55 protein-coding genes and 1 tRNA gene (2 of these 56 running past the window's edge) are annotated in these 57,671 nt (G+C 41.4%); 28 read left to right on the forward strand and 28 right to left on the reverse strand.

Features of this window, described 5'->3' with window-relative positions:
* On the forward strand, nucleotides 1-211 hold the final stretch of the coding sequence (locus ACFQZS_RS08985; RefSeq protein ID WP_377099384.1) for an NADP-dependent malic enzyme. Its footprint begins 2,054 nt before the window's first position; 211 of the gene's 2,265 nt are visible here — the last part of the coding sequence; the start codon falls outside the window, past its left edge; the stop codon is at nucleotides 209-211.
* A gap of 162 nt (nucleotides 212-373) precedes the next feature.
* On the opposite strand, the gene ACFQZS_RS08990 is transcribed toward ACFQZS_RS08985, so the two are convergent.
* Together ACFQZS_RS08990 and ACFQZS_RS08995 are read right to left on the reverse strand one after the other, a co-directional pair.
* Entirely contained in the window at nucleotides 374-1,186 is an 813-nt protein-coding gene (locus ACFQZS_RS08990; RefSeq protein ID WP_377099386.1) for a class I SAM-dependent methyltransferase, read from the reverse strand.
* Nucleotides 1,187-1,274: 88 nt separating this feature from the next.
* On the reverse strand, nucleotides 1,275-2,147 hold the full coding sequence (locus ACFQZS_RS08995; protein WP_377099388.1) for a helix-turn-helix domain-containing protein: 873 nt from the start codon (nucleotides 2,145-2,147) through the stop codon (nucleotides 1,275-1,277).
* Nucleotides 2,148-2,353: 206 nt separating this feature from the next.
* Here ACFQZS_RS08995 and ACFQZS_RS09000 point away from each other — a divergent pair, with 206 nt between their 5' ends.
* The 5 genes from ACFQZS_RS09000 (at nucleotide 2,354) to ACFQZS_RS09020 (ending at nucleotide 9,751) form a co-directional block, all read left to right on the forward strand.
* A complete protein-coding gene (locus ACFQZS_RS09000; RefSeq protein WP_377099390.1) occupies nucleotides 2,354-2,953 on the forward strand; it encodes a TetR/AcrR family transcriptional regulator in 600 nt (199 codons plus the stop codon).
* A 307-nt stretch (nucleotides 2,954-3,260) separates the two neighbouring features.
* Complete coding sequence (locus ACFQZS_RS09005; protein WP_377099627.1) at nucleotides 3,261-4,394, forward strand: efflux RND transporter periplasmic adaptor subunit; 1,134 nt, start codon at nucleotides 3,261-3,263, stop codon at nucleotides 4,392-4,394.
* A 111-nt stretch (nucleotides 4,395-4,505) separates the two neighbouring features.
* On the forward strand, nucleotides 4,506-7,712 hold the full coding sequence (locus ACFQZS_RS09010) for an efflux RND transporter permease subunit (RefSeq protein ID WP_377099392.1): 3,207 nt from the start codon (nucleotides 4,506-4,508) through the stop codon (nucleotides 7,710-7,712).
* A gap of 30 nt (nucleotides 7,713-7,742) precedes the next feature.
* Nucleotides 7,743-9,158, forward strand: coding sequence for an efflux transporter outer membrane subunit (locus tag ACFQZS_RS09015; protein ID WP_377099394.1), 1,416 nt, complete (start codon nucleotides 7,743-7,745; stop codon nucleotides 9,156-9,158).
* A 278-nt stretch (nucleotides 9,159-9,436) separates the two neighbouring features.
* Nucleotides 9,437-9,751 carry a hypothetical protein gene (locus ACFQZS_RS09020; RefSeq protein ID WP_377099396.1) on the forward strand — a complete coding sequence of 105 codons (315 nt, stop codon included), beginning with the start codon at nucleotides 9,437-9,439 and terminating at the stop codon, nucleotides 9,749-9,751.
* A gap of 163 nt (nucleotides 9,752-9,914) precedes the next feature.
* On the opposite strand, the gene ACFQZS_RS09025 is transcribed toward ACFQZS_RS09020, so the two are convergent.
* The 6 genes from ACFQZS_RS09025 to ACFQZS_RS09050 all read right to left on the reverse strand — a co-directional run bounded on the left by ACFQZS_RS09025 (nucleotide 9,915) and on the right by ACFQZS_RS09050 (nucleotide 15,902).
* Nucleotides 9,915-11,015 carry an acyltransferase family protein gene (locus ACFQZS_RS09025; RefSeq protein WP_377099398.1) on the reverse strand — a complete coding sequence of 367 codons (1,101 nt, stop codon included), beginning with the start codon at nucleotides 11,013-11,015 and terminating at the stop codon, nucleotides 9,915-9,917.
* A complete protein-coding gene (locus tag ACFQZS_RS09030; RefSeq protein WP_377099400.1) occupies nucleotides 11,012-11,554 on the reverse strand; it encodes a hypothetical protein in 543 nt (180 codons plus the stop codon). Before ACFQZS_RS09030 ends, ACFQZS_RS09025 begins: the two co-directional genes overlap by 4 nt.
* Nucleotides 11,555-12,243: 689 nt before the next feature.
* Nucleotides 12,244-12,876, reverse strand: coding sequence for a response regulator (locus ACFQZS_RS09035; RefSeq protein WP_377099402.1), 633 nt, complete (start codon nucleotides 12,874-12,876; stop codon nucleotides 12,244-12,246).
* Nucleotides 12,866-13,936, reverse strand: a complete 1,071-nt coding sequence (locus tag ACFQZS_RS09040) for an ATP-binding response regulator (RefSeq protein ID WP_377099403.1) — start codon at nucleotides 13,934-13,936, stop codon at nucleotides 12,866-12,868. The genes ACFQZS_RS09035 and ACFQZS_RS09040 overlap by 11 nt, the downstream gene beginning before the upstream one ends.
* Nucleotides 13,937-14,010: 74 nt before the next feature.
* Nucleotides 14,011-14,583 carry a BON domain-containing protein gene (locus ACFQZS_RS09045; RefSeq protein ID WP_377099405.1) on the reverse strand — a complete coding sequence of 191 codons (573 nt, stop codon included), beginning with the start codon at nucleotides 14,581-14,583 and terminating at the stop codon, nucleotides 14,011-14,013.
* Nucleotides 14,584-14,696: 113 nt separating this feature from the next.
* Entirely contained in the window at nucleotides 14,697-15,902 is a 1,206-nt protein-coding gene (locus tag ACFQZS_RS09050) for a hypothetical protein (RefSeq protein WP_377099407.1), read from the reverse strand.
* Between the two features lie 247 nt (nucleotides 15,903-16,149).
* On the opposite strand from ACFQZS_RS09050, the gene ACFQZS_RS09055 reads away from it, so the two are divergent.
* The 7 genes from ACFQZS_RS09055 to ACFQZS_RS09085 all read left to right on the forward strand — a co-directional run bounded on the left by ACFQZS_RS09055 (nucleotide 16,150) and on the right by ACFQZS_RS09085 (nucleotide 23,519).
* On the forward strand, nucleotides 16,150-16,437 hold the full coding sequence (locus tag ACFQZS_RS09055) for a hypothetical protein (RefSeq protein WP_377099408.1): 288 nt from the start codon (nucleotides 16,150-16,152) through the stop codon (nucleotides 16,435-16,437).
* Between the two features lie 44 nt (nucleotides 16,438-16,481).
* Nucleotides 16,482-17,078 carry a DUF6436 domain-containing protein gene (locus tag ACFQZS_RS09060; RefSeq protein ID WP_377099409.1) on the forward strand — a complete coding sequence of 199 codons (597 nt, stop codon included), beginning with the start codon at nucleotides 16,482-16,484 and terminating at the stop codon, nucleotides 17,076-17,078.
* A gap of 80 nt (nucleotides 17,079-17,158) precedes the next feature.
* On the forward strand, nucleotides 17,159-18,457 hold the full coding sequence (locus ACFQZS_RS09065; protein ID WP_377099411.1) for a sensor histidine kinase: 1,299 nt from the start codon (nucleotides 17,159-17,161) through the stop codon (nucleotides 18,455-18,457).
* Between the two features lie 289 nt (nucleotides 18,458-18,746).
* Nucleotides 18,747-21,440, forward strand: coding sequence for a PAS domain S-box protein (locus ACFQZS_RS09070; protein WP_377099413.1), 2,694 nt, complete (start codon nucleotides 18,747-18,749; stop codon nucleotides 21,438-21,440).
* Nucleotides 21,437-21,856 (forward strand): response regulator, encoded by a 420-nt coding sequence (locus ACFQZS_RS09075; protein WP_377099415.1) that lies wholly within the window; start codon nucleotides 21,437-21,439, stop codon nucleotides 21,854-21,856. The genes ACFQZS_RS09070 and ACFQZS_RS09075 overlap by 4 nt, the downstream gene beginning before the upstream one ends.
* 2 nt (nucleotides 21,857-21,858) lie before the next feature.
* Entirely contained in the window at nucleotides 21,859-22,890 is a 1,032-nt protein-coding gene (locus ACFQZS_RS09080) for a PAS domain S-box protein (protein WP_377099417.1), read from the forward strand.
* Nucleotides 22,891-23,066: 176 nt separating this feature from the next.
* Nucleotides 23,067-23,519 (forward strand): pyridoxamine 5'-phosphate oxidase family protein, encoded by a 453-nt coding sequence (locus ACFQZS_RS09085; RefSeq protein WP_377099419.1) that lies wholly within the window; start codon nucleotides 23,067-23,069, stop codon nucleotides 23,517-23,519.
* 185 nt (nucleotides 23,520-23,704) lie between these two features.
* Here the strand turns inward: ACFQZS_RS09085 and ACFQZS_RS09090 are convergent, their stop codons facing one another.
* Nucleotides 23,705-24,424, reverse strand: a complete 720-nt coding sequence (locus tag ACFQZS_RS09090; RefSeq protein ID WP_377099421.1) for an LOG family protein — start codon at nucleotides 24,422-24,424, stop codon at nucleotides 23,705-23,707.
* Nucleotides 24,425-24,628: 204 nt separating this feature from the next.
* Here ACFQZS_RS09090 and ACFQZS_RS09095 point away from each other — a divergent pair, with 204 nt between their 5' ends.
* The 4 genes from ACFQZS_RS09095 (at nucleotide 24,629) to hemN (ending at nucleotide 28,770) form a co-directional block, all read left to right on the forward strand.
* Nucleotides 24,629-25,837: a PAS domain-containing sensor histidine kinase gene (locus ACFQZS_RS09095; RefSeq protein ID WP_377099422.1), complete on the forward strand. Its 1,209-nt coding sequence runs from the start codon at nucleotides 24,629-24,631 to the stop codon at nucleotides 25,835-25,837.
* Nucleotides 25,815-26,864: a response regulator gene (locus tag ACFQZS_RS09100; RefSeq protein ID WP_377099424.1), complete on the forward strand. Its 1,050-nt coding sequence runs from the start codon at nucleotides 25,815-25,817 to the stop codon at nucleotides 26,862-26,864. Before ACFQZS_RS09095 ends, ACFQZS_RS09100 begins: the two co-directional genes overlap by 23 nt.
* 78 nt (nucleotides 26,865-26,942) lie before the next feature.
* Nucleotides 26,943-27,398, forward strand: a complete 456-nt coding sequence (locus ACFQZS_RS09105; RefSeq protein ID WP_377099426.1) for a lactate dehydrogenase — start codon at nucleotides 26,943-26,945, stop codon at nucleotides 27,396-27,398.
* Between the two features lie 7 nt (nucleotides 27,399-27,405).
* Nucleotides 27,406-28,770: an oxygen-independent coproporphyrinogen III oxidase gene (gene hemN / locus ACFQZS_RS09110; RefSeq protein WP_377099428.1), complete on the forward strand. Its 1,365-nt coding sequence runs from the start codon at nucleotides 27,406-27,408 to the stop codon at nucleotides 28,768-28,770.
* 322 nt (nucleotides 28,771-29,092) lie between these two features.
* Here hemN and ACFQZS_RS09115 read toward each other — a convergent pair whose 3' ends face one another.
* The 18 genes from ACFQZS_RS09115 to ACFQZS_RS09200 form a co-directional block, all read right to left on the reverse strand.
* Nucleotides 29,093-30,874 (reverse strand): hypothetical protein, encoded by a 1,782-nt coding sequence (locus tag ACFQZS_RS09115; RefSeq protein WP_377099430.1) that lies wholly within the window; start codon nucleotides 30,872-30,874, stop codon nucleotides 29,093-29,095.
* Between the two features lie 79 nt (nucleotides 30,875-30,953).
* Nucleotides 30,954-31,307: a hypothetical protein gene (locus ACFQZS_RS09120; protein ID WP_377099432.1), complete on the reverse strand. Its 354-nt coding sequence runs from the start codon at nucleotides 31,305-31,307 to the stop codon at nucleotides 30,954-30,956.
* A gap of 90 nt (nucleotides 31,308-31,397) precedes the next feature.
* A complete protein-coding gene (locus ACFQZS_RS09125) occupies nucleotides 31,398-32,081 on the reverse strand; it encodes a sulfite exporter TauE/SafE family protein (RefSeq protein WP_377099434.1) in 684 nt (227 codons plus the stop codon).
* Nucleotides 32,078-32,512 carry a FixH family protein gene (locus ACFQZS_RS09130; protein ID WP_377099436.1) on the reverse strand — a complete coding sequence of 145 codons (435 nt, stop codon included), beginning with the start codon at nucleotides 32,510-32,512 and terminating at the stop codon, nucleotides 32,078-32,080. The genes ACFQZS_RS09125 and ACFQZS_RS09130 overlap by 4 nt, the downstream gene beginning before the upstream one ends.
* Entirely contained in the window at nucleotides 32,502-33,887 is a 1,386-nt protein-coding gene (ccoG, locus tag ACFQZS_RS09135) for a cytochrome c oxidase accessory protein CcoG (RefSeq protein ID WP_377099438.1), read from the reverse strand. The genes ACFQZS_RS09130 and ccoG overlap by 11 nt, the downstream gene beginning before the upstream one ends.
* Before the next feature lie 16 nt (nucleotides 33,888-33,903).
* A complete protein-coding gene (locus tag ACFQZS_RS09140; RefSeq protein WP_377099440.1) occupies nucleotides 33,904-34,797 on the reverse strand; it encodes a cbb3-type cytochrome c oxidase N-terminal domain-containing protein in 894 nt (297 codons plus the stop codon).
* Nucleotides 34,787-34,984 (reverse strand): hypothetical protein, encoded by a 198-nt coding sequence (locus ACFQZS_RS09145; protein ID WP_377099442.1) that lies wholly within the window; start codon nucleotides 34,982-34,984, stop codon nucleotides 34,787-34,789. The genes ACFQZS_RS09140 and ACFQZS_RS09145 overlap by 11 nt, the downstream gene beginning before the upstream one ends.
* Before the next feature lie 4 nt (nucleotides 34,985-34,988).
* Nucleotides 34,989-37,112, reverse strand: a complete 2,124-nt coding sequence (gene ccoN / locus ACFQZS_RS09150) for a cytochrome-c oxidase, cbb3-type subunit I (RefSeq protein WP_377099444.1) — start codon at nucleotides 37,110-37,112, stop codon at nucleotides 34,989-34,991.
* 91 nt (nucleotides 37,113-37,203) lie between these two features.
* Entirely contained in the window at nucleotides 37,204-37,365 is a 162-nt protein-coding gene (ccoS, locus tag ACFQZS_RS09155; RefSeq protein WP_377099445.1) for a cbb3-type cytochrome oxidase assembly protein CcoS, read from the reverse strand.
* Complete coding sequence (locus ACFQZS_RS09160) at nucleotides 37,362-39,758, reverse strand: heavy metal translocating P-type ATPase (protein WP_377099446.1); 2,397 nt, start codon at nucleotides 39,756-39,758, stop codon at nucleotides 37,362-37,364. Before ACFQZS_RS09160 ends, ccoS begins: the two co-directional genes overlap by 4 nt.
* A gap of 95 nt (nucleotides 39,759-39,853) precedes the next feature.
* On the reverse strand, nucleotides 39,854-40,741 hold the full coding sequence (locus ACFQZS_RS09165; protein ID WP_377099448.1) for a universal stress protein: 888 nt from the start codon (nucleotides 40,739-40,741) through the stop codon (nucleotides 39,854-39,856).
* Between the two features lie 40 nt (nucleotides 40,742-40,781).
* Nucleotides 40,782-42,173 carry a L,D-transpeptidase family protein gene (locus ACFQZS_RS09170; RefSeq protein ID WP_377099450.1) on the reverse strand — a complete coding sequence of 464 codons (1,392 nt, stop codon included), beginning with the start codon at nucleotides 42,171-42,173 and terminating at the stop codon, nucleotides 40,782-40,784.
* A gap of 183 nt (nucleotides 42,174-42,356) precedes the next feature.
* Nucleotides 42,357-42,441, reverse strand: a tRNA-Ser gene (locus ACFQZS_RS09175).
* 87 nt (nucleotides 42,442-42,528) lie between these two features.
* Nucleotides 42,529-43,503, reverse strand: a complete 975-nt coding sequence (locus ACFQZS_RS09180) for a YihY/virulence factor BrkB family protein (protein WP_377099452.1) — start codon at nucleotides 43,501-43,503, stop codon at nucleotides 42,529-42,531.
* Nucleotides 43,504-43,514: 11 nt separating this feature from the next.
* Complete coding sequence (locus ACFQZS_RS09185) at nucleotides 43,515-43,922, reverse strand: acyl-CoA thioesterase (protein WP_377099454.1); 408 nt, start codon at nucleotides 43,920-43,922, stop codon at nucleotides 43,515-43,517.
* Complete coding sequence (mltG, locus tag ACFQZS_RS09190; RefSeq protein WP_377099456.1) at nucleotides 43,922-44,974, reverse strand: endolytic transglycosylase MltG; 1,053 nt, start codon at nucleotides 44,972-44,974, stop codon at nucleotides 43,922-43,924. Before mltG ends, ACFQZS_RS09185 begins: the two co-directional genes overlap by 1 nt.
* A gap of 4 nt (nucleotides 44,975-44,978) precedes the next feature.
* The gene (locus ACFQZS_RS09195) at nucleotides 44,979-45,290 is read right to left on the reverse strand and encodes a rhodanese-like domain-containing protein (RefSeq protein ID WP_377099458.1); all 312 of its coding nucleotides are present in this window, start codon (nucleotides 45,288-45,290) and stop codon (nucleotides 44,979-44,981) included.
* Nucleotides 45,280-46,059: a PASTA domain-containing protein gene (locus ACFQZS_RS09200; protein WP_377099460.1), complete on the reverse strand. Its 780-nt coding sequence runs from the start codon at nucleotides 46,057-46,059 to the stop codon at nucleotides 45,280-45,282. The genes ACFQZS_RS09195 and ACFQZS_RS09200 overlap by 11 nt, the downstream gene beginning before the upstream one ends.
* Nucleotides 46,060-46,227: 168 nt before the next feature.
* On the opposite strand from ACFQZS_RS09200, the gene ACFQZS_RS09205 reads away from it, so the two are divergent.
* The 11 genes from ACFQZS_RS09205 (at nucleotide 46,228) to ACFQZS_RS09255 (ending at nucleotide 57,434) form a co-directional block, all read left to right on the forward strand.
* Nucleotides 46,228-47,223, forward strand: a complete 996-nt coding sequence (locus ACFQZS_RS09205) for a D-alanine--D-alanine ligase (RefSeq protein ID WP_377099462.1) — start codon at nucleotides 46,228-46,230, stop codon at nucleotides 47,221-47,223.
* Complete coding sequence (locus ACFQZS_RS09210) at nucleotides 47,213-47,506, forward strand: antibiotic biosynthesis monooxygenase family protein (protein WP_377099464.1); 294 nt, start codon at nucleotides 47,213-47,215, stop codon at nucleotides 47,504-47,506. Before ACFQZS_RS09205 ends, ACFQZS_RS09210 begins: the two co-directional genes overlap by 11 nt.
* Nucleotides 47,507-47,614: 108 nt before the next feature.
* Entirely contained in the window at nucleotides 47,615-48,040 is a 426-nt protein-coding gene (locus tag ACFQZS_RS09215; RefSeq protein ID WP_377099466.1) for an SRPBCC family protein, read from the forward strand.
* 237 nt (nucleotides 48,041-48,277) lie between these two features.
* Nucleotides 48,278-49,810: an MFS transporter gene (locus ACFQZS_RS09220; RefSeq protein WP_377099468.1), complete on the forward strand. Its 1,533-nt coding sequence runs from the start codon at nucleotides 48,278-48,280 to the stop codon at nucleotides 49,808-49,810.
* A 129-nt stretch (nucleotides 49,811-49,939) separates the two neighbouring features.
* Nucleotides 49,940-50,218, forward strand: coding sequence for a 30S ribosomal protein S15 (rpsO, locus tag ACFQZS_RS09225; RefSeq protein ID WP_377099629.1), 279 nt, complete (start codon nucleotides 49,940-49,942; stop codon nucleotides 50,216-50,218).
* A gap of 131 nt (nucleotides 50,219-50,349) precedes the next feature.
* Complete coding sequence (pnp, locus tag ACFQZS_RS09230) at nucleotides 50,350-52,476, forward strand: polyribonucleotide nucleotidyltransferase (RefSeq protein WP_377099470.1); 2,127 nt, start codon at nucleotides 50,350-50,352, stop codon at nucleotides 52,474-52,476.
* A gap of 168 nt (nucleotides 52,477-52,644) precedes the next feature.
* Nucleotides 52,645-52,920 carry a hypothetical protein gene (locus ACFQZS_RS09235; RefSeq protein WP_377099472.1) on the forward strand — a complete coding sequence of 92 codons (276 nt, stop codon included), beginning with the start codon at nucleotides 52,645-52,647 and terminating at the stop codon, nucleotides 52,918-52,920.
* Between the two features lie 138 nt (nucleotides 52,921-53,058).
* The gene (gene rpe / locus ACFQZS_RS09240) at nucleotides 53,059-53,727 is read left to right on the forward strand and encodes a ribulose-phosphate 3-epimerase (protein ID WP_377099474.1); all 669 of its coding nucleotides are present in this window, start codon (nucleotides 53,059-53,061) and stop codon (nucleotides 53,725-53,727) included.
* A 187-nt stretch (nucleotides 53,728-53,914) separates the two neighbouring features.
* Complete coding sequence (serC, locus tag ACFQZS_RS09245; protein WP_377099476.1) at nucleotides 53,915-54,982, forward strand: 3-phosphoserine/phosphohydroxythreonine transaminase; 1,068 nt, start codon at nucleotides 53,915-53,917, stop codon at nucleotides 54,980-54,982.
* A gap of 101 nt (nucleotides 54,983-55,083) precedes the next feature.
* A complete protein-coding gene (locus ACFQZS_RS09250) occupies nucleotides 55,084-56,037 on the forward strand; it encodes a D-2-hydroxyacid dehydrogenase (RefSeq protein WP_377099478.1) in 954 nt (317 codons plus the stop codon).
* Nucleotides 56,038-56,129: 92 nt separating this feature from the next.
* The gene (locus ACFQZS_RS09255; RefSeq protein ID WP_377099480.1) at nucleotides 56,130-57,434 is read left to right on the forward strand and encodes an MFS transporter; all 1,305 of its coding nucleotides are present in this window, start codon (nucleotides 56,130-56,132) and stop codon (nucleotides 57,432-57,434) included.
* A gap of 140 nt (nucleotides 57,435-57,574) precedes the next feature.
* Here ACFQZS_RS09255 and ACFQZS_RS09260 read toward each other — a convergent pair whose 3' ends face one another.
* Nucleotides 57,575-57,671, reverse strand: partial view of a DUF3500 domain-containing protein gene (locus tag ACFQZS_RS09260; RefSeq protein WP_377099482.1) — the final stretch only. The gene runs 1,013 nt beyond the window's last position; 97 of the gene's 1,110 nt are visible here — the last part of the coding sequence; its start codon lies beyond the right edge, outside the window — the gene reads right to left on this strand; its stop codon occupies nucleotides 57,575-57,577.

Raw genomic sequence — 57,671 nt, forward strand, 5'->3', positions numbered from 1 at the left:
AAAGGATGCTCCGGCAAATACGCTGGTATTCCCCAATCTGGAGTCGGGTAACGTAGCTTATAAAATTTTACAGGAGTTAGGCGAAGCAGAGGCAATAGGTCCTATCCTGTTAGGCCTTAATAAGCCGGTACACGTATTACAAATGGGAAGTACAGTACGAGAGATAGTGAACATGGTTAACATTGCGGTGATTGATGCGCAGGGATGCTAATTATGGGTTTCAGAATAATTTAATAGGCTTTTTGTCATTCTGAGCAATAGCGAAGAATCTTATATGCTTTGCAAGCTCTGCGCTTGATACAGCATTGCTTTACAAGATTCTTCGCTATGCTCAGAATGACAACCTATCTTTTTAGCATGTTAAGCTATGGCTTTATCGTTTAACCGTAACCTTCAAAAAAGTAGCCGGTATAGACGTTGTAGCCGCGTTATCACTTTTATTTTGGCTGATAAACAAAGCCTCCAGTTGCGCTTCCAGTTCTGCCACGGTGCCTGCTTTTTCTGCGGCCTCAAAGGCATTCAAGGTTGGCCCGTAAAACGTTTTGAATGTCTTTAAAAACTCCGTCGGCGAATAGGGCGCGTTGAAAGTGAACGTAGCTTTTTCAAGCCTGATATTTTCCGGCGCGATGCCTGCGTTTACAAAACGTTCTGTTACGTTAGCTTCCACACCCCAAAGCATCGGACTAATAAAACCCTCAGGCGGGGGTCGGGTAAAAGCCGCGCTTGTTTTTAGTATCTGTGCTACAAGGGTAGGGTCGCCCGGTATCCAGTTACCCATCACTATGCGGCCGCCCGGGCGTGTTACACGTACCATTTCTTTCGCCGTATCAAACGGGTTCGACGCGAACATGGCACCAAAGATTGTTACCAGCAGATCAAAAGAATCATCTGCTATTTCGTTAAGATCACTCGCGTCGCCTTCTTTAAATACACAGTTGTTTAAGCCTTCTGTAACAGCCCGCTCATTTGCTGCCTTAACCAAATTGCTTGCTATATCAACTCCTAAAACCTGCGCGCCAAGCCTGGCAGCCGGTATTGCGGTTGTACCATCACCGCAACCCAGGTCCAATACCAACATATCTTTTGTAATACCTAATGTGTTTACCAGTTCCTCGCCGCTTTGGCGCATGGTTGCTGCTAATTGGGTAAAGTCTCCTTTTTCCCATAAAACTTTGTTTGGATTCATCTTAATAAATTTTAAGACAAACGTACAAACAGATTATGCCGCGAAGTTTGCCTTAAAGGTCAGATATGTGCCTGCAAAGGTCAATACTTCACACTGCAACTTCTGCTATGGCCTTTTTGCGGCTTCGGGGTGTTTGGCCAAATAATTTGTTGAACGCCCTGCTAAAATGCGAGCGATTTTCGAAACCACTTTCAAAAGCCGCTTCGGTAACGGTTTTATCGGTATTGGTTAGCAGATGATAGGAGTATTGAAGCCGCTTATCCATTAGCCATTTACCGGGACTAACGTTAAAATGCTTTATAAAATCGCGCTTAAAAGTTGATAGGCTGCGATTGCTTAGTTCTGCAAATTCGTCCAGCTTTAAATTATAGCAGAAATTTTCTTCCATAACCCTTTGTAGCGATACTGCCTGCGGATCATGCAGCAGAGAACAGAAATAGGCCATTAGCTCACCGTTTTTATTGTTACCGGCAAGCGTTAAAATCAACTCCCTGAACTTCACTTCTATTAAAGAAGGATCGGGTTCGCGCCCGCTCTCAAAAATTGTCAGCATGGAGCGGAAAAAGACGTCTACAAGATCATCACTTGCCAGTTGTATAACAGCTTCGTATTTCTTATTAGGTTGATAAAGTGGCAGCGCTTTTGTTTTTAATACCTCAGCAATAAAATCATCGGGTAAATAGAACATCACCAGACAAAATACACCATCAAAAAACTGTTCAACTATAGAGGCACCTTTCCTGATAAAAACGCATGAACCCGGCACTAAATGATAGTCGCCGGTAACGGTGTGCCAGGTTTTATGGCCCTCTACAACGTATACAATATAATTATGCTTGCTCCAAACATCCTGAAAGCGCGATTTAAGCGGGCAATTATATAACGTTATTAAAGTCTCCCCGCATTTAAACTGCCGGTAGTTTTGCGGGTTATTGATCTTATTGGCGTAAATATTAAGCATGCTTTTGCGCAGGTTTACAAATTATGCGCTTCAAAATTAAGTAATTTTTGAATATCAGAAAAAAAGTTAAGCTATAAATGCGCTTAAAATCAATAGGTTAAGATTAATTTGGCTTATAGTATTTAATGACAAAAGGATGAATATATTTAAAAATAAACACCTGTATATTTGTCTAACACTGTTAGATAATTTAATGCAGTGATAAAATGGCAAGCAAGGATAGAAAACAACGCTTAAAAGATGACACCCGGAAAAGTATTCTGGATGCTGCTATGCGTATTGGGAAGGAAGAAGGGTGGCAGGCCTTAAGCATGCGTAAGATAGCCGACATTATAGAATATACCCCGCCGGTTATTTACGAATACTTTGCTAACAAAGAAGCTTTAATGCTTGAGTTAACCAAACAAGGTTACCGCATGTTAGCAAAAGATACTGAGGCTGCAATGAACAGGCATACTTTACCTGAAAAGCAGTTGGAGGATATGTGGCTGGCCTATTGGAATTTCGCTTTTGCACAGAAAGAATTGTATCAACTAATGTTTGGTATAGAAATAAACTGTTGTATCTGGGATAATTCAGTACCCGAAGCAGAGATACCTGCCAACATGATATGGGATGTAATTGGCAAACTAACCGGGTTGGAAAACCCACCCGAAGATCTGATCTGTAAACGCTATTATACATTTTGGTCGGTAGTACATGGCTTGATCTCTATCAACCTGGTACGCCAGGGTGTACCCGATGGAATAAACGAAGAAGTTTTAAAAGACGCCATAGCCGGAATTATCCGCACTATTAAGCCTTAAGTACCTCAATAAATACTAAATAATTTTAATCACTTTATACATACGCCTATGAAAAACTCACCAAATGTTAACTTTTACTTAACACTGTTAAGTAATCTAACTAAGTAATACAAGTCATACATTATACTCTCATTATAACAATATTTTCACTAAAATCATGACAACAAATAGTTTAAACTCACCATACAGATTTAACGATGTTAATAAACATTACAGTGTTAAGGCATCTGACGAGCCGAGCACAATTTATCTCGATAGCATCCGCAAAGCGGTTGGTACCATTCATCCCACTACAAAAACAAATATTATGAAAGTTATACTTCTCGCTATTGTTGCTATTGCGTTGGCCAGTTGCTCATCGCAGCCGCAAACAGCAGCGGCCCCACCACAGGCCTTACCCGTGGCTACCATAAACACCACCACCGACACTACTTACCAGGAATATCCTGCAGCTATTGAAGGTGTAGTTAACGTTGAAGTGAGGCCGCAGGTAAGCGGATCGTTAGACAAAGTTTTTGTTGACGAAGGCGCATACGTAAACGCTGGTCAGCCACTGTTTAAAATTAATGATCAGCCTTTCCGTGCTGCTTTAAACAATGCCTTAGCCAGTCAGCACGCTGCAGAAGGCGCTTTAGCCAACGCGCGCTTAGAAATAGAAAAATATACCCCGCTGGTTCAAAACAAGGTTATTGCAGACTATCAGCTTAATGCAGCAAAAGCAGCTTATGATATAGCAAAAGCAAATATTGAACAGGCTAAAGCTAATGTAGCTACCGCGCAGATCAATTTGGGCTACACAGTTATAAAAGCCCCTGTTAGTGGTTACATAGGCCGCCTGTTAAAAAAGCAAGGTAGCCTGGTTGGCCCCGCAGATGTTCAGGAGCTAACCCGGTTATCTGATGTACACGATGTACATGTTTACTTCTCATTAAGCGAAAAAGACTTCGTGGCCTTTAAAGAACAATACCCCGGCACTACTTTAAAAGATAAGCTACAGCACTTGCCTTTGGTAACGCTGCTATTGTCTGATAACTCTGCCTATGCTGAACAAGGTAAAATAGATATGATAGACGGGCAGTTTGATAAAACTACCGCTGCCATAACTATCCGCGCCAGCTTCGCCAATCCGGATGGACTTTTACGTGCCGGTAATACAGGTAAGGTACGCCTGGGCTTGCAGCATAAAGATGCGCTGGTAGTTCCGGAATCGGCAACAATTGAAATGCAGGATAAGGTGTTTGTGTTTGCAGTTGCTGATAGCAATAAGGTAGAGAAACGCCCCATCAGCATTATCGGCAAAAGCGGAGACAATTACTTGGTTAAGGATGGCGTAAAACCCGGCGACCGCATTGTATTAAGCGGAGTTGACCACTTACAGGAAGGCGCGGTAATTCAGCCACAGCAAAAGGCAGACAAAGTTGCTGCAAATGTAACCCGATAAACATAACGTAACAGCCACTTCATCAGGTGGCATAATAAACGTTTCAGCATCGCTTTTTTGGGCGAACAGGGGAGCGTTTGCTCAAAAAAATCACAATAAAAAATAAAGATTATGTTAAAAACATTCATACAAAGGCCCGTTCTATCCACCGTTATCTCCATTTTACTGGTGATATTGGGTGTGCTTGGCCTAACCAGGTTGCCTTTGCAGCAATTTCCGGATATAGCCCCACCTGCAGTTTTGGTAGCGGCAGTATATCCAGGTGCCAATGCCGAAACTGTTTTACGCTCGGTAGCACCATCATTAGAAGAATCAATAAACGGCGTTGAAAACATGAGCTACATGAGCTCAATTGCCAGTAACGACGGTACATTGGCTATCACCGTTTACTTTAAACAGGGTACAAACCCTGATCAGGCAGCTGTTAACGTGCAGAACAGGGTAGCGCAAGCCACCAGTCAGTTGCCTGCAGAGGTGGTACAGCAAGGTATAACCACTACCAAACAGCAAAATAGTTTAATAGGCGCTGTGGGTATGTTTACCGACGATCCAAAAAAATACGATCAGGCGTTTGTAGCCAATTATGCGCAGATCAATATCATCCCTGAGTTAAAACGGATCCCGGGCGTAGGCTCGGCAAGCATATTTGGCGGTGTTAAAGATTACTCTATGCGCGTTTGGCTTAACCCAGCTCAAATGGCCGCTTATAAAGTTACCCCGGCCGAAGTAATGGATGCCATTCAGGATAAGAACCTGGAAGCAGCGCCCGGTAAATTAGGCGAGCGCAGCGATGAGGTTTTTGAGTATGTTATAAAATATAAGGGCAAACTAAGCAAACCCGAAGAATATGAGAATATAGCTATCCGCGCCAATTCAGACGGATCTGTGCTGCATTTGAAAGATGTAGCGCGTATCGAACTCGGATCATACTCTTATACCAGTATGACACACCTTAACGGAAAAGATGGTATTGCCATTGGTGTTATACAATTAGCGGGGTCAAACGCTAACGAGATTCAAATTGCAGTTGATAAGCTGATGGAGAAAGCCGCTAAAGATTTCCCCGCTGGTATCCATTTTAATAATTTCTACCGCACTAAAACCGCGTTGGATGAATCTATATCGCAAGTAGAACATACGCTGATAGAAGCCTTTATATTGGTGTTCTTGGTGGTGTACTTGTTTCTTCAGGATTTTCGCTCAACGCTTATTCCGGCCATTGCGGTGCCTGTGGCTATATTGGGTACTTTCTTTTTCATGAACCTGTTTGGCTTCTCAATCAACCTGCTTACGCTGTTTGCGCTGGTGCTTGCCATTGGTATTGTGGTGGATGATGCTATTGTGGTGGTAGAAGCCGTGCACGCCAAAATGGAGCGGGAACACTTGCCACCTAAGGAAGCCACTAATAAAGCCATGCACGAAATAACCGGTGCTATCATTTCCATTACGCTGGTTATGGCCGCGGTATTTTTACCCGTTGGTTTTATGACGGGTTCTACCGGGGTATTTTACAGGCAATTTGCGTTCACGATGTCAATAGCCATTGTAATATCAGCCGTTAACGCGTTAACGCTTAGTCCGGCATTGGCAGCATTGATCTTAAAGAGCAATCACAATGGCGCGGGCGCTAATGAACCTAAAAAAGGTTTTAAGGAAAAGTTCTATGCAGGCTTTAACCGCAGCTTCAGCACCATAACGGATAGATACCTGGGCGGTGTTAAATTCCTGATAAAAAATAAAAAAATAGCTATAGCTGGTTTGGCGCTGGTAATTGGCGCGACCGTATACCTGGTTAATACAACAAAATCAGGCTTTATCCCAACAGAAGACCAGGGCTTTATCGCCATATCAGTTAGCACACCTTCGGGGGCATCATTGCACCGTACAAGCGCCATAGTAAAGCAAGCGGAAGATGCTGCTAACGCTATGCCATCTGCGCGTTATGTTACCGGTATTTCCGGCTTTAATCTGTTAACCAACTCAACAAGTCCCTCATCAGCAGTGTTCTTTGTACTGCTTAAACCTTATGATGAACGGGGAGAGGTTAAAAATATAGACGAGATACAAAATATCCTGCGCGGAAAACTGGCAGAAATTACTGCCGGTAGCTTCTTTGTATTCAGCTTTCCAACTGTGCCCGGCTTTAGTAACGTGGAAGCACTGAACGTGGTATTGCAGGATAAAACAGGCGGCAAGCTGGATAAGTTTAGCGGCGTTGCCAATAATTTTATTGCAAAACTAATGGCTAAGCCAGCCATCGCCCAAGCATTCACCTCCTTTAAAGCCGATTATCCGCAGCTGCAGCTAGAGGTTGATGACGATAAGGCCAATCAGTTAGGTGTTAGCGTGAAGGATGTTTTGCAAACCATGCAGGCCTATTTTGGTAGCGCGCAGGCGTCAGACTTTAACCGTTTTGGTAAATACTACCGCGTAGTGGTTCAGGCTGATATAGCCGACCGTACCGACCCCGCGTCTATTGACCGTGTATTTGTGAAAAACAAAACAGGCGAAATGGTGCCTATCAGCACATTGGTTAAACTAACACGGGTTTATGGCTCAGAAACCGCCTCACGGTTTAACCTGTTTAACTCTATCGAGGTAAATGCTATCCCAAAACCAGGCTTTAGCTCCGGCGACGCCATAGAGGCGATAAAGGAAACCGCGAAAGAGGAATTACCTTCAGGTTTTACGTTTGAGTTCTCGGGTCAAACCCGCGAAGAGATCTCATCATTGGGGCAATCAAGCGTGATCTTTATGCTGTGCCTGGTGTTTGTTTACTTCCTGCTGGCAGCCCAGTACGAAAGTTATATACTGCCACTGGCTGTTATGCTGTCTATCCCAACCGGTATTTTAGGAACGTTTGTAGTGCTTGGCTTTACCGGTATTGAAAATAACATTTACGTACAGGTGGCCCTCATCATGCTGATAGGCTTGCTTGCCAAAAACGCTATCCTTATTGTGGAGTTTGCCGTACAGCGGCGGAAAGCGGGCTTGTCTTTAGTTGGCGCGGCCATGGAGGCTGCAAAATTAAGGCTAAGACCAATCATCATGACATCGTTGGCCTTCATCTTCGGATTGTTCCCGATGAGTATAGCAACGGGTCCATCTGCACAAGGTAACCATTCTATAAGTATCGGAGCAGCAGGAGGGATGGTATCCGGCGTTGTATTGGGCTTATTTATTATCCCTGTACTGTTCGTTATTTTCCAGGGTTTGCAGGAAAGGATAACCGGCAAACCAAAACCTGCTAAAACAGAAGGAGAACATCATTTAAACGGACACGCGGTGCACGAGTTAGAACCTGCTTTGAACGCTTAATTGGGATTCATCACTATAAAATCAAAAGAAATGAAAAAGTATTTAACCGGATTGGCACTTATCACTTTGATAATTAGTGCATGTTCCGTATCAAAAGATATAGCAACACCCAAACCCGAGACGCCTGTGGCATTTAGGTCTGCAGATGTTAAAACAACAGGCGATAGCAGCAGTATTGCCGATATACAATGGAGGCAGTTTTTTACAGAGCCTGTTTTACAGCGCCTTATTGATAGTGCCATTATAAATAATTACGATATGCAACTTGCAGTAAAAAACCTGGAGCAATCGCAATTGGTATTAAAGCAATCTAAATGGAACAATGTTCCGGAAGTTAATCTTAATGTGGGCGTAAGCTCAAGCCGCCCGTCAGACAATAGTTTGAATGGCATAAGCTTAAGCCAGTTTTTAGGTACCAAGCACATTGAAAACTACTCCGCTGATGTTTCTCTATCATGGGAGGCCGACATTTGGGGCAAGATCCGCAACCAGAACAAAATTGCACTGGCATCCTATCTGAAAACAAACGAGGCCAAAAAGTTTATCCAAACTAACATTGTAGCCGGCGTAGCGCAGGGTTATTACAATTTACTTATGCTTGACAGGCAGTTGGCCGTTGCAAAAAGAAATGTGCAACTTAATGATAGTACATTGCAAATTATACAACTGCAATATAACGCGGGGCAGGTTACGTCGTTAGGGGTACAGCAGGCCGAGGCACAACGCTTAGCAGCAGCCAGGCTGGTGCCGCAATTTGAGCAAGCTATTGCCTTGCAGGAAAACGCGCTGCGTATTTTAACAGGAGCCTTGCCGGATAAGGTAACACGCAATGCCACCTTAGATCAGTTTAATATACCTGATAATATAAGCACAGGCGTACCCTCAGTAGTTATAAGCCGCAGACCTGATGTACGGAGCGCGGAGTTTTCATTGAATATAGCCAACGCTAATGTAGGTGTTACTAAAGCCGAAATGTACCCGGCACTAAGAATTACTGCCGATGGTGGCGTCAACTCATTTAAGGCAAGCAACTGGTTTAACGTACCCGCATCATTATTCGGTATTGTAGCCGGTAGCGTTGTTGAGCCGCTAATTAATAAAAAACGATTAAGTACCAATTACAATATAGCGCAGGTAGAGCGGGAAAAAGTAGTGTTGCAGTTCCGGCAAACGGTGTTAAATGCCGTTGGTGAGGTGTCTAACTCTTTAGCAAGTATTGAAAAATTAAAAGAGGCACAAGTTATTGCTACGCAACGTGTAAGCACGCTCCAACAGGCAACTGGCAATGCCAATTTGCTGTTTAGAAATGGTATGGCTAACTACCTGGAAGTTATAACAGCACAAAGCAATGTATTGCAAAGCGAGCTGGAATTGGCGACTATAAAACGCGATGAACTAAACGCGGTGTCTTCATTGTATCGCGCTCTGGGTGGCGGGTGGCAGTAAAAGTTGGCAATTGATTATTAAAAACGCCGCTTCCGGATTGGATAGCGGCGTTTTGTCTTGAACGGTTCGAATTGACAAGGAATTGTATACAGCTTCAATGGTTATTGAAGCTTTAAAGGAAGGTGCAGTAGGTAAGACGCGAAAGGAGGAGCACAGGGAAATGTTATTTGATTTAATGGACCAATATATTGCCGATCACACTGCTATGCGTGATGCGGAATCTCTAACCGTTTACAGGTCGATAAAAATCATGCGCTAGTGGGCTGATAATAAGCGATATGCAGCAGTTGGAAAAAGAGCATATAAAACGGGATGAAATAAGTCTCACAATAAAAAAGACCAAAACAGAACTTTCTACACCACTTAATAACGTTACTGCTTCAATACTTGACAAGTATAGAGAACTTAATAAGCCACTTCCCTTAATTACCAGTCAAAAGCTCAATGCATACATCAAGGAGTTGTGTAAAATAGCGGAAATTAATGAACAGATCGACACAGTTCGGTATCGGGGTGCTAAACGTGAAACAACCACGTATCCAAAGTATGAATTAATTCATTTACACAGCGGTTGTAAAATATTTTGCACGTAGTCTCTTGAGAGGGGTATGAGTGCAGAACAAGTTAATAGTATAAATTAATGATTAAAACATCGCGATTTTAGCTGGACTCTGCTTAGCTTGTATATTAAGTAGTTACCTTGGCAATAAGATTTTTTATAAAGCCATATTTAAAGGCAGTTATCGGCATCTGATATCATTGACTCTTTCGTCTACCTATGAGAAAACATAGTGGTGTTTTTCTTATCAGATTTACTAACAAATAGCTCGTCAACAAAATCATTGTAAAGAATGCCAATCTCGTCAATACTATCATAGACAAACTATTGTTTAAATTAAATAGACGTATCACCTGATTAACAAAAGGGGTAGAAAGCACTATTATAATGGAGTGTATTAAATAAACACCGAAGGCGTATTGCCTAGGTTTCAAATACGAAATTTGCCAAAATTTATGTGTCTTTAATAAACTGAAGAAAATAATCAAACTTAGTATAATGTTTGATATTCTTATTGAAGCATAGGGATCTTCAGAATGGTTATAGGTTAAAATCATACCTTCTCTGCAAGATAAGAAGAACGCAATAAGAAATATCGGTACAACAATTTTCCAGGGCAGCATCTCAATTACTCTAAGTATTAATGGAGCCCGTTTTTTTATAATTACACCCAACCATACAAAAAAAGCATAACCTAAAAATGCAGTGGTGTGGTTGGCCGGTATTAAACTTAAATACAGATTGATGCCATAAAAAGTGGTAATTAAAGCCAAGACAGTTCCGTAACTGTTTTTCTGAAGCTGTGTTTTAAAAATGATCAGAATTACGCACGAAATAATGACAACCGGAATAAACCAATAAGCTGCATGAAAAATATCGCCTTTGTAAAATTCAAAAATCAAAGCAATTAGTTTTCGTTTACTACCAAGAAATATTTGATCAATTGGCAGCGTGATAAATAATTGAATTAAAACCAGCAGAGAGACAAATACCAACCAGGGAAGTATGGTTGACGAAAAACGATATTGTAAATAACTTACAACAGTAAATCTCTTTATTTTATCAGCTATCAAAAAGCCTGAGATCAGAAAAAAAAGTAGGGTGCCAACCCGTCCCAATTGCAACAAGGAAGACTGTAGTAATACAGCGTATAAGCCCGCGAAGTTCTTATCATCAAGATCCATGAGACAATGGCCCCATACTACAGAACACATGGCAACCACCCTTATGACGTCCAGGCGTAAATCAAAATCATTACGACCGGCATGTTTTTCAAAATAAATTCTTTCGGCGTTCATTTATATAATTGAGTTGAATGGTTCGCGATTGGAGAATTATTTAGGCCCGACACATCGACCGTGCTTATATCAGTTACTAACACTGGTTGCCCATTTATTGGGAACAACGCCGTATACTGTTTTTCTAATTCATCCAACGTTAATTTTATCCTATTGCGTTCTACTGCATACACTATACTTTTTTGCAATAACTTTGGTGTGAGGCAGTTTTTTAAAAAATAGACTGAAATGCCGAATGAAGGCGCTTTCCGTTGAAATGAATAGTTAGCATACCCTGTTAAAACAATAACGGGTACATTATCATTTGATCCTGCCATATCGGCGAGTTTCAAAATTTCCTCTTCATTGGTTAAAGAAATATCAAGTAGTATAGCGTCGAATGTGAAGATATTTGCAGCTATTATTTCTTTAGCTTCGTTTACGCTTTCACCACGAAGTGGTAGGAAAATATCTGACTGAAATGATAATGAATCACAAAAGATGGTAAGATGTTCTAAGTTATCCTCGATAACTAAAATATGATATAGTTTTTTCGACATGGAAGCAAAAAGTTATTGAGGTTTAAATCGGAACTATTTAAATGAGACTTACATTGAAAACGTAATGTGCTGCCACAAGCGCTATGTAAACGTATATCAACATTTAACATCATAATAGCTTTACGCACATTTGGTTCGCCATTGGGAAATGCTAATGAGGCCCATATAAGTATAGCGTTGAGTCTTACCGCCCCATTTGGATATCTGGGTAAGCTTATTTTACGGTCAATCCTAGCCAGGTAATAGGCTTCCATTGTTATAGCATAACAGTAAGCGACAAGCACGGCCAAATTCATAAATTCATCTATCTCTATTATCATGGGTGATTTTTTATCTAGGGTGGTTAATACAGGCTGGTAAAGGAATATTCAGGAGACGTTGGACTGCGCGAATTTTTAATAAATTTTTGAGTGAAAACTTATCTCCTATTAAAAAAGTTGTCAGTTTCATTATTGATGATCTTTTATCAAAATTGGCAAAACATCATCGGGGGAAATATAGACGCAACCATGAAAGTATTGTAGTCATTTAGTCTACAAACTAAAGATCTGCATTTGTGCTACGTGCAAGTGTTTCGTAGGGGGGTTATGGATTTCCGCCTTATATTGAAAAATGCGCTTGCGGTTCCTTACAGATGTAGTGTAGAAACGCTATAGAAAGGGATTGAAATGCGCGGATGCAGCAGCTGGTTATAAAAGCTTTTGTGTTATCACATAAGTAGTCAGTTCGGCATTATTCTTCATTCGCATTTTTTCAAGTATACGTGCCCTGTAAGTGCTAACGGTGGGCTTGCTTAATGAAAGGATATTGGCGATGTCAGAAACTGTTTTACCCGAGGCTATTAGTAATAAGGTTTGATATTCACGATCCGATAAAAGTTCGTGAGGGTCTTTATCGCTGGTCTCGTCAAGCAAATCCAGTAGTTTTTCCGAAAGCGCCGGGGAAACATATTTTTTTCCGTCGATAACCCGTCTTATTGCTTTTACCAGTTCCAGATCTGCAGCGTCTTTGGAGAGATACCCAGCTGCACCAAGTTTTAAAGCGCGTACAGCGATTTGCTCTTCACTATGAAAGCTAAATATCAAAACAGGGATTTTTATCTTATCGGCTTTAATTTGCTTCAAAATTTCTAATCCGTTACGTCCGGGCAGATCAATGTCAAGTATCAGAATATCCCAGGGACCATTTTTAAGTTGTTGAAAAACTTCAGCATAGCTAATCGCCTCGCCGAAACGGATGGCAGGGAATTCAGTTGTACATATTTGTTTTACACCTATCCGTATGGCGGAGTGATCGTCGGCTATTAATATATTAGTTGGCATTATTGTTCCATGTTAAAGTAATATTTGTACCTGCGGGTGAGTTGCTTTCAATAGTTAAATTAGCTCCAATCAAATGTGCGCGTTCCTGCATATTAAGTACGCCCATTGACAATGCGTTTCCGGCCTTATTTGTCAAAAAACCGCACCCATTATCGATTATAGTTAGTTGCCAATTATTATTTTTCTCTTCCAAACGCATTATAATTTCGGTTGCCTGAGCATGTTTCGCCGTGTTGTTAAGGGCCTCCTGACAGATACGGAAAATATTAATCTGAGTTGATTTGTCTATTTCTGGGGGCTCTACCGAAAAGTGACAAGCAGCCTTGAGACCAGTTTTTTTAGAGAATTCTGTAACCAGCCATTCAAGTGCAGGAAAGAGCCCTAATTTGTCAAGCAAGGCTGGCCGGAGCTCATTCGCAATTTTGCGGACAGAGGCGATACTTGTATTTACTTCTGCTAACAGCCCATCAATAATAATTTCCTGCGCCGCCATATCTTTTTTTGTTCGCTTAAGCGCAGTTAATGACATTTTTAGTCCCGTAAGTTGCTGGCCAAACTCATCATGTATTTCGCGGGCAATTCGGGATCGTTCATCTTCCAATACACTATTTAATTGACTTGCAAAACTGCGCACTCGCATCTCTGAAGATTCCAAGGCCAAGATCACTTTTTTTCGCTCCGCACTGTAGGCCATACTTTTGTACAATGCCGTTCCGGTTAATTCATCTTTTAGTAAATAATCTGCAATGCCCATTGCTAATGACCGGATGCCAAAAGCAAAGTCAGAATAGCCCGTCAACACAATCACGGAGGTGTCTCTGCACAATTCTACCATTTCACGTATCAAAGGTTCCCCTGCATGGTCCGGCAAGGTGATATCCAATAGAACAACATTATACACGTTACCGGCATTGATTAACTCCCGGGCCCGGCCAAAGGTTGGAGCCTGGCTTACAACTGCAATCATTTGTTCCGCAATCATCTCTTCAACCAGTAAAAAATCACCGGGATTATCCTCCACAACCAGTACTTCATAAAGTTCGTTAGTATGTGCAATCATTATTTTAAGGATATTAACCGAGTCTTGGCGTTATGGTAAACTTTAAATTACGCATTGGTTGAGCAATTCAAGGCTTAGCTAACATTACTCCGTATCTTGGTTTGATTAAATATATGAACAATGCGCCAAATAAATGTTCTAAAACGGGCAGATAAATCGGGAGCGCCACGTAAAATTATTATGTCGGGAAGATCTTCATTTAACAAATCCGGCTTAACTGCCAGGGTGTCAATTACATCATTTATATAAGGTAAGATCCAAATGGCGCTTATAATCCGTTGTTTTTCCAAATCACTTTTTACTATACCATCTACTGAGACTCGCCCTTGTACAACTTTCAAACGGATATGGCCTTCTTTTTCCACATTAAGGTAGTCTAAGGTTTCCAGGATATGCTCAGCAATTATTGCATCGGTTGATTTTATTTGAGACGAGGGTATCACAATAAGCTGGTCAACAAGCGCTCTAACCCCGGAGATTCGCCAAACAGCCTGTCCCGCTGATATTTTTTGAGAATAGCAACTTACGTTGCCATCTAATACTACTACACCATTTTTAACGCTCACACCAATATTAGCAACATTTGGATTAATCTGGTCATCCAAAGCAGCCATGACCTCGAGCTGGATTGTTTTTGCGGTTTTCATATTTGTATTTTTAAATTTCGGCCAATAAGAGCTTGTAGCCTGTAGTATGGTTTATGAAAGGATTGTCATGTTTTGATCTACAAGTCTGTACATCAGGTATTTAAAATGAGGGTTTATAAGCTTACGTGAACGCCGATACCGCCAAAGTTATTAAGGTATGATTTGACGCCGAGCGCTACTTTGGGGGTTATGAAATATTTAGCAGAAAGCGTACTGTAAAACATTCTGCCGTATTCAAATCTATTTCCACCTGCTTTATAAATATAGTGCTCGTACCCACCCAGGTAATAACCATAACTGCCCGAGAATACCATCCTTCCCAAACGCATATCCACACCTGTATTTAACCCGACATTAAAATTGCTGTATACCGGCGTGTAATCGCCTTGAAATGTTTGCATAAACGCCGCGGTGTCGCTGGTGGCCGATCCTAATGGAGATGTTTTTGATGAATATACTATATCTGTGCCTAATGTGAGCCCTAAAACATTATTTATGTAATGGGTGTAAGATGCAGTAAGACCGGCTTTAACAATAGGCGTAGTTGAATTGCGAAATGTTTTATCCAGTTGTAAGTTAACACCCTTTAATTGATAAAATCCTGTTGTTATTTGTCCTGTGTAGCCTGCGATAAGTTCAACTGAAATGGGATTCCTTCCTAATTTAAATTTAGGTACACGCATATTTCCTGATGACAGTCCCTGTGTTATGCCGATGAAAGATTCTACTTTGTTTAACCCAATATTTGGATGACTGGTGTTAGAATTTGAACAGTGTGCAATACCTGCCCCTATAATCAAGTGTGTGTTATAAGTTACTGGCAGCACAAGTTTTAACTTTGCGCTACTTATAGCGTTTAAACGGCCCCCCATAACCTGATTTACTCCTCCTGTAGTAACATAATCCTTATCAGAATACAAAACACCGAAGGCAGGTGCTAAGAGCACTTTAACCCCGTTAATGTTTATCAATCTGATATCCATTCCGGCTGATAAAGCGATATGGTTACCAAAGTATCCCTGATCGCGAAACTTGGGATTGTATACGGTTAAAGCATCACTGCCGCTAACACCATTCATATTATACAGTGTAGCATCTATGGATATGCTTTCAACGTTCAGTAACCTAGTCCATTCCGATTCATTTTTCGCGGTGCTGATATTATAATTAATACCGATTCCTTTATATGCGCCCTGTGTGCCAAACATGGTGGCGCCGTACATAAAATTTGCACCAATGGTGTTTCTGTTTTGTGCATACACTGATGATGTTACCGTTAATAACAATAGTATTAGTTTTAATTTACATGTCAGTTTCATATTTCAATGGTTTTGAATTAGTCTCCTTTTTTCATTACCAAAATTGGCCAATGCCCTAGCGGATTAGGTTAGAATGAAATATGAAAAGCACATAATTATTTGAGTGACAATGCCTGATGATTTTGTAGAACAAATCATTACGCTGGTTTCATCATCCGTACTATGGGAAGGCTCTGCTGGGTTAAGCAACTTTGTTTTATAAAAATACTAAACGATACGCAGGGCGCTAACTCCAAAAATCAATATCATGAAAAAGCTATTATTTATTGCAATTATAATTGTGAGTTGCAAAAAGGAACTGCCGGATATCACTTATCCCACCGGCACGCGGTTCAATCTTAAAAACACATCACTGGATAATATAGCGCTTGACAAAAACGGATTACGAGTTGTACCTACCAATCCATTCACGGTAGAAAGCATTTGGCCCAAAAAGTCATCTGGCATTAAATTTTATACCTGCCACAGCGCCAATGGTAATGAATATAAAATCCCCGAAACTAATATGGACATACTATACATCCCGTCTAATTAGCTGGTATATAACCAAAATTGATAGATATGATAAATAGCATTACAATGAAAAAAATATTTGCCGGCATGTGGTTGTTAATACTTGCTGTAGCAATTGCCAGCTTGTTTTGGTATAATGATTTAAAGTATCGTATACCAACGCCTGTTCCTATTGGTTATCAACCTGTTGCGCAAGGACAGCTCATCAATCTGCCAGTTTTAAAAGCGTATGATAAAAAACCGGTACTACTGCATTTTTTCAATCCGGCCTGCCCGTGCTCAAGGTTTAACATTCGCACGGTTAAAGCATTGATAAAACAATATGGCAGCGAAGTAAACTTTATTATTGTAGTAATAAGTAACAAACCGTATACAGTTAGTGAGATTCAAGATAAGTTTGGCTCGAATCTGCCTGTTCTGTTTAATGGCATTTATGCAAAAACATGCGGGGTGTATTCAACTCCGCAAGCTGTATTGCTTGATCCTGAACACAGGCTAAACTACAGGGGTAACTACAATAGCAGTCGTTACTGTACCGACGAAAAAACCGCCTATGCTAAAATAGCTATTAATGAAATGTTGGCTAACAATACCCGCGTAAAATTCAGCCAATTCGCTTTACGGGCCTATGGATGCCAACTACCTAACTGCAATAAAAATTAATTATGGAAAGTATAATAGTACAATCAGAAAATCAGATCAACTCTTTCCGCGAAGCTGTAAAGCAGCGGTCTGATGGGTTAATGCATTTTTTTATAGCAGGTTATTTCTTTGTAGGCCTGTTGTTAGCCTTTTTTTATGATACTTGGTTTATAGCCTTAGGTGTAGGGGGGATTTGCTTGTTAGCTTATTACTCTGTTAAAATTTTATTACCTGCTTCAAATCTATATCAATATGTTTTAAGCGCGGTATTCGGCGTTTTTATGGCCCAGTTTATCTACCAGATGCATGGTTTATTTGAAATACACTTTTTTGCCTTTATAAGCAGCGCCATACTCATTACCTATCAAAATTGGAAACTGCAAATGCCGCTATTAGTTGTGGTGTTTTTACATCACGCCATTTTTAGCTACTTGCAAAATGTTGGTATCGCCAACGTATATTTTACGCAGTTGGCATATTTTGACATGCAAACCTTCGCCATTCACATCTCACTAACTATTGTAATTATGATGATAGGTGGTTTATGGGCCTATCAGCTAAAAAAATATGGTGAAGTCTTTATAACACAGTCGCAAAAAATGAGCGAACTGCAAAAAGAAGCACAACTTTCTATTGAACGTAAACACAATACAGAGGTATTAACAGGTTTAAACAATAGTCTGCAAAATCAGGCAAGGGCGTTGGCCCGGTCAAACGAGGAGCTGGAGCAATTTGCTTATGTAGCCTCGCATGATTTACAAGAACCTCTGCGGATGGTATCAAGCTTTATGGCAAAGCTGGAAGAAAAGTATGGAAGAAATATAGATGAAAAAGGCAAACAATACATGCACTTTGCCATTGACGGAGCTACGCGCATGCGACAGATTATAATGGATCTGTTGGATTTTTCGCGCGTGGGCCGAACAGAGGATAAATTAGAAAAGATTTCTGTACAAGATATAGTAGTCGAAATTATGGGTTTCTATCGTAAACAAATTCTCGAAACAAATGCTGTTATTAAATATTCCAACTTGCCAGTTTTAACAGGTTTTAAAGGTCCGTTACGGCAAATCTTCCAAAACCTCATTGGTAATGCATTAAAGTATCAAGTACAAGGTAATACAGCTTTAGTGGAGATAAGTGCCATGGAAAAAGAAAGTTATTGGCGGTTTATTATTAGAGATAATGGAATAGGGATTGCACATGAAGATTTTGAGCGAATCTTTATCATATTCCAAAGATTGCATAGCAAAAGTGAGTATCCCGGAACGGGAATGGGTTTGGCAATAACAAAAAAAATAGTTGAAAACCTAGGTGGCAAAATATGGGTTGAATCAAATGTAAATTTAGGAAGTAAGTTTTATTTAGATATACCTAAGATAAGTCAATTGCTAACCTGATTTTTGTATTGCTTTAATAAAAACTTATGTACAAAGCAAGTTGAATGGAATAAAATATTATATTGATGACTATTTTCTAATAAATAAGATAGGAATGTGCTTCACAATCAATTAGATATTATTTATGAATGATATACTAATCACCTCAATTGCTTAAAGTAATCAGACTTATCCATTTTGTTCATTATTTTAATTTTATTCCTTTTTAGTTGTTTTCTACATCATTTAAACATAGATTTAATAACCTGCCAAAACACTTTATTACGATTCAAATAACCAATTGCTATATATGGCAAAAACCAACGAACCTGCTAAATACAGGAACCAACCGACGTCAGACAGCATTATCGGTAACGATAAAACTTTCCGTAAACTAATAGAAAATAGCTATTCTGGTATTGCATTGTTGAATCGTGATCTGGAGACCATTTACCGCAGCCCGTCAGCCGAGCGCATAAACGGGTGGACTTTAACTGACCGGATGAAAAGCACAACGGATGAATTAATACATCCCGACGATAAGGAAATGGTTTATAGCGTTTTACGCGATGTATTACAGAGTCATGATATCCCTAAACGCTGCGTTTTTCGATCCAGACATTACAATGGCCATTATATCTGGATTGAATGTGCTTTTACCAATATGTTTCACGAGCCTGACGTAAATGGCATAGTTTGTAACTTTATAGATATCACTTCACAAAAACTGGCCGAGATAGAACTGCAAAAAACAGTTAATGAACTATGTGCTTACAAATATGCATTGGATGAAGCCGCGATTGTGGCGATAACAGATCAAAAAGGAAAAATCATACATGTAAATTCCAATTTTTGCAAAATATCAAAATATTCCAAACAGGAACTCATTGGGCAAGATCACAGAATTATTAATTCCAGTCAGCATGAGAAAGAATATATCCGCAATTTATGGGTAACTATAGCTAATGGGCATATTTGGAAAGGAGAATTAAAGAACAAAGCTAAGGACGGAAGCTATTATTGGGTAGACACCACAATTGTTCCTTTTTTAAACGACGATGGTAAGCCCTATCAATACATTGCCATACGATCTGATATTACGCAACGAAAAAAAGAAGAAAGTCATCTTCGTCTGTTGGAGTCAGTAATAACCAATACAACTGATGCCGTATTAATTACCGAAGCCGAGTCATCAGATGAGGGCGGTCCTAGGGTAATTTATGCCAATAATGCGTTTACTGAAATGACCGGCTATACCTCAGAAGAGATAATTGGTAAAACACCCCGTATGCTTCAAGGTGAAAAATCTGATAAACAGGAGTTGGACAGATTAGGCGTAGCTATGCGTCAATTTGAACCGTGCGAAATAACTATTATTAAGTATAAAAAAAGCGGAGAGGAGTTTTGGGTGAATTTTTCTGTAAGTCCGGTAGTAGACGAACAGGGAAACCATACCCATTTTATATCTATTGAGCGTGATATAACCGAAAGGAAAAAGTCTGAGCAACAGATAGCGCAATTGAACGAGCGTTTTACATTAATATCAAAAGCAACAAACGATGCATTGTTCGAGTGGAATTTTGATAAAAAAGAGATATGGTGGAGCGAAAGCAATTTCAATATTTTTGGCTTTGACCCTAATAAACCGATACCTCCACGCGAAGAATGGTTGGCAAAGCTCACGCCCGAAAGCCAACAGGTTATAACAGAAACGGTAAAAAATATTCTGCAAAATAGCTTAAACAACTGGCAATACGAGGTTGATTATCACAAAAGTGATGGTACTCTTGGCACACTATTAAGCCGGGGATTTGTAATCAGAAATGAGCAAGGTGCGGCAAAAAGGATGTTAGGCTCTTATCAGGATATTACCCAACAAAAAAATGAGGAACGGCAACGCCTTGATTTAGCCGAAGCGGTGGCAGCATCATTAACAGAACGCAATACCATATTAGAGAGCATCGGTGATGCCTTCTTTGCACTTGATAAAAACTGGGTAGTTACTTACTGGAATAAAACTGCCGAAAGTGCAGTATTGAAAACGAAAGAAGAGGCGATGGGGCGCAATCTGTGGGACGTGTTTCCAGATGCACTTGATTCTAAATCGTATAAGCATTATCATGAGGCAATTGCAACGCAACAATCTGCACATTTTGAGGACTACTACAAAGCAACTGGTAAGTGGTACGAAGTTAGCGCATATCCTTCTGCCAGCGGTTTATCTGTTTATTTTAAAGATATAACGGAACGTAAAACTTCTTTTATAAAGTTAAATGAACTTAATCAGAATTTAGAAAAACAAGCAAAAGATCTGGCGGTATCCAATGCCGAATTAGAACAATTTGCTTACGTAGCGTCACATGATTTACAGGAGCCTTTACGGATGGTTACAGGCTTCCTGACCCAATTAGAAAAAAAATATGGCACAATCATAGACGATAGGGGAAAGCAATACATTCACTTTGCTGTTGACGGTGCTAAACGCATGCGACAGATCATCTTAGATCTGCTGGAGTTTTCGCGAGTGGGGAGGGCAGAAGATGCTTATGAAAGCGTTGATATTGCCAAACTAATTAATGATACTATTGCCCTGTACCGTAAACAAATAGAAGATACCGGCGCTGTCATTGTGGTTGACAACTTGCCCGTTATTCAAACGCTTAGGGTTCCACTCAGGCAGGTATTCCAAAATCTGATAAGCAATGCACTAAAATACCAAAGCAATGGCAACCCGGCACGCGTCAAAATATCATTCGAAGAAGATCAATCATACTGGAAATTCGCTGTAGTGGATAATGGCATAGGCATCGATTCAGAATATTTTGATAAGATCTTCATAATATTTCAACGGCTGCATAATAAAGACGAGTATAGCGGAACAGGTATGGGGTTGGCCGTTACAAAAAAAATTGTAGAAAGTTTAGGAGGCCGCATCTGGGTAGAATCAGAAGAAGGCAATGGCAGCACCTTTTATTTTACTATTGCAAAAACTGATAAACCATGAAATCAATACATATTTTACTAGTAGAGGATAACGAAGGTGATATTTTGTTAACTACAGAAGCTTTAGAGGAGAGCAAAATTATTAATCAAATTACTGTTATAAGGGACGGAAAACAAGCAATTGATTATTTTGAAAACGTAAATGGCGCTGACATACCGGAACTGGTGTTACTCGATATTAATTTACCTAAAAAAAGTGGGCAAGACGTATTATATTATATAAAAACCCATAGTTCTTACAAACAAATACCAGTAATCATGTTAACGACATCTTCCTCAGACAAAGATATTACGGCTGCCTATAAGAACCATGTAAATTGCTATATAACAAAGCCAATAGAAGTAGAGGATTTTATGAAAGCTATTGCAAAAATAGAAGACTTCTGGATCAATATAGTGTCAATTCCTAAGGAGTAAATATGGTAAGTGACGATATAAAATATCATATTTTAGTAGTTGAGGATAATGAGGGCGATTTTGTTTTGGTAGAAGATTTGCTCTTTGAACGGATAAATGCTCCAGTTATTCATCACGCTATAACCTATAAAGAAGCTTGCTCTTTTTTGGTAAAATCTCGAGCCAAATTTGACGTTATTTTATTAGATCTTTCCTTACCCGATAAAACAGGCGAAGTACTGATTAAAGAGTTATTGGATCGTTGCTTTAACATCCCACTAATTGTTTTAACTGGATATGCAGATTTTGCTTTTGGCGTAAAGTCCCTTTCGCTTGGAGTGTCTGATTATATTTTAAAGGAAGAGCTTACCTCCACGTTATTATATAAGAGCATAGTTTATAGTTTAGAACGCAAGAAGGCAATATCTACTCTGGAAGCATCGGAAAAAAAATACAGCGATCTCTTTAATCTAAGTCCGTTACCAATGTGGGTTATCGATGTTGATACCATGCGGTTTTTGAACGTCAATGAAGCGACGATTAAACATTATGGATATAGCTACGAAGAATTTTTGAACATGAAGTTAAACGATATCAGGCCTGAGGATGAGATCCCGCACCTAATTAACGCACTCGTTGAAGACCGGCAAAGTCAGGATGATCCTTCACAAAGGACAATGACACACCGATTAAAGAGCGGCGAACTGAGAAGTGTTGACATTCAAATAGCGCCAATTATTTACAAAGGGTCAAACGCGAATATTGTCATCGCCACAGATATTACGGACAACCTCAGTTATATCCAAGCAATTGAAGACCAGAATTTAAAATTAAAGGAAATATCATGGATGCAGTCCCATGTCATTCGCGCACCGCTGTCACGAATAATGGGATTGATACCATTAATAAAAAACGAAGGGGCTTTTGAAGAAGATAAAGACAAAATGCTGGATTTTTTAACCCAGTCTGCCGAAGAATTGGACGAAGTAATAAAGAGCATTACCGACAAAAGCTGCAAAGCTGACTATGAGTTGCCGCGTAAAGATGCGTATTAAACCTACAGGCCAGGTAATGTTAGAAATCTAAAAATGCTCCGCAGTAATAGTTTTGCTTTGACTATGATGCCTCAGCTGACACATGCGTTGGCAATGATAATCATTAATATAAACAATGATTTTTATCATTATTTAATTGCTAACACGCAATTAATTTTATCAAAAACGCAAAAGCAATGTTAGGTGAGTTAAATAATCAGCAAATTGAACACCTGTTAAAACAGCAGGTTACCGGTAGGATTGCCTGCCATGCAAACAGTATAACTTATATTGTTCCGGTTAACTATGTGTATGATGGTACATACATTTACAGCCACTCCTCTCCCGGAAGAAAAATTGAGATAATGCGGACGAATCCCCAGGTATGTTTTGAGGTGGATGATATACAAAACATATTTAAATGGCAAAGTGCGATAGTTTGGGGAACATTTGAAGAAGTAACAGATATAAGCGAAAAGCAGCGCATCATGCAATCCCTTATTCATCGAATTATGCCGCTGTCCATTCACCCTACTAACCATCCTTCTCATGGAATTGCTGAAAGCGACAGCGATATAGGTATTAGTGTTGAGTTGATTGTTTACAGAATAGCTGTGAACAAAAAGACCGGCCGGTTTGAGAATAATTGATTACTAATTAAAAGGCGAACGCCTTAGCAAATGTCTGCTGCGCTTACATGTGTTGCAGGCATAGCGTTTTACAGGCAGCCAAAACAAAAATATCTTTACGGGCAAGGCACGTTCAATCCAGGCATTATAAGGCTGCTTGCATTTATTGCAAAGGGGTAAATTATTGTACTTATCAGCCATCGTTGTTAACCGCGCTCTAAAAGAAACTTAAATGGTTTAATGGCTTGTTTAGGCCGAAGATCAAACTGCCCGATGCTTTTTTCACGGATCAGGTTTACTGCCTCGTCAATGTCATCAGTTACTAAAAACAAACGAGTATCCGTGGCGTCAATAGTCTTATCTTTCTTCATCTGTTCAATATGCTCCAACAGATCTTTATGATATTCTTTACCAAAAATAATCACGGGAAAATCTTTGATCTTATGTGTCTGTATCAGGGTAAGTGCTTCAAAATATTCATCAAGTGTGCCATAACCTCCGGGCATTACCACAAAGGCGTAGGAGTATTTTACCAGCAATACTTTACGTACAAAAAAGTGCTTCATGTTTATCCACTTATCCAGGTACGGATTCGGATGTTGCTCAACCGGCAATACTATGTTACAGCCCACGGAGCGTCCACCGGCTTCTTTGGCACCGCGATTGGCGGCCTCCATTAAACCGGGTCCGCCGCCGGTAATTATAGTAAAGCCTAATTTGGATATGGCTGCGGAAAGCTTTTGGGTCATATCATAATAGGGGTGACCATCCTTAAACCTGGCAGATCCAAATACGGTTACGCAAGGGCCTATAAAATGTAGCGCTCTGAAACCCCTGATCAATTCCATCATTGTTTGAACCGTGAATTTGAATTCCTTCCATCGCGAATGCGGGCCATCCAAAAAAATAATTTCGGCTTCTTTCATTTTAATTACCGATATGTTTAGCTTTAATAGTTCAAATTTGGCTAAAATGAGAGCCACACAGGAATGACGTTAGTCATTCCAAAAAATGACAAGTATCACCATATAAATAATATGACCGTGGTCACTTTTTTGGTTAATGCTTATCATTATTTGCCAAATAGTTATTCACCAATTTTGTGACGACGGTCACATACACATTTATATATGGAAAGCGCGGCGCTGTTAAAAGCAATTATTGAAAACGCCATTGATGGTATTATAACCATTGATGAAAGAGGTAAGATTGAGTCAATCAATCCGGCAGCGTGCAAGCTATTTCAATATGCGCCCGAGGACGTAATAGGAAAAAATGTTAACTGTTTAATGCCGCCGCCAGACAAAGAGCGCCACGACGAGTACATAAGCCGATACCAAAGAACGGGCGAACCGCATATTATAGGCACAGGCCGCGAGGTAACCGGTTTAAAAAAAGATGGTTCGGTATTTCCATTCAGGTTGGGGGTAAGCGAGGTGCAATATTCGGGTAGGAAAATATATAATGGCTTTATACACGATCTTTCCCGCGAGAAAGCAGCTGAAGAAAAGCTAAGGGATTACACTACAAAGCTGGAAGACCAGGTGACGGAACGTACCCAATCGCTACAAAGCACGGTAATGGCGCTTGAGCTGGCTAAGGAAGAGGTTAGTCAGTCTTTAGAAAAAGAAAAAGAACTTAGCCAGCTCAAGAGCCGGTTTGTGTCTATGGCGTCGCACGAGTTTAGAACGCCATTAAGTTCAATTCAATTGTCGGCTGTATTGACCGAAAAGTACGCCCAGCAAAATGATGAGGCCAATATCCACAAGCATATTGGTAAAATAAAAAATTCAGTAGCTAACCTTACTTCAATTTTAAATGACTTCTTATCGTTAGAGCGCCTGGAAGCGGGCAAAGTTGAGCCTGTTTACGTTGAGTTTGATATGGTAAAATTTGCCGAAGAGATTACCGAGGAAATGCAGTTGATAGCCAAGCAAAACCAAAACATAGTATATCAGCACACGGGTACCACAAGCAGCGTAATGCTTGATCAAGCATTGTTGAGAAATTGCGTGATCAACCTGATAAGTAACGCCATAAAATACTCGGGCGAAAATACTTTTATTGAGTTTAACTCAGAGATAACCAGCCATGAGCTTATCGTAGTGATAAAAGACAATGGCATCGGTATACCTGATACTGACCAAAAGCATTTGTTCGAGGCCTTCTTCAGGGCACATAACACCGGCAATATTCCGGGTACCGGGCTGGGTTTAAATATCGTAACCCGCTATGCGGCGTTAATGCAGGGCAAAATAGAATTTGAAAGCAAAGTCAATCAAGGTACCTCATTCACCATTTCTTTTCCGATACAACATGAAAACCGTACTAATAATTGAAGATAATAACGATATCCGCGAAAGCACAGCCGAAATATTGCAGCTTACCGGTTATAAAGTATTGCAGGCCAGTAATGGTAGAATAGGCGTTGAGATTGCCACGCAACATTTGCCCGATATTATTTTATGCGATATTATGATGCCCGAACTGGACGGTTATGGCGTATTATACCTGCTCAACAAAAATACAGATACCGCCACTATCCCTTTTATTTTTTTAACGGCAAAGGCAGAACGTATTGATTTTAGAAAAGGCATGGAAATGGGTGCCGACGATTACCTTACCAAACCTTTTGATGATATGGAACTGCTTAAGGCTATTGAGAGCAGGCTGGCACGAAAGCAACAGCACGAGGCATTCTTTACTAAATCCCTGCAAAACCTGCAGTTGCTTGCTTCGGGCTCGGGTAAAGGGATAGCAGAACTTAAAAACCTGATAGCAGGAAGAAAAATAAGACAGGTACGCAAAAAGCAAATACTGTATTATGAAGGCGATCAGCCCCAGGGCCTGTATCTTGTTTTAGACGGGTCAATACGTACCTATAAAATAGCCGAAGACGGCAGGGAACTGATGATGAACCTTTATAAAACCGATGATTATTTAGGTGTACACGCCTTGCTGCTGGACGAAGCTTACACCGAAAGCGCCGAAACTTTGGATGATACAGCCGTTTGCATGTTACCCAAAGATGCGGTGATGAATTTAATGAACCGCTACCCCGATGTGAGTGTACAATTTATTAAAATTTTGGCTAACAATATTCTTGAAAAAGAGGAACAGTTATTACAGCTGGCCTATCACTCTGTACGCAAGCGGCTGGCACAAACATTGGTTAAATTAAGCACCCAATTGCCGGACCCTACGCAATTCAAAATTTTGCGCGATGAGCTGGCGGCAATGGCGGGGATGGCAACCGAAACGGTTAGCCGCACGCTAAGCGACTTTAAAGACGAAAAACTTATTGAGAAAAAAGGCAGCCATATACAGATTTTGGATATTAACCGACTGATGAAAATGAAAAACTGATATTTATCATTTTTTATGCTGATGGCGCTCATAGCTCCACCGAGCAGGCATTCATAGTTTTGTACAAAACGCGAAACGATGAAAGTGGTTGCCTATAGTATACAAGCATTTGAGAAAGAATTTCTGATAAAAGCCAATCAGAAGAAGCATGATATAACACTGATATCAAACAGGCTGACGGATGAAACAGTTGGGTTTGCTGCCGGCAAAGATGCTGTTATTGTATTTGCCACAGACGATGTATCTAAAAATATTGTAGAAAAACTGGCAGCCTTTGGCGTAAAGTTTATTACAACACGCTCTGCAAGTACAGAGCATATAGACAAGCAGGCAGCTGGCGCTTTTGGAATAAAAGTAGCTAATGTGCCTCCGATAGACGAAAGTGCCTCACTTACCACAGAAACTTTACAGGATACAGCCGCCAAAACCATTAACAATTTAGATATGTGGCAACAGCAAAAATGTGTTGGTAACGCCTGTGCCTGTGCAAAAAACTGCCGCGCTATTCCGGATAATATTTTGAACAAAGAATAGCACTGCCATGAAACCCGATAACCTGTTAGAAAAATATACCGTTGCAGCCCCACGCTACACCAGCTATCCCACTGTTCCGTATTGGGATAAGGCTGAGTTTGACACGCAGCGTTGGAAGGATACCGTTAGTGCTACCTTTAAAAGCAGCAACCAGCGCGATGGCATAAGTGTTTATATTCACTTACCATTTTGCGAAAGTTTGTGCACCTACTGCGGCTGCAACACCCGCATTACCAAAAACCATAATGTTGAGGAGCCTTATATACGAGCCGTGCTCACAGAATGGAAGCTTTACTTAAATGTCTTTAAAGACAAACCCGTAATAAAGGAGATTCACCTGGGTGGGGGGACTCCAACATTTTTTAGCGTTGAAAATCTATCGGCCTTAATAAATGGGATACTGGAAAATAGCGATGTCCATCCCGGAGCTGAATTTAGTTTCGAGGCGCATCCGGCTAACACTACCTATCAACATCTGGAAACACTATACAAATTGGGTTTCAGGCGGTTGAGTTTGGGCATACAGGACTTTGATCCGCGAGTTCAGTTTATCATCAACCGCATTCAAACTTTTGAACAAGTTAAGGAGGTTACTGAAGATGCCCGCGCGATAGGCTACACCTCCATTAATTTCGATCTTATTTATGGGCTTCCTTTGCAAACAGCCGGGGGATTACGAAAAACCATTGAACAGGTAAGTGAATTAATGCCCGATAGAATAGCATTTTACAGTTACGCGCATGTGCCGTGGATTAAGCCAGGCCAGCGCCGTTTTACCGAACAAGACCTGCCAGATGCCGCTACCAAGGCCGAACTTTATAAACTGGGCCGCAACTTGTTTGTTGGTCTGGGCTACATGGAAGTGGGCATGGACCATTTTGCCCTACCTACTGATAGCCTGTTTTTAGCCGATAAGGAAGGCACTATGCACCGCAACTTTATGGGCTATACACATCAGTATACTCAGTTATTGATTGGCCTGGGTGTTTCTTCTATTAGCGACTCGTGGAATGCTTATGCGCAGAATGTAAAAACCGTTGAGGAATATTTGGCTCTTTTACAACAAGGTGAACTGCCCGTTTTTAAAGGTCATTATCTTACAAGCGAAGATCTCATCATTCGTCGGCACATGTTGAATATAATGTGCAAAGGCAACACAGTATGGAACTTTACAAAGCAACCTTTTAAATCCTTTTTTGCTAGTTTAAAGCGTATGCCTGAACTTGCCAATGATGGGCTGATTGAGTTTAACGCCGTACAACTTAGCGTTACCCCCGCCGGCAAGCAATATCTCCGCAATATATGCATGGCATTGGATGCCCGCCTTTGGGTAGATAAACCATCCGCACAGCTGTTCAGTATTGCTGGGTAGGCTTAGGTTGCGCACTGTTCCGGAGCAGGTGGAACAAGTGAAACACTTTAGAAAATGATATTTTTTTAAATACTTGACTTACAGTGATTTGCCGATATTCACTGAAACACACCGACGCTACTTTTAAGTCAGTGAATTTAGCTTAAAAACAACCGCAATTAATTCATTGTCAATTTATTGAAAACTAATGTAACCTAAGCTATCGGACCGCTTTTGGAACACCCGCGCGCTGAGTGATTAGTATCACTAAAGTATATACAAGCCAAACCGGCTCAAGGGCTGTTAACTCTCTGAGCCGGCTTCTTTTTAGTATTCCAATAACTTACATCTTAAGCATTCCCAGTCGCTCTTCAGAAATAGCAAGGTCATTTAACATCTGTTCCAGGTATTCCCTGGTTTGATCGCCGATGGTGGGGATAAGCGTTTTATAATAAGCTATGCCCTGTTGTAATTGCTCTTTAAATTTAAGCAGATACTTGCCTTTTTTTTCATTCAGGTTATCCAGGTAAATGCTGATATCTTTTTTAAGGTAATCAATATACAGGTTCAGCTCATTAATAAACATATGCGAACGAGGCACAGTTGCTAGCAGATCTGTGCGGTTATAAATATGATCTATCATTTCATCAAGCGTGTATACTTTTGAAAAATAGGCCAGGTTAGGACCGGGGCAAACAGTTACTGCCTTGCTCTCGCGCGGCTTTAGCATGTCATTTTTAATATATGCCGATGCGCATAGACCTTCGCACAAGCATATCTTTTCGGTTACCGCGTTAAACTCACGTTCATAAGCTTCTGGCGTTAAACTTGAATTTTGTAATTGCTTAATTTTTAAATGCTGATACTTGCGCGATGCGGTACAAATAGGTTGGGTAGTGAACTCGGTATTGGTTACCAAAAACTTTTTATTGCATGGGCTCCCCGGTCGTCCTTTGGCTATACGCTCCACACGCAGCTTTTCGGCGGTGCTTCTTCTGAAATTGTTAAACAATATACCCAACGGAGACGAGGCGCTAACATAATAATCATCACCGGTGGCTGCTGCCAGTTGCTGCAGTGTAGTTTCGTCAACATTGGTAGCTTCGGGCACTAATAAAAACGGGCTGCCCCAGCCGGTTGCATCCAGGTTGTAGTATTTCAGCATAAAATCGTTTTCAGCAGCAGTTCCAATACCTCCTTGCGCGCTTACGCGCTGCAAAGGCACAACTTCTGTTAACAGGTTTTTAACCATTAGTGCATCCTGGTATAAAAAGAAAAGTTCGCCCAGCATTTCACTTCTCTTGTTTTTAAATTCCTCCAAAATAGGCCCCATTAACAGGCCGTCAGTAGCAAAAGCATGGCCGCCGCAGTTAAGTCCGGATTCTATGCGGAACTCTGACACCCACAAACCTTTTTTGGCTAAAAACTTAGCCTGTATAAATGCTGAGCGATAGTCGCTAACTTTCAGGATGATCTTTTTACGTAAATGGCCGTGTTCATCAGGAAAAAAATCGGCAAACTGCTCAAGGTAACTATACAATTTAGGGTTCATCCCTGCCGATAATACTAATGAAGAATGCAGATCGCTTTGCGCAAAACCACGCAGTGCGGCAAGGGCATCGGTATTGGTATCGCCGGTGTAGTTACCATTTGCATCAAAGTTCATTTTATCTACCTTGGCCATTATATTTACATCAATAGATCCTACTCGCATCTTATCCCGTAAAATATTCTGAAATATCCGCTTGCTGGGGCTATCCGGGTATTCAGTCATTAATTCATAGCCCTGCTTAAGCGGTGCTGAATCAGGCAAAAGCTTAAAGTAACGGTCAAGGTCACTGTCAGCATTAAAAGGTAATTTTTTTAGTTGGTCAAATTGCTCGTTTACCAATTGGTTAAGCAGGTTAAGGTAAGCGGTTATGCGCCTGGCCCGGCTATCAGGTTCGGCTTTTGCTATTGGTTTGCATTCGCGGTTATGTTTACGTGTGTGATGCAGACGCATGCGTTCAACTAACTCGTCATCAACGACAGACACAACGGAGTTAATACCATAGCGCCCTACTTTTAAAGGTGTATCTACAGAAAAGCCTAAACCTAATACCGGGATATGAAAAGTGTGCGACATGTTTTATTGGTTTTGAAAAATTAAACATCAAAAAAAGCGGCTGTTAAACCGCTCAATTTAATTAGGGTATAAGGGATCTTTAAAAAATTAGGGTTGCTAAGACCATTAACACATGTATGGCTATTGAGGCGGCAAACAAACCCAAAGTTGTGCGTATTCCTGATCCGCCCATGTTGGCCACAATATTGACGAAGAAGACAATCATGGTAATACCTAATATGGCTACCGGCGCTCCAAAGTAATAGATCAATACAACCGGCAGGGGTAATATAGATACACCATGCACAACAAGGTTAACAAAGAACCATAAGGTGCGGTTGGGTTTCTGGCTATCGGCAAAAGCGGTTAGCTTGCTCCAAATGCTTACATTATCAGTAGTTGAAGATTCGGTTTGTGCCCATTGTTGCGGAAGTGTTGTTTTTATAGTTGCCATGTTATTTGTTATTTTGATATAACAAAAGTGGTTAATAAGCGCCGCGCGGCACATGACAGTAATCAACCCAAAAAGTGATTAACAGCACATTTAATGGCAAATGCTTTGGTCTGCGTTTATACTGGGGCTCAGGTAAGCAATATTTAACGATAGGCCCCGCATAATAAACCAAATGCCCAGGCATAACATAAAGTACGGAATAATATTATTTAACCTGCGCCTGATGTTTAAAGTAATAAAACCACTGCTAATGGCGGCAACAAACATTAAGGGCAAGGTACCTATACCAAACCAAAACATGTATTGAGCTGCAGATAATGGGGCTGGCGTATTAACCGCGCCCACTAACGCCAGATAAACAAAGCCGCATGGCAAAAAGCCATTCAACATACCTATAAGAAGGTGACCCCAGCGATGTTTTAGCGCATACACAAGCCAACGGTTTAAAAACGTTTGCGTTACACTGTTCGGCCGGTTAAAAAAACGCAACTTCAACAGGCGAGACATAGCTGCAGCAATTATTAATATACCGCTTATAATACTAATGCTTTGCTGTACACCCAGCAGCCATATTTGCTTGCCAACAAGGCCTACAACAAAACCGAGAATACTGTAACTGATTACTCTGCCCAATTGATAGATCAGCTTATCAAAAATAAGCCATACTGCGCCGCCTTTATTTACGGGTAAGGCCAGCACCAGCGGCCCACACATGCCCACACAATGTATGCTGCCAAACAGCCCGATAAAAAATGCGACCTGCATGTCAGTCATGGTACAAATATTTTTTGCTGATAGGTATATTGTTTAGTAGTACTGCTCCAGGCTAAAACTAATTGCCAATGCCCATGGGCGAATTGCTTTAACGGAACCCGAACCTGGCCTGTAGGGTCAGAATGGAACATCAGGCTTTTATCCATTTTCTCATCGGATGGTCTTTGCAAAAGCAGTCTGCCTTCTGTTTTTTCCTTAAAGTTGATTTGCAATATATTGCCCGCCAATTTTATCCCTGGCTTTACGCCATCGGTAAAAACCCCTTTTTCGCGGTTATACTCAGCATTAAACTCCAGGCCCTTTTCGTAATAGCCGTGGTCATACCCGTCTGTATCCTGCCTGAATATCATCACCGCCAACGCTATAATAAACAGCATAAAAATGCTCATGCCTATAAAAAGGCCTCGGCCCCAGTTCATCTTAATTTCCATATATAGGTCCTACAAAAGTTGTTTTAATCCGGTCTATCACTTTATCGCCTTGCATTACATTTAATGTCACCTGTGTTTTTGGCTCTTTAATGTCCTCAGCGGGTATCCATATAAAAAACACTGCTTTTACTGATGCAGCGCTATCCAATACATCAGGCGTCTGCACATATTTTATTTTTATGCGCTCATCATCCGCGCGCAGCTCAATATGTTGGTCTTTATCTGTTTTATTGATCATATCAGCATTGTATAAATTGCTGATGTAACCACCCGGCTGTTGCTGATACAGCAAACCTGCCGAACGCATAACGGTAACATCAACATCGCTGCGCCGCATTACAAAAAAGGTTAACACCCCCAAAAGCAGGATGATAATGCCGCTGTATGCTGCCATACGCGCGGTAAAGCGCGGTTTCTTGCCCTCTTTTATCTGCTCTTCCGAGTAAAAACCGATCAGATTAACGGGCTTACTGATCTTTATCATTACCTCGTTACAAACGTCAATGCATGCAGTGCAATTGATACAATCTACCTGGGTACCTTCTCTTATATCAATAGCGGTAGGGCATACATCCACACACAACCGGCAGTCAACGCAATCACCTTTAGGTTGCGCTTCGCCCTTGTGTAGTTTTCCCCGCGGCTCGCCACGCAAGTAATCATAAGCAACCATTAGGGTATGCTTATCGGTTAAAACGCCTTGCAGCCGGCCATAGGGGCAGATAACCGTACAAACCAGCTCGCGCACCTGGCTGTAAACCAGGTAAAATATAGCGGTAAATACCCATATGCTGATAAATCCAACCATGTGTCTGTTAACCGGTTGGGTTATTATGCTCACCAATTGTTCACTGCCGATGATGTAGGCTAAAAAAGTATTGGCTATTAAAAAAGATATCAATAGAAAAGCCGTGTGCTTCAAAGCCTTTTTCCATTTTTTTTCAAATGTCCAGTTGCCTTCATCCAGTTTTTTCCGTTTGCGGGCATCGCCCTCTATCAATTCTTCCACCTTGCGGAAAACCATCTCCATAAAAATGGTTTGGGGGCAGATCCATCCGCAGAAAATACGCCCGAAAGCGATAGTGAACAGTATAACACAAACTACCCCGGCCAGCATAGCCAATACAAACAAAAAGAAATCCTGGGGCCAAAAAACCTGTCCTAGTATTACAAACCTGCGCTCAATTACGTTAAGTAGCAGCACGGGTTGCCCGTTTATGCGTAAAAAAGGGGCTGTAAAAAACAGCAGCAGATAAACATAGCTGAGCCAGCTGCGATAATTGTAATATGGCCCCTTACGGATGAGCGGATAGATCCATTTACGGCCGCCGTTTGTATTACTTTGTGTTTGATATGGGTTGCCTGCTGCACTCATCCTTAGCTATTATTACTTAAAGCGATGCTGTTTCTTTTTCTTTAGCAGTATCATCTGCTTCCTTTTCACCTTGCGGTGCCTTGGCGTTAGGTGGGTTTGTGCCGTGTATGGATTTAATGTAGTTGGCTACACTTGCTATCTGTTTAGGCGAAAGCTGCTTATCCCAGTTAGGCATGCCCTTATCAGTAACACCGTATTTTATGGTTTTGAAAACGCTATTGACGCTGCCGCCATGCAGCCAGAAATCGTCGGTTAAATTAGGCCCCACCACACCTTGCCCTGCGGCCCCATGACAGGGTGAGCAGCTGGCTGTAAAAATGGCCTTACCTGCATCAATAACCGATGCATCGGTACTCAATTTTACCGAACTCTCATCAATATTATTAGCTGATTTAGCAAGAAAGGCCTCTTTTTCCTTATTAGCCACCGCCATTTCGGTTTTATACTCAGCATCCTGCAACTGCCCGACGCCAAATACATGGTAGATCAACAGGTAGCATACCGCAAATACAATAGTTGTATAAAACAAGCTCATAAACCAACCGGGGGTAGGGTTGTCCAGTTCCTGTATGCCATCAAACTCATGCTGCATTATCAGGTCTTTTTCTTCTGATAAGGGTTTTAGCGACAGCAGCTTGTTTATGGTGCTGTTTTGCGGTTTTGTGGCTTTTACAGTTTTTTCGGCCTGTTCTTTAAGTGCTTCGGCACCTACTAAAACTCTAGCTATTGCTTTTACAGCCCGCAGCACCGCCAACATGGCGATGATAAACAGCAGCATTGAGAACAAAATGGCGCCGTAGCCAACGTAGTTCATTATGTCGGTGCCGCTCAGTTCTTTTTCAGTTTCCTGGGCTATTACGGGTGCCGCTGCTCCTGATAGTAAAAAGGTCAGTAAAAATTTATTCTTCATGGTTAGGCAGTGTTAAGAGTTGGCTATCGGTATCATGCAGCGGCATATCGCTCATGTAGCTAATGTGCTGCTTACTCATGTAAAAAAGCAGTATGCTTATTACTATAAAAAATACCAGGAATATGGCCAGCGAGGATAGCAGGTATACCTGCGGCCCCTCTATATTTTGTACAAATTGCTTGAACATATATTTACTGATTTGCGGTTTTGTTAACTTTTATATCTGTACCCAGGCGCTGCAGATAGGCAATAAGGGCCACTATCTCTTTGTCGCTTTTTACCTTAATGTTGTTTTTGTTGAGATCATTGGCTATGGCTATGGCTTGTTTATCCAGATCTGCGTTGGCCTTTTTTTCATAACCTTCGGGATAAGGTACGCCCAGTTTGCGCATAGCGTTTATTTTATCGGCTGTGGCTTCGGTGTTTAATGTTTGGGTGATCAGCCAATCGTAATTCGGCATAATGCTTCCCGGCGACATTAAGCGCGGATCCATCATGTGGTTATAGTGCCAGGCGTTGCCGTATTTGCCGCCCTCGCGGTGCAGATCGGGCCCTGTGCGTTTTGACCCCCAAAGGAAGGGGTGATCATACACAAACTCGCCCGCCTTGCTGTATTCGCCGTACCGCTCGGTTTCTGAACGGAAGGGTCTTACTGTTTGCGAATGGCAATTAACACAACCCTCGCGGATATATATATCACGGCCTTCCAGTTCAAGCGGCGTGTAAGGTTTTACGCTGGCAATGGTTGGTATGTTAGATGAAATAGTTAGCGTGGGTATCAACTCAATGGCCGTACCTATTAATATAACAACCAGTGCAACCAGCATCATTTGTATAGGTTTGCGCTCTAAAAATCTGTGACGTGTTTCGCCTTCGGCAACATATTGTTTTTCTAAAGGCATGCCTTCGGCAGCCTCGTTAGCCACCAATTTGCCCTGCAACATGGTTTTTACCAGGTTGTAAGCCATTACAATTACGCCTAACAGGTACAAACCGCCACCAATTGAGCGCATAACATGCATAGGTATAATGCGTATCGTACTTTCTAAAAAGTTGGGATATTTTAATAAACCTTCGGGAGTGAACTCTTTGAGCATCAGGCCTTGTGTAAATCCGGCCCAATACATCGGTACCGCGTAAAACAGGATGCCTAACGTCCCTATCCAAAAGTGGAACACGGCCATTTTTTTTGAGTATAGCTGCGTACCATACATACGGGGTATTAACCAGTAAAGTATAGCAAAGGTTAAAAAGCCGTTCCATCCTAAAGCGCCTACGTGTACGTGCGCTATTATCCAATCAGTAAAGTGGCCTATGGCATTTATTTGTTTAAGCGATAGCATTGGCCCCTCAAAAGTGGCCATGCCGTAAGCGGTTAAGCCTACCACCATAAATTTAAGTATAACGTCATCGCGCACCTTGTCCCAAGCACCGCGAAGCGTTAACAAACCATTGATCATACCGCCCCAGCTTGGTGCGATCAGCATTATTGAGAACACTACACCCAATGATTGCGCCCAACCCGGCAATGAGGTATACAGCAGATGATGCGGCCCTGCCCAGATATAAATAAATATCAGTGACCAAAAGTGCAGGATGCTGAGCTTGTAAGAGTATATCGGCCGGTTAGCCATTTTAGGCAAAAAATAATACATCATGCCCAGGTAAGGCGTGGTAAGGAAAAACGCCACCGCGTTATGCCCGTACCACCATTGTACCAGAGCATCCTGCACACCTGCAAACAAATAATAACTTTTAAAAGCCGAGACAGGCAACTCAAACGAGTTAACAATATGCAGCACGGCTATGGTAACAAAGGTGGCTATGTAAAACCATATCGCCACATAAAGGTGCCGCTCGCGCCGTTTAAATATGGTGCCGAACATGTTAATGCCGAAAACCACCCATATAAGGGTAATGGCAATATCAATAGGCCATTCCAGCTCAGCATACTCATGCGAAGTGGTTAAACCCAAAGGCAATGTAATAACGGCTGATAAAATAATAAGCTGCCAGCCCCAAAAATGAACGTTACTTAGAATATCGCTGAACATGCGTGCCTTTAGCAGCCGCTGTAACGAGTAATAAACGCCCATAAAAATGGCGTTGCCCACAAATGCGAAGATTACGGCGTTAGTATGCAGCGGGCGTATACGGCCAAAGGTGGTGTACTGGTTACCCATATTCATACCGGGTTTATAGAGCTGTATGGCCACCAAAAGGCCCACCGTCATGCCGATGATGCCCCATATTATAGTGGCTATACCAAAATTCCGGACGATCTTGTTATCGTAGTAAAATTTGTCGGGTTGCATATTAAATTAATTGGGATGTTTTAATGCTGTAAAATTATTTTGAACCGGCCTTGGGCGGAATGACCATGGTTGCCCGCAAACATGACGCTGATCATTTTTCTGCTTCTTCGGCAGGTTTGTCATCAAGCAGGATGCGTACTGATGGTGTGTACAGGTCATCATGTTGCCCATCGTGCTGCGCCCAGAAAAAAGCGCCCAGAAAAACCAGGGCCAGCAATACGCTGCATCCTATTAAAAAGTAAATTATGCTCATAACAATTTGCGTTTTTTGGCGGCCAGGTGGGTAGCTATGCTGGTAAATGATATAATGGTTACCGTACTTATCGGCATAAGGATAGCCGCTATAACCGGCGACAACTTGCCCGTAACCGCAAAGCTTAATCCAATGAGATTATATAACAGGGAAATGCAAAACGACGCATAAATAACACGCAATGCATCTTTAGAGAACTTTAAAAAGGATGGAAGCTTGGCCAACGAGCGTCCGTCTAAAATAGCATCGCTGCCGGGCGAGAAGTTGTTAACGTTGTCTGTTACCGCTATGCCTGCATCACTTTGTTTAAGCGCACCCGAGTCGTTCAACCCGTCGCCGAGCATCATTACTTTGCTGCCCTGCTGTTGAAGCTTATTTATAAAGTCGAGTTTATCCTGTGGAGATTGCTGAAAAAACATTCCACCCTCGTCGCCAAAAACGGTGGACAGATTAGCGCGTTCATGGTTATGATCGCCGGAGAGGAGAAAAAGTTTATAATCAGGCTTCAGCTTACGCATGTCATAAACACCCTGCCTGTATTGATGCTTTATAGCGAAATAGCCTCGATACCTTTCGTCAATAAGTATGTGTACCTGGCTGCCGTTATCTCCCGAACCACCATCCCCAGCATCCAATATAAATTTGGCGCTGCCTAACTTTATGGCTTTGCCATTAACCTGCGCGGTTATGCCTTTACCGGCCACTTCATTGTAAAACTCAACAAAATTGCCGCGCGAGGCTTCCCCGAGGTATTGACAGATCAGTTGGCTTAAGGGATGCGATGAGTTGGCGCAAACCGCGCTTACCGCATCCTTCTCGTACATGGTTAAATCGCTTTCAAGGCTAACGTTACCTCCACCGGCAACGCTAATGGTGCCGGTTTTATCAAAAACAAGGGTATCAATGGCGGCTATTTGCTCAACCACCGCCGCGTTTTTTAAATAGAAAAAGTTACGATCAAATATGCCCAATGCCGCCGACATGGTGAATGGCGTGCTTAGTGCCAAAGCACAGGGGCAGGCAATTATAAGCACCGCGGTAAGCGATGCGATTGCGCGATGCATGTCTGATGGCATCCAGTATAAAAATGAGCCAAACGCTACTGCCAGCAATACAGCCGTAAAGTACTTACTCATTTTTTGATTAAAGGTTTCTACCCGGTCGTCCTGGCTACGGGTAAACGCTTCATTATTCCACAAACGGGTGAGGTAGCTTTGCGATACGGGTTTTACTACTTCCAATTCGATAGCGCCGGCCATCTGCCGGCCACCTGCGTAAATAACTTCACCAAGCGTTTTATTTAACGGCACCGATTCGCCGGTTACAAAGCTGAAATCAACTTTGGCATCCCCTTTTAAAAGGATGGCATCTGCCGGTATAATTTCCTGGTGACGGATGCGGATACGCTGGCCTACTTGGAGATCGGATAGCGGAACATGTTTCTCACCATTCTCATCTAATACCTGCACCGCAACAGGAAAAAAAGAACGGTAGTCGCGCTCAAACGACAAATGATAATAGGTTTTGCGCTGAACAAATTTGCCTATCAGCAAAAAGAAGATCAAACCGCAAAGGGTATCAACAAAGCCTGCGCCGGTGTTAGTGATGATCTCGGCCCATGAGCGAACAAATAAAACCACAATACCTAAGGCCAGCGGAAAATCTATAGTTAACACCTTGTTGCGCAAACTTGTATAGGCAGAAGTAATATAGCCCAAGCCGCTGTAAAATGTTACAGGTACTGTGAACAGCAAATTAAGCCAGCCAAAGAAGTATTTGAATGATGCATCGTGTGCCGAGAAGCCCAGGTATTCAGGGAAACTCAATAGCATCACGTTGCCAAAACAAAAACCGGCAACGGCTATCTTTCTAACCAGATCGTCTTTTTTACTAAAAACCTGTTTTTTAACAATATCCTGCAGGCTTATCAATGGGTCATATCCAATTAAGACCAGCAGTTCAACCACGCCCTTAAGTGTTATTTCTTTACTGTTAAAACGGATATTTACCTGCTTACGCAAAAAGTCAACCCTGCTGAAATAAATTGCCGGGTTAAGACGGTTCATTTGCTCCAGCAACCAGATGCATGAACTGCAATGAATGTGTGGAATATAAAACGTTACAATGGTAATGTTATCATCAGCATATTCCACCAGATCTTTAACGATAGAAGGCTCGAGCAAATAATCCAACCGGTTGTCTTCCTTATCGCGGTTAGCACCAGGGTGGTCGTTGTAGCAGTAGTAGTTGCCCAGCCCGCTTTTTGATAATATGCTATAAACTTCTTTGCAGCCATGACAGCAAAAGTCTTTATCGCCTATGCTAAACTGGTCATTGCCGCAGTCATTGCCGCAATGATAACAGGTAGTAGTGTCAAGAGTGATAACGCTCATTTTTTGGTACTTTAACTCCCCAAAGTTGCATAACCACAGATTGTTATAACATGACGGCGAACTGACTAAAAAGTGACGGTAGTCATATTTGTAAATTAAAAAGCTATCAAAGCTGACGACCTAACTTCCTTAGGGTAAACCATTAATGGGATATTTACATGCCTGGCCAGTTTTTTTGCGTTGCTGCCATTGAAAAAGGCATCCAGGATATTGTGTTTGCCGTGGCTTATAATTATCATGTCAGAAAAACTATGTTGGCATATCCAGTCGAGACCGTGCGCAACATCTATGTTTTTTACAAGCCGGTAGTATATTTTGTCGTAATTGGCGTTGCTCGTAATGTCGCTTAAAAAGTTTTGCGCTACTTTTTCGTGCTCAGCGCTATGATACTTTTCGTCGGCTATATGCGCTATCATAATTTCCGCGTTAAAATTGCGGGCAAACGTAACCAACGAACAGATAATGCCCACATCGTGCGGATTAAAATCGGTAGCAAAAGCAATTTTTTTGATCACCTTATACTTTAAATCAGCCGGAATAAGCAATAGCGGAAAATCGGCCTTCTCTATCAGATCAAAGCTGTTGCTTCCTAAAAACAGTTTGCTTAACGCCCCTGCACCCGACATTCCCATCACCACAAGAGGAATTCGTTGAGCGCCGACCATATTTTTTACAATATCGGCAACGCTACCTACTTCGCTTGTAAAATCAATTCGGGAAAAAGCATGATCGCCAATACTTTCCTGCAACTCCTGCTGCAACCGGGTAATGGCTATTTTTAAATCGCAGGTAACGTTTTCTTTTAACGATGCATAATCCTCCAGTGGCCAAACAACGGTATCCGCCAAAAAACTTTCGGCTGGCACTTTTATCGCGTTGCATAACTTTATATCGGCTTTTAGTACCTGGGCTAACTGTAAGGCGTAACTGGCCGCATTGTTTGCAGTTTGCGAGAAGTCGGTTGGAACAAGTAGTGTTTTCATGGTGATTTATATGAGATTTGATTACCTTAAGGTTAGTGCATCATTTAACATTATACAGTGCCATTTCAAGACTCTTGTCTTGTCCATAAACGTCGCTATAGGTAACCAACTCGCCATCATTTATAGTACAAGTTAAATAGGTGATTTTAATCGGCAGGGGTTTGTTAAGTGTAAAATTTTGGCACTTTTGTGTGGCAATATTTTTCTTCAGCAGGTTTACTTTCTTTTCCTGCTGATCGTTTTTCAACAACAACTCTGCAAGAACTTCCGGGTGCTCTATCCTTATGCAGCCATGACTCAGATCGCGTTTGGTGCGGTTAAATAAGTTCTTGTCGGGTGTATCATGAAGGTAAACTGAATAAATGTTTTTAAAGCGAAACACCAGCACACCCAGCGCGTTGTCGCAACCTGCAGACTGTTTTGCATAATAACCTTTTGGGGCTTTTAGTATACTTTTAAGGGTGGGCTGGTCAGGATTTTGAATAGCGCCCAAATGGTTATAAAGGGTGTAATTATTTTGAGCCAGGTAAGCAGGGTTTTTAACGGCCTTACGCAATATTTCTTTGGTGAATATGCTGTTCGGTATTTTCCACTCCGGTGCGGTAGTAAAATACTCAATGTTACTTTGTAAAACAGGCGTTGGTGTTGATGCACTGCCCACTATTACTTTGAACTCTTTATCTAGTTGAGGTGAATGATAGCCTAGTTTAAAAGATGGAATATTTATATGTACATAAGGCGCATTATCATCTAAAACGGCCCAGCGAATGCGCTCCATGTTGATAGCTATCTTGCGTATGGTTTCTTCAGGAACGGTATAACAATCGCCATCATACTGCCCTTTTAACTGGCGCATTTTATATTGCAGATCGGAATATAGTTTTGATGCTGGTTGTACACCCAATACGCCTTCTGTAATGTCTGGCTGCATCAATATGGTTAGTAGCTGCTTTTCTGCATAAAATGGCAAGCTCACACCATTTTCTATAACCGCCTGGCTATACTCCGGATTAAGCTTGCCATAATGCAAGTGATTAATTATGCTTAGCATGGCATCAGTGAGCATAATATCAAATTGCGCTTTTTGTCTGTCGTCAACTTTATCAGGAGTTTCGGTTATAACTTGCAGCTTATCATATAATAATTCTTTGGGGTGATAATCGGCAGGGGCCAAACCGTATTGCAGCACACAGTCAATAAACAGCAAGGCTTGCCATGCTTTCTTTTCGGTGCCATTATTCAGCCAAGCTGATGCAAAGCCTTTTTCACTGTAAAACCTCCATGTAGTTTTAGGGAAATTTAACTTGGCTACGGTTTCGGTGTTTTTAAGCTGAGCTTGTAACGCTATTGACGGCGGCCCACAAGGCTTTATTTGCGCGTTAATTTTAAGTACAGTAAATATCAGTAGAAAGAATAAAACTGCCTTTTTCATAACCTTATTTTTGTTAGCTAAGGTCAGTTTTATTGTGCTTTTGCGGAATGATGGCAATCAGAATGAATAGTGACGGCGGTCACATGTTTAAGGGTTTAGAAACAGGTTGTTTGTTAGGTATTGAATAAAACCACAAAAAAATGCCTCCTGCTTGTGGCAGAAGGCACTATTGAAATTTTGAAGCGGAGAGTTAGGGATTCGAACCCCAGGACCTGTTACAGTCAACAGTTTTCAAGACTGCCGCAATCGACCACTCTGCCAACTCTCCGGGGACAAAAGTACAAATCCGGGCCGAATTGGCAAATTAGATTTCAAGTTTTTTTAATATAGCGTTAACACGCAGAACAACAAATATTTAGGTAGTGATTTGCTTGTTGCGGAAGTTGTTAAACCGTGGTTTTTCTACTTTTATGTTCCGTTTAGCCAGATCAATATTGGCATTTAACTCAAATCCGATGAGTAAAATGAGGGAGTTTAGGTACAGCCATATCATTACCACAATCAGTGTACCAATAGAACCATAGATCTTGTTGTACGACGAGAAATTGTTAATATAGTAGGTAAAACCTATAGAGGTTAACACGGCAAGCCCTGTTGCCAGTACCGATCCCGGATTAAGGAAGTTCCAACGTAATTTATGCGCCGGCCCATAACGGTAAAGTAATGATATACTGAAAAAGAATATTGCTATTATGATGAGCCATCTGGAAAAAATAAGCACATAGATCCAAAAGCTACTTTCGGTAGCAATATGCTCCTGCATGTTGGTTACAATGTTTTCGCCAACTATTAAAACTACTATAGCCGCCAGCAGCGCAAAACTTATTGTAATGGTTAGCAAAGTGGCTACCGCCCGTCTTTTTAGCCAGGTGCGTTTTTCTAATACCAATGACGAATCATTAAAAGCCCGCATTAGGTTACCAACGCCGTTGGTTGCAAAATATAACGCGGTAATAAAACCTACAGACAACAAACTGGCGTTTTGATTTTTGATAATATCCTCAATGGTGTTTTGAAAAGCCATATAGGCTGTGGTGGGTAAAATGGTTTGCAACAACTCAAGCAGGTTGTCCTGGAAATCGTTTCCTGGGATATACGCAATCAGCGTAAACAAAAATATTGTTGCAGGGAACAGCGCCAGCATAAAGTTATATGCTAATGCAGATGCCCTGTTAAGCAGCGACTCTTCTAAAAATTCATTAACCAATGAAACTAATATTACGTACACCGATATACCACCAAACCACGATGGCGTTAACGACTTAAGATATCTGACGAAAGTGCGGTAAAATTCTGCGTGTCTAAGCAGCAAGCGATGTATCCATCTCATTAAGCGCTAATTTACTTAAAAAAAGGCTTTAGCTTTTCTAAAAATTCGCGGTCGGGCAGGCAGGGGCGCAGTGTAGCCATTTTAACAAAGCAAAGCAATGTTTCGCCGGTATGAATAAGCTCCTGCTTTTCGTTAAATAACTCGTACTTAAAATGGATGGTAACGCCGGGCATTTTGTCCATCATAACGCGTACGGTTATCTCTTCATCATACCGGGCAGGTTTTAAGTATTTGCAACTCATTTCCATTACCGGCATCATAATACCGTTGGCTTCCATACCTGCGTAGGTTAAGCCCAGGCTACGCAGCATCTCTACCCGGCCAACTTCGTAAAATTCGGCATAGTTGCCGTAATACATATAACCCATTTGGTCGGTTTCGCCGTAGCGAACCCGTATTTTGGTAGAATGCTCAAACATTATCTTTTTATGTTACGCTCGTCAAGCGCTTTTCTAAATTTAGCGGCGTTTTTATTATGATCGCTAACGTTGTCGGCAAAATTGTGGTAACCTGAAAAATCCTCTTTTGCGCACATGTAAATGTAATTACTTGGCTTATAATTAAGCACGGCCTTAACCGCGTTTACAGACGGCATCATGATAGGCCCGGGCGGCAAACCTTTGTTGGCGTAAGTGTTATAAGGTGATGGCACAGAAAGATAACGGTTAAGCACACGCTGAATAGTGAAATCTTTCAATGCGAATATTACAGTAGGGTCTGATTCCAGTTTCATGCCTTTTTTAAGGCGATTGAGGTACAAACCGGCTATGGTAGGCATCTCGTCGTCCTTTAACGCTTCGGCATCAACGATGGATGCCAGGATGCTTACTTGTGCGGGTGTTAGGTTAAGCTGGGCCGCTTTGTCTTTGCGCTCTTTTGTCCAAAAATTTTCATAGTGCGTATACATTTTTTTGAACAGCTTTTCGGGTGTAGTGTTCCAGTAGATCTCGTAAGAATCTGGCATAAAAGCAACGTAAACATTATCTGTAGTAAAGCCGTATTGCTTAACAAAATCTGCAGAATCCAATAAACGGAGTATAGAAGTTGAGTCGGGTTCGAGCTTGTTAGATGCAAAAGCTGCAAATTGTTCTTTGAGCCTTATGCTGTGAAATGCAAAAGTCACCGGTTCCTGCGTGCCCGATGCCAGCATGTTTATTAAGCTTCTGTTGCTCATTCCCTGTTTGAGCTTATACCTGCCCGGTTTAACACGGCCGGGATATTTCATATTTTGTGCCGCCCATAAAAAGTTGGTACTGTCCTTCACAATTTCTTTATCGCGAATGGTTTTATACACGCTGTTAAAATCCTCGCCGGTGTGTATGTACAGATATTCTTCATTACCGGTAACACTGGGGCCAAAATACTTTAGGTAATAAAATAGCACTGTGCCGCCTAAAGCCACAATTACTATTATTACAAGCGCAATAACGAACTTTTTTAAAGAAGAGCCTGCCGATGCTTTTTTTGTCATTGTTTTAAGTTGTAGTACCTGAGGGTAACCTTTGCAAAGCCAAAAGGCCGCCGGTTAAGTTTTTAACGTTATTATACCCGTTTTGTAGTAAAATAGCTTGCGCGGTTTTACTACGTATGCCGGCCTTGCAAATAACAATTATCTCATCGGTTTTGTTATACCCAACCGCTTCAATAGATGAAAATAATATTGATAATGGCACATTGGTGCCGCCTATGTTATAGGTATGAAATTCAATAGCTTCCCGCACATCCAAAATATTAATACCTTCTGGTGCTAATAGGCGCTGCTTAAAGTGCTTTGCATTAATTTCCATCGGGGGTGCCCTGTGTAACTGTTAAATTTATGCGGGTACCTATGCTTGTTGTACTTACCGAGTCGGTAGGGGCGGGGAACTGGCTTATCACTTTAAGATTAGTTGAGTCTGTTATGCTACCCTGATAAGTAATAGCGCCCAAAGTAAATCCGCCGCCTTTGATGGCTACCTTGGCTTCATCCAGATCAAGATTTACAACTTCGGGTATCGGCAGTTCTCCGGCACCTTTTCCATCGCCCAAAACCAAATCAAGGCGCGAACCTTTAGGTATCTTTGTACCGGGCCTGATAGTTTGACCACCCAGTTTTACTTCTAACACAATATTAGGCGCAATGTCAGACCGATAGGTAGTATCGCCAACCTTTAAGCCCGCGTTGCTTAATATGGCTACGGCTTCTATATAGGGCTTTTGTTCAATTTCTGGGAGGGCAACCGGTGGGGCCTGCATAGTAACCATGGTTAGGTAAATTATACGCCCTGCTTTAACAAGCGTGCCTGCATCCGGGTCCTGCTGCATAATAGTGCCGGGTGCCTCGTCTCCCACATAAATGGTATCAACGTAGAAGTTGAATCCTTCTTGCTCCAATTTATTTATCGCTTGCGTGATATTCATTCCGGTTACTTGCGGAACTGCTACACCGGAGCCATGATTTGTATAAAAACTTAAACTAAAAAACGCTATTAAAACTACTGCTATTACCGACCCAATAGCAAATAATGCTGTTTTGCGGAACGAAGCGGTTTTAAGATAGGCCAATAATTTCTTCATATTGCCGGGATGTTTTGTTATGCTGTTGGGGCTATCAAACATAGGGAAATTTTTGAAATTACGGCTGAATGACAGCGAAAATTACAAAACCTGTGCTAAAGCATTGCAGCCCAAAAGCTATTAATTTTAAGCCTTTAGCTTTTAAAAATATTTTATATTTGGCGATATATGGCAATTAAAAACATAGCGCTACTGGCAGGCGGTTTTACCGGCGAGTACGAGGTTTCAATTAACAGTGCAAAAAATATAGCGGCAAATCTTGATCCCGCAAAATATAAAGTATACACCATTTTAGTAGACCGTAACCGCTGGTTTTATGATGATGAAAACAAGGGGGCAGATGTTGATAAAAATGATTTCAGCATAATTGTAGATGGACAGAAAGTAAAGTTTGACTTCGCGTTTATTACCATACACGGTACACCCGGCGAAGATGGAAAACTACAGGGCTATTTTGACCTGATAGGCATGCCCTATAATACCTGCGATGTAACAACATCAGCCATAAGTATGAACAAGGCTTACACTAAAGCCATTGTACACGGCATACATGATCTGCACATTGCCAGTTCGGTTAAATTAAAAAAAGGCGATCCCCATGATATGATGGGCGTTGCTGCTAAATTAAAGTTTCCGCTTTTTGTAAAACCTAATAACGGCGGTAGTAGTGTTGGTATGAGCAAGGTTTATAAAGTAGGGGGCCTGCAAGCCGCAATAACCAAAGCTTTTAATGAAGATAACCAGATACTGGTAGAAGAATTTGTAAAAGGGCGTGAGTTTAGCGTAGGTATTGTACATCTGCGTGGTAAGATCACGGTGTTACCGATAACAGAGATCATCAGCTCTAAAGATTTTTTTGATTACGAAGCGAAGTATACCCCAGGTGTATCAGAAGAAGTAACACCGGCTGATGTGTCTGTAATGAAACGGGAACAGGTAGCTAATATAGTTACCGAAGTATACCAGCGCCTTAACTGTCGCGGTATGGTGCGTGTTGATTTTATTTTAGAGGAGGGTACTAATGACTTTTACTTTATAGAGGTTAATACCACACCGGGCCAGTCTTTAAATAGCTTGATACCACAACAGGTACGCGCTGCCGGAATGAATGTGATGGATTTTTATGGCGAATTAATTGAAGGGACAATAGGGCATGGTGCTTGAAACAGCGGTACTGTATGTAAGGCCCGGTACGCATGAAGCTTTTGAAAAGGATTTTAAAATTGCCGGGCAATACATCAGTTCGATACCAGGCTGTATACAACACAGTTTGCAAAAATGCCTGGAGCAAAAGGATAAATACCTACTACTGGTTGAGTGGGAAAAGCTGGAAGACCATACCATTGGGTTTCGTCAATCAGCGGTATATGAGCCCTGGAAAAAGCTTTTACATCATTACTACGATCCTTTCCCGGTTGTAGAGCATTATACAGCTGTAGATATTTAAGGAGCAATTTACCCCTATGTTAGTCCTTTTTGCCCATTCCTGTGTAGATGGGGACAGTATATCTTTGTGGTATACAAATCAAAAAATCACAACATAAAATCTATAACAATGGAAACTGCACAAAAAACCATCACCGTAACAGCAACAGTTAACGCGCCAGTAGAAAAAGTTTGGCAATTTTGGAACGAGCCTGAGCATATTAAAGGCTGGGCATTCGCATCAGACGACTGGCACGCGCCCTACTCAGACAACGATATTCGTACCGGTGGTACTTTTAAAACTACAATGGCGGCTAAGGATGGTAGCTTTAGCTTTGATTTCGGCGGCGAATATACCGACGTGCAGGAACACACCTACATAGCTTATACCATGGGCGACGGCCGTAAGGTTTCTGTTAAATTTACCACCAATGGCGACGCTACCGAAATAGAAGAAACGTTTGAGCCGGAAAGCCAGAACCCTATTGAAATGCAGCAGGGTGGCTGGCAAATGATACTGAATAACTTTAAAAAATACGCTGAGGCGAACGCATAACATACAGTATTGCATAATAGTAAAGGCCATTCGCTTAAGCGGGTGGCTTTTTGCTTTTAAAGTGTTTTTTTGTGATTATATTGTGTGTAGCTGTATACCGTTTTAGCTATCGCATTAACATTAAGTGTATACAGTAAAAATTAAAATTGTGATAATAAGCGAGTTAAAAATTATATTTATAAAAGAAAGCCCTTAAATCAGGAATAAACATATTTCAAATTCAAGGGTTGTTCAATTATGGCTACAGTTTCATTAAGCAGCGCTAAGGGCAAATGGGTAATGGTAGCCACCATACTGGCCTCGGCAATGGCTTTTATTGATGCCACAGCGTTAAACGTGGTTTTACCCGCGCTGCAACAAAACCTAAATGCGTCTGGTGCCGATCTTTTCTGGGTGCTCAATTCTTATTTGTTAATGCTGGCCTCGTTAATATTGATAGGCGGAGCCATGGGCGATAAGTTGGGTCGCAAAAGGGTATTTATGGGCGGCATAGTTTTATTTATTGTTGGCTCTGCCGCTTGTGGCATAGCGTCAAGTATAACCATGCTGATAATATGTAGAGCTGTGCAAGGCATCGGCGGCGCATTTATGATACCCGGTAGTTTATCGTTGATCTCATCGGCCATTAACCCTAACGAGAGGGGTAAGGCCATTGGCACCTGGTCGGCGTTTACAACGGTAGTAACTATGGGCGGGCCTGTTTTAGGCGGCGCGCTGGCCGATGCCGGTTTATGGCGGTATATATTTTTTATAAATGTACCTATTGGTATAGCAGCCTTTATAATGCTGGCTTTTCGGGTTGACGAAACACGCGATACAGGAGGCAATAAAACATTAGATTTTCCGGGGGCAATAACAATAGCCTTAGCGCTTGCCCTGCTCACCTTTGGGTTTTTGCGCATACCTGCAGTTGGATTTGCCCATTTTCAGGCTTATGGTTCTTTGGCGGGCGGATTGCTTTTTTTAATAATATTTATCGTTATCGAAAAAAGAAGCAAGCACCCTATGATGCCGCTTACCTTGTTTGGCAATCCTGTTTTTACGGGCGTTAATTTACTTACTTTCTTTTTATATGCCGGTTTGGGCGCAGGCATGCTTTTTATGTCGCTTAATCTGGTACAGGTACAGGGATATAGTCAGTTGCAATCGGGGCTTACCTTTTTGCCTTTTACCGTACTGATGGTAACAATAGCACGCTATGCCGGAAGTTTAGCTGATAAATACGGGCCGAAGTGGTTCTTAATAATCGGCCCCGCAATAGCTGGTGCAGGATTGTTTTTGCTATCACTTATAGGTAAAACCAATGGGCCGTCTGATTACTGGACAACTTTTTTCCCGGGCGTATTTGTATTGGGATTGGGTATGTCATTAACAGTAGCACCGTTAACAGCTGCTGTAATGAGTTCGGTAAGCGATCATTTTTCGGGTACGGCCTCAGGTGTTAATAATGCCATGACCCGCATTTCGGGTGTGTTTGCTAACGCGATATTTGGTGCGCTGGCCGTTTTGTTTTTTACATCAACCTTAACTAAACAGATAGAACAGGTATCATTAAGCCCGCAGCAAAAGGAGCAGGTTATTAAACAAGCCGGCGATCTGGGCGACGCTAAAGTTCCTGCTAATATCCCATCGGCACAAAAAAAGGTTATAGCGGCTTATTACAACGATAGTTTTGTTAACGCTTACGCGGGTATTATGCGAATTTCGGCAGGACTTGGGTTTTTAGGATCGCTTATGGCGATGGCTTTTATCAGGAAGAAGCCGAAGTAGTTATTGTTACCGGTAAGATAATCAGAATCCCAAATCCGAAATAATAAACTGTTGGATATATCCAACCAAACACTTACCTTTGCACCCACAATTAACAAAGTAATTAACAGCTTTAATATTATTCAGGTAATGTATTTAAGTAACGAAGCGAAAGCAGAGATTTTCGCAAAACATGGTAAGGGAGCAACCGATACAGGTTCAACCGAAGGACAGGTAGCATTATTCACCTACCGCATCGCACATTTAACCGGTCACTTGAAAAAAAACAAACATGATTTTTCAACCCAGTTATCACTGCAAAAATTAGTAGGTAAACGCCGCGGATTGCTGGCTTACTTATACAAAAAAGATATTGAAAGATACCGTGCTATCATCAAAGCTTTACAGCTTAGGGATATCATCAAGTAAGTTTCTAAATGTTTTCAAAAAAAGCCGTCTCAAATTAGGGGATGGCTTTTTTACTTTCTGAAGAAATAATTTACACACAATAAAAACCGGTACGCTCTAAAAGATGAAAAGCGTATAACAACGAAAACAAGATGAGTTTAAATGTAATTAAAAAGGTTATTGATCTGGGCGACGGACGCACCATTGAGATCGAAACCGGTAAACTGGCTAAACAGGCTGATGGATCAGTAGTAATTAAAATGGGCGACACCATGTTGCTTGCTACTGTAGTATCATCGCCGGATGCTAAAGAAGGCGTTGATTTCCTACCGCTTTCTGTTGATTATCAGGAAAAATACGCGGCTACAGGCCGTATCCCGGGTGGATTTTTACGCCGTGAGGCTCGTTTATCAGACTATGAGGTTTTGATCTCGCGTTTGGTTGACCGCGCTTTACGTCCGTTATTCCCTGAGGATTATCACGCTGACACACAAGTAATGATCAGCTTAATATCTGCTGATAAAGATATTATGCCGGATTGCCTTGCAGGTTTGGCAGCATCAGCAGCATTATCTGTTTCTGATATTCCTTTTAATGGCCCTATATCAGAAGTTCGTGTAGCTAAAATTGACGGTCAGTTGGTTATTAACCCAACTTTGAGCCAGTTAGCTAACGCTACTTTAGAGTTTATAGTTGCAGGTTCTGAGCACGACATCAACATGGTGGAAGGCGAATCAAAAGAGATACAGGAAGAAGAATTGGTTGAAGCAATTAAGTTTGCGCATACCGCTATTAAATTGCAATGTTTAGCTCAAAAAGAGTTAACTATAGAAGTTGGTAAAACCGAGAAACGTGTTTACAGCCATGAGCACAGCAACGAAGAATTGAAAAAAGCTATCTACGCTGCTACTTATGATAAAGTTTACGCTACCGCTGCAGAAGCATCTGCAAAAGATGAGCGTGGTGCTAAATTCAAAGCAATACGCGATGAATACATAGCAACTTTAGGCGAGATAGACGACGTAACCAAGTTCCTTGCTAAAAAATACTATCATGATGTTGAGTATGACGCTATCCGTAACCTTGTATTAGACGAAGGCAAACGTTTAGACGGCCGTACAACTACACAAATACGCCCTATCTGGAGCGAGGTTGGTTATTTACCATCTGCTCACGGTTCTGCTGTATTTACACGTGGCGAAACACAATCATTAACCACAGTAACATTAGGTGCTAAGGATGATGAGCAAATGATTGATGGCGCGTTCATCAATGGCTACCAAAAATTCTTGTTGCACTATAACTTCCCTGGTTTCTCAACCGGCGAGGTTCGTCCTAACAGAGGTGCTGGTCGCCGCGAAATTGGCCACGGTAACCTGGCTATGCGTTCGTTAAAGCAAGTATTGCCAGAGGCTGACGAGAATCCGTACACTATCCGTATCGTTTCTGATATTTTAGAATCAAACGGTTCATCATCAATGGCTACGGTTTGCGCCGGTACATTGGCTTTGATGGATGCCGGTATTAAAATAACCAACCCGGTATCAGGAATAGCTATGGGCTTGATCACCAACGAAATGGGTACAAAATATGCTATCCTTTCTGATATTTTGGGTGATGAAGATCACCTGGGCGATATGGACTTTAAGGTAACAGGTACTAAAAATGGTATAGTTGCTGTACAAATGGACCTTAAGATCAACGGTTTATCATACGAAGTTTTAACCAACGCGTTAAACCAGGCTAAAGATGGCCGTTTACATATTCTTGGCGAAATGGCTAAGACCATTACCGCTCCGCGCGAAGATTACAAACCACACGCTCCACGTATTATCACCCTTAAAATTGATAAAGAGTTTATAGGTGCTGTAATAGGACCCGGTGGTAAGATCATCCAGGAAATGCAACGCGAAACCGGTGCTAACATCAACATTGAAGAGGTTGGCAACCAAGGCATTGTACAGATCTTTGCTGATAACAAAGAATCAATTGATAAAGCGGTTAGCCGTATAAAAGCTATCGCGTCAAAACCGGAAATAGGCGAGATCTACGAAGGTAAAGTAAAATCAATTATGCCTTTTGGTGCATTTGTTGAAATTATGCCGGGTAAAGACGGTTTGCTGCACATATCAGAAATTGACCATAAACGTTTTGAAACGATGGACGGTATTTTCGAGATAGGTGATGAAGTACGTGTTAAATTGCTTGATATTGATAAGCAAGGTAAATTTAAGCTTTCGCGCAAAGCTTTATTGCCTAAACCGGCTCCACAACAATAACATTTTTAACAATTTGTGATTTTTTATATCTGCAAAAGCCTTAGTAATAAGGCTTTTGTGGTTTAAATGCATTTTTTTTAAAACAAGTAAAACAAAACCCCCTCTTTTTGCTTTGCTATAGTTAAGAGTTAATTGTTTAAGCCAATTTTGCACCCGATCCGAATTTGAATGACTTCTACTCCAATTGATCCGTTGGACTTTTTAAGCAGTAATAGCAGTTCTGGGAAACCCGTTGGCCCCGAGGCCGATCTTTTGCAGGCGTTATTGTATGAGATTATGAGGGTTAAAGAACTAATAGCCTATTACGAGTCTATTCCTAATGGTGGAGGACAGTTGGGGGCCTCTATATTAAATGAGCTGGTGAATGAAGCTTATAATTCGCTGGTTAGCTATGATATGGCGCTTATGAAAAAATACTACGAACTGTTGCTGAGTTGTGACTGAGGCTTCGCAAGGTTAAAGAATAAAGATTGAAGATTAGTGAATTGAGATTATTTAGGATATAATCATCAGGAAAATTAACTTTGTTGTAATTAACTGATAGGGAAACTAATCTTTAATACCCAATCTTTAATCTTTAAAATGAACCACCTGATATCCCCATCTATTCTTGCCGCCGATTTTGGTAATCTGCAACGTGATATTGAGCTGATCAACAACAGCGAAGCAGACTGGATACATGTTGATGTTATGGATGGCGAGTTTGTACCTAATATCTCCTTTGGTTTCCCGGTTATTACAGCGGTTAAAAAGCATGCGCAAAAGCCGCTTGATGTGCATTTAATGATAGTTGAGCCCGAACGTTATCTTAAAGCTTTTAAAGATGCAGGTGCCGCGGGAATTACTGTGCATTATGAAACCTGTCCGCATTTGCACCGTACCGTTCAGGTAATAAAAGAATTGGGTTGCAGGGCAGGAGTGGCCATTAATCCGCATACTCCGGTAAGTGCCCTGGAAGATATTATAGCTGATGTGGACATGGTGCTTGTTATGTCTGTAAATCCCGGCTTTGGCGGACAGCACTTTATTGAAAATACTTACAAAAAAATAAAGCAGTTAAAGGCGCTAAGCCAAACTGTTAACCCGGATCTTTTTATTGAGATAGACGGAGGCGTTGATAGTAACAATGCGCAAAAACTAATTGATGCCGGTGCTAATGTGCTTGTTGCAGGTAGCGCGGTATTCTCATCGGCCAACCCGGCGGCCGTTATTTCCACGTTAAAACACCCCAAAAAGTTACAATCTTTATAATGCTTGTTAGTAAGCAAAATGGTAATATTGAAAAATTTTCAATAAAAGACTGTTTTATTATAATGTTGTATTTTTTTTAAATAAATGTAAATAATCTGAATATATTTTGTCAGATTAATTACCTTTGCCACACCAAAATACAAAGTTGCTAATTCAGTATTTTGTTGAGATACCAATTTCAAATCATATGAAACATAATTTTGGTGCCGGTCCCGGCATTTTACCACACGAAGTTTTAAAGCAAGCTGCCGCGGCAGTAATCGATTTTAACGGAATAGGTCTTTCTATTTTAGAGATATCTCACCGTTCGCCTGATTTTGAGGCTGTTCTGGACGAAGCTGTTAAATTGGTCAAAGAATTATTAAATGTTCCTGAAGGATATTCCGTGTTGTTTTTACAAGGCGGTGCAAGCACTCAGTTTGCAATGATACCTTACAATTTGTTAGCCGGCGACGCGAAAGCTGCTTACGTAGAATCGGGCGTATGGGCAAACAAAGCATTAAAAGAAGCTAAATATTTTGGTGGGGTTGACGTGATTGCTACTTCTAAAGAAAGCAATTTTACCTACATCCCTAAGGATTATGAAGTGCCTGCTGATGCTGCTTACCTGCATTTAACATCAAACAATACAATTTACGGTACACAATTACATCAATTCCCTGCTTCACCTATACCGGTGGTTTGCGATATGTCATCAGATATCTTCAGCCGCGAGATCAATGTTGCCGATTTCGGTTTGATCTATGCCGGTGCACAAAAAAATATGGGTCCTGCCGGTACTACTCTTGTAATTATAAAAGATGAGTTGTTGGGCAAAATTGACCGTAAGATACCTGCTATGCTGGATTACAAAGTGCAGATAGACAATGGTTCTATGTACAATACTCCGCCTGTGTTTGCCATATATGTATCTATGCTGACGCTGAACTGGGTAAAATCAAAAGGTGGTGTTGCTGCTATCCAAAAAGAAAATGAAGCGAAAGCAAAAGTTCTTTACGAAGAAATTGAGCGTAACCCATTCTTTAAACCTGTTTGCGCAACTGAAGACCGTTCAAACATGAACGTATGCTTCGTAATGGAAAATGCTGAACACGAAAAACCGTTCCTTAAACTTTGTGACGAGAGAGGCATTATCGGTATTAAGGGTCACCGCAGTGTAGGTGGTTTCCGTGCATCAATTTATAATGCGCTTTCAATCAACAGCGTATACGCGCTGATTGATGTTATGCAAGAGTTTGCAGAAAAGAATAAGTAACCCCCTAACCCCCTAAAGGGGGAATAATTAGGAATAATATAAATCCCCTCATCCTTTAAAGCTCCCCCTTTAGGGGGTGGGGGGCTTAATCAACTAACCCAATGATCAAAATATTAGCTAACGATGGAATTGATCCCATCGGCAAAAAAATGTTAGAAGATGCAGGTTTTGAAGTGGATACAAATAATATCCCGCAAGACGAATTACCTGCCAGATTAAACAACTACGATGCCATTACCGTACGTAGCGCTACCAAAGTGCGCAAAGCGTTAATTGATGCTACTCCAAACCTTAAACTAATTGGTCGTGGCGGGGTAGGTGTTGATAATATTGATGTGGAGTACGCTAAAGAAAAAGGCATTGGCGTTTACAATACCCCTGCTTCATCTTCTTTATCTGTTGCCGAACTGGTGTTTAGCCATTTGTTTACCGGCGTAAGGTTTTTACAGGATAGCAACCGCAAAATGCCTGTTGAAGGAAATACCAAATTTAACGACCTGAAAAAAGCTTATGCTAAAGGCGTTGAACTGCGTGGCCGTACATTAGGTATAGTTGGTTTTGGCCGTATCGGTCGTGAGGTAGCTAAGATTGCTATCGGCGTTGGTATGGACGTAATTGCTTATGACCTTTTCCCTTTTAACCCGGAAGTAGAGATCACATTAGGAACAGGCGGAACTAAAGTAAACGTAACTGTTAAAACCGCTACTTTAGATGAGATCATCAAAACTGCTGATTTCATCACCCTGCATACACCATTTGTTGACAAGGCCCTTTTAGGGGCTGAAGAGTTAGCACAATTGAAAAAAGGCGTTGGTTTAGTTAACTGCTCACGCGGTGGCTTAATTGACGAGCTGGCTTTGGTTGATGCACTTAACAGCGGCCATGTAGCCTTTGCTGCTTTAGATGTTTTTGATAATGAACCTACACCGCGTGCAGAGATCATTGCTCACCCTAAGATCTCGTTAACCCCGCACATTGGCGCGGCTACTAACGAAGCGCAGGAACGTATTGGTGTTGAGTTGGCAAGCTTGATTATCGGCCACTTTAACAAGTAATTTCTTTATTCTTTATAGATGAAAGGCTTCCGAAGATTCGGGAGCCTTTTTTGTTGATGCACAAATAGTACATTTGCATACCTTTAACCACCATGACCGCCAAAAACGACAAAAAAACCATCCGCGCCTGGGCCATGTTTGATTGGGCCAATTCGGCTTATAACCTTGTAATTACTTCAACGGTTTTCCCGGCGTATTACGTTGCCATAACAGAGAACACCCAAAACGGCGACAGGGTTACTTTCTTTGGGCATAGTTTTGTTAACACAGCGTTATCCAACTATGCTTTGGCTGCTGCCTATTTGGTTATTGTACTGATGTTACCCATTCTTACGTCCATTGCTGACTACCGTGGCAGCAAGAAAACCTTTATGCAGTTTTTTACATGGCTGGGTGCTATAGCTTGCTGCTGCCTGTACTTTTTTAAGCTGGATAGTTTAGAGCTTGGCATTATTTGTTTTGCACTGGCTGCTATTGGGTATAGCGGTGGTTTTGTGTTTTACAACTCTTACTTGCCCGAGATAGCTACCATTGATAAACAGGACGCGGTTAGCGCCAAAGGGTTTAGCTACGGCTACATAGGCAGCATGATCATTCAGATTATTTGCTTTGTATTTGTACTATCACCGGAAACATTTGGAATAACCGACAAAAGTTTCCCTGCCCGTTTATCTTTTTTATTGGTTGGCTTGTGGTGGATAGGTTTTGCTCAAATACCGTTTAAGATATTACCCGGTGGAACCGCAAAAGTGGCTAACCAACAGGTTAGCGTTTTACGTGGTGGCTTTATTGAGCTGGGCAAAGTATGGCAACAGGTAAAACACATGCCTTTGTTGAAGCGCTATTTGCCTGCTTTCTTTTTTTATAGCATGGGGGTACAAACCATTATGCTGGCGGCAGCGGGCTTCGGGGCTAAGGTATTACACTTGCCTACTACCAGTTTGATCACAGTAATACTTATTATCCAGTTGGTGGCTATTGCGGGTGCACACTTGATGTCAAAATTATCAGAAAGGTATGGCAATGTTAGCGTACTTACGGGTGTTGTGATGATCTGGATACTGATTTGCGTGGCCGCCTACTTTATCAGCAATGCCGTGCAGTTTTATGCGCTGGCAGCGGTGGTAGGTTTGGTAATGGGGGGCATCCAGTCGCTGTCGCGGTCCACTTATTCTAAGTATCTACCGCAGGATGCTACTGATACAGCGTCCTATTTTAGTTTTTATGATGTTACAGAAAAATTGGCTATTGTAGGGGGGATGTTCAGTTTCGCGTTGATTGAGGATCTGACAGGTAGTATGCGCAATTCCATATTAGCTTTAGGCTGTTTCTTCGTTATAGGATTGGTTTGGCTATTTGCTTTGGGCAAGGCTGAGGGGTCAAAAAAAGCTTTATAAACGCATAAGAGTGTAACGACCCATTGTTAATTGTCATTGCGAGGTACGAAGCAATCGCAAGGAGAAAAGTCCGCTATCCATAGTTCGCGATTGCTTCGTACCTCGCAATGACAGGATGTCTAAATTAATTATCTGGAACGTTACATACCACCGTAATCGCTCGTCTTATCGCGCCAGATAGAATGCGGATGAATGCCGGAATAAACAACACCATTCTGACTTACATATTCTATCCAT

It is taken from the genome of Mucilaginibacter calamicampi, from assembly GCF_042676765.1.
In the GTDB taxonomy this organism is placed as follows: Bacteria; Bacteroidota; Bacteroidia; order Sphingobacteriales; family Sphingobacteriaceae; genus Mucilaginibacter; species Mucilaginibacter calamicampi.

What these genes read in the sequence shown, in the direction of transcription:
- ACFQZS_RS09215 (WP_377099466.1), top strand. Translation starts at nt 47,615, where the DNA reads ATGGAAACTGCACAAAAAACCATCACCGTAACAGCAACAGTTAACGCG.
- ACFQZS_RS09140 (WP_377099440.1), bottom strand. Translation starts at nt 34,797, where the DNA reads ATGAAGAATAAATTTTTACTGACCTTTTTACTATCAGGAGCAGCGGCA.
- ACFQZS_RS09180 (WP_377099452.1), bottom strand. Translation starts at nt 43,503, where the DNA reads ATGAGATGGATACATCGCTTGCTGCTTAGACACGCAGAATTTTACCGC.
- ACFQZS_RS09130 (WP_377099436.1), bottom strand. Translation starts at nt 32,512, where the DNA reads ATGGAAATTAAGATGAACTGGGGCCGAGGCCTTTTTATAGGCATGAGC.
- ccoS (WP_377099445.1), bottom strand. Translation starts at nt 37,365, where the DNA reads ATGAGCATAATTTACTTTTTAATAGGATGCAGCGTATTGCTGGCCCTG.
- ACFQZS_RS09185 (WP_377099454.1), bottom strand. Translation starts at nt 43,922, where the DNA reads ATGTTTGAGCATTCTACCAAAATACGGGTTCGCTACGGCGAAACCGAC.
- ACFQZS_RS09075 (WP_377099415.1), top strand. Translation starts at nt 21,437, where the DNA reads ATGAAATCAATACATATTTTACTAGTAGAGGATAACGAAGGTGATATT.
- ACFQZS_RS09235 (WP_377099472.1), top strand. Translation starts at nt 52,645, where the DNA reads ATGACTTCTACTCCAATTGATCCGTTGGACTTTTTAAGCAGTAATAGC.
- ACFQZS_RS09170 (WP_377099450.1), bottom strand. Translation starts at nt 42,173, where the DNA reads ATGAAAAAGGCAGTTTTATTCTTTCTACTGATATTTACTGTACTTAAA.
- hemN (WP_377099428.1), top strand. Translation starts at nt 27,406, where the DNA reads ATGAAACCCGATAACCTGTTAGAAAAATATACCGTTGCAGCCCCACGC.
- ACFQZS_RS09090 (WP_377099421.1), bottom strand. Translation starts at nt 24,424, where the DNA reads ATGAAAGAAGCCGAAATTATTTTTTTGGATGGCCCGCATTCGCGATGG.
- ACFQZS_RS09105 (WP_377099426.1), top strand. Translation starts at nt 26,943, where the DNA reads ATGAAAGTGGTTGCCTATAGTATACAAGCATTTGAGAAAGAATTTCTG.
- ACFQZS_RS09165 (WP_377099448.1), bottom strand. Translation starts at nt 40,741, where the DNA reads ATGAAAACACTACTTGTTCCAACCGACTTCTCGCAAACTGCAAACAAT.
- ACFQZS_RS09040 (WP_377099403.1), bottom strand. Translation starts at nt 13,936, where the DNA reads ATGATTGCACATACTAACGAACTTTATGAAGTACTGGTTGTGGAGGAT.
- ACFQZS_RS09200 (WP_377099460.1), bottom strand. Translation starts at nt 46,059, where the DNA reads ATGAAGAAATTATTGGCCTATCTTAAAACCGCTTCGTTCCGCAAAACA.
- ACFQZS_RS09005 (WP_377099627.1), top strand. Translation starts at nt 3,261, where the DNA reads ATGAAAGTTATACTTCTCGCTATTGTTGCTATTGCGTTGGCCAGTTGC.
- ACFQZS_RS09115 (WP_377099430.1), bottom strand. Translation starts at nt 30,874, where the DNA reads ATGTCGCACACTTTTCATATCCCGGTATTAGGTTTAGGCTTTTCTGTA.
- mltG (WP_377099456.1), bottom strand. Translation starts at nt 44,974, where the DNA reads ATGACAAAAAAAGCATCGGCAGGCTCTTCTTTAAAAAAGTTCGTTATT.
- ACFQZS_RS09205 (WP_377099462.1), top strand. Translation starts at nt 46,228, where the DNA reads ATGGCAATTAAAAACATAGCGCTACTGGCAGGCGGTTTTACCGGCGAG.
- ccoN (WP_377099444.1), bottom strand. Translation starts at nt 37,112, where the DNA reads ATGCAACCCGACAAATTTTACTACGATAACAAGATCGTCCGGAATTTT.
- ACFQZS_RS09000 (WP_377099390.1), top strand. Translation starts at nt 2,354, where the DNA reads ATGGCAAGCAAGGATAGAAAACAACGCTTAAAAGATGACACCCGGAAA.
- ACFQZS_RS09100 (WP_377099424.1), top strand. Translation starts at nt 25,815, where the DNA reads ATGAAAACCGTACTAATAATTGAAGATAATAACGATATCCGCGAAAGC.
- ACFQZS_RS09255 (WP_377099480.1), top strand. Translation starts at nt 56,130, where the DNA reads ATGACCGCCAAAAACGACAAAAAAACCATCCGCGCCTGGGCCATGTTT.
- ACFQZS_RS09010 (WP_377099392.1), top strand. Translation starts at nt 4,506, where the DNA reads ATGTTAAAAACATTCATACAAAGGCCCGTTCTATCCACCGTTATCTCC.
- ACFQZS_RS09060 (WP_377099409.1), top strand. Translation starts at nt 16,482, where the DNA reads ATGAAAAAAATATTTGCCGGCATGTGGTTGTTAATACTTGCTGTAGCA.
- serC (WP_377099476.1), top strand. Translation starts at nt 53,915, where the DNA reads ATGAAACATAATTTTGGTGCCGGTCCCGGCATTTTACCACACGAAGTT.
- ACFQZS_RS09220 (WP_377099468.1), top strand. Translation starts at nt 48,278, where the DNA reads ATGGCTACAGTTTCATTAAGCAGCGCTAAGGGCAAATGGGTAATGGTA.
- ACFQZS_RS08990 (WP_377099386.1), bottom strand. Translation starts at nt 1,186, where the DNA reads ATGAATCCAAACAAAGTTTTATGGGAAAAAGGAGACTTTACCCAATTA.
- ACFQZS_RS09195 (WP_377099458.1), bottom strand. Translation starts at nt 45,290, where the DNA reads ATGGAAATTAATGCAAAGCACTTTAAGCAGCGCCTATTAGCACCAGAA.
- ACFQZS_RS09250 (WP_377099478.1), top strand. Translation starts at nt 55,084, where the DNA reads ATGATCAAAATATTAGCTAACGATGGAATTGATCCCATCGGCAAAAAA.
- ACFQZS_RS09125 (WP_377099434.1), bottom strand. Translation starts at nt 32,081, where the DNA reads ATGACTGACATGCAGGTCGCATTTTTTATCGGGCTGTTTGGCAGCATA.
- ACFQZS_RS09065 (WP_377099411.1), top strand. Translation starts at nt 17,159, where the DNA reads ATGCATTTTTTTATAGCAGGTTATTTCTTTGTAGGCCTGTTGTTAGCC.
- ACFQZS_RS09020 (WP_377099396.1), top strand. Translation starts at nt 9,437, where the DNA reads ATGCAGCAGTTGGAAAAAGAGCATATAAAACGGGATGAAATAAGTCTC.
- ACFQZS_RS09080 (WP_377099417.1), top strand. Translation starts at nt 21,859, where the DNA reads ATGGTAAGTGACGATATAAAATATCATATTTTAGTAGTTGAGGATAAT.
- rpe (WP_377099474.1), top strand. Translation starts at nt 53,059, where the DNA reads ATGAACCACCTGATATCCCCATCTATTCTTGCCGCCGATTTTGGTAAT.
- ACFQZS_RS09050 (WP_377099407.1), bottom strand. Translation starts at nt 15,902, where the DNA reads ATGAAACTGACATGTAAATTAAAACTAATACTATTGTTATTAACGGTA.
- pnp (WP_377099470.1), top strand. Translation starts at nt 50,350, where the DNA reads ATGAGTTTAAATGTAATTAAAAAGGTTATTGATCTGGGCGACGGACGC.
- ACFQZS_RS09210 (WP_377099464.1), top strand. Translation starts at nt 47,213, where the DNA reads ATGGTGCTTGAAACAGCGGTACTGTATGTAAGGCCCGGTACGCATGAA.
- ACFQZS_RS08995 (WP_377099388.1), bottom strand. Translation starts at nt 2,147, where the DNA reads ATGCTTAATATTTACGCCAATAAGATCAATAACCCGCAAAACTACCGG.
- ACFQZS_RS09035 (WP_377099402.1), bottom strand. Translation starts at nt 12,876, where the DNA reads ATGCCAACTAATATATTAATAGCCGACGATCACTCCGCCATACGGATA.
- ACFQZS_RS09120 (WP_377099432.1), bottom strand. Translation starts at nt 31,307, where the DNA reads ATGGCAACTATAAAAACAACACTTCCGCAACAATGGGCACAAACCGAA.
- ACFQZS_RS09015 (WP_377099394.1), top strand. Translation starts at nt 7,743, where the DNA reads ATGAAAAAGTATTTAACCGGATTGGCACTTATCACTTTGATAATTAGT.
- ACFQZS_RS09095 (WP_377099422.1), top strand. Translation starts at nt 24,629, where the DNA reads ATGGAAAGCGCGGCGCTGTTAAAAGCAATTATTGAAAACGCCATTGAT.
- ACFQZS_RS09070 (WP_377099413.1), top strand. Translation starts at nt 18,747, where the DNA reads ATGGCAAAAACCAACGAACCTGCTAAATACAGGAACCAACCGACGTCA.
- ccoG (WP_377099438.1), bottom strand. Translation starts at nt 33,887, where the DNA reads ATGAGTGCAGCAGGCAACCCATATCAAACACAAAGTAATACAAACGGC.
- ACFQZS_RS09045 (WP_377099405.1), bottom strand. Translation starts at nt 14,583, where the DNA reads ATGAAAACCGCAAAAACAATCCAGCTCGAGGTCATGGCTGCTTTGGAT.
- ACFQZS_RS09085 (WP_377099419.1), top strand. Translation starts at nt 23,067, where the DNA reads ATGTTAGGTGAGTTAAATAATCAGCAAATTGAACACCTGTTAAAACAG.
- ACFQZS_RS09160 (WP_377099446.1), bottom strand. Translation starts at nt 39,758, where the DNA reads ATGAGCGTTATCACTCTTGACACTACTACCTGTTATCATTGCGGCAAT.
- ACFQZS_RS09145 (WP_377099442.1), bottom strand. Translation starts at nt 34,984, where the DNA reads ATGTTCAAGCAATTTGTACAAAATATAGAGGGGCCGCAGGTATACCTG.
- ACFQZS_RS09025 (WP_377099398.1), bottom strand. Translation starts at nt 11,015, where the DNA reads ATGAACGCCGAAAGAATTTATTTTGAAAAACATGCCGGTCGTAATGAT.
- ACFQZS_RS09055 (WP_377099408.1), top strand. Translation starts at nt 16,150, where the DNA reads ATGAAAAAGCTATTATTTATTGCAATTATAATTGTGAGTTGCAAAAAG.
- ACFQZS_RS09030 (WP_377099400.1), bottom strand. Translation starts at nt 11,554, where the DNA reads ATGTCGAAAAAACTATATCATATTTTAGTTATCGAGGATAACTTAGAA.
- rpsO (WP_377099629.1), top strand. Translation starts at nt 49,940, where the DNA reads ATGTATTTAAGTAACGAAGCGAAAGCAGAGATTTTCGCAAAACATGGT.